The following is a 40,876-nucleotide window of genomic DNA, read 5'->3' as shown; positions in this document are numbered from 1 at the left end:
CAAGATGAGATTTCCCAATTCGTAAGACCCCTTGAAGAACACGAGGTTGATAGGCTCGGGGTGGAAGCGCGGCAACGCGTGGAGCTGACGAGTACTAATCGGTCGAGGGCTTATCCTAATGACACGGATGGCCAAGATGTTTCAAACTTTCACCAACGCTTTGGTCGTATCGCCATAACAGGCTTTACGGTTCGAGCCAGCTAAAGCTGCTCGATTTCGCATCCAGTTTTCAAGGCGCAAACCTTGAACCACATGACTTCTGGTCTGGTGGCGATGGCGGAGGGGTTCCACGCGTTCCCATCCCGAACACGACCGTTAAGACCTCCAGCGCCGATGGTACTTGGACCGCAGGGTCCTGGGAGAGTAGGACGTTGCCAGGCCGGATGCATGCCCGAGCAGTCGACGAAGTCGACGGCCAGGGTTAGCTCATGAACAGAAAAAGCACTCCTCGCGGAGTGCTTTTTTGTGTTATGCTACACATTATAGGTCGCCTTTGGATATCTTTAACTTGTCACCTGGCGCGAGCACTTTGCCCCTCTGTCCTCGCGACTCGAGCTGCAAGACGAACGAATGCGCGTCTTGCTCGATGACGGGAAACGAGTTATAGTGCACGGGGATGACGAGTTTCGCGCCATACCACCCGGCAGCCTGGATTGCGTCGTCGGGTCCCATAGTGTAATGGTCTCCGATCGGCAAGAACGCGATATCGATCTGATGACGGTCCCCGATCAATTTCATGTCGGAGAATAAGGCGGTATCGCCGGAATGAAGAATCGTCAGTCCTTCCGTCTGAATTATGAAGCCGGCCGGTACGCCTCCATAGAGAACGGTGCCATCCTCTAACGTAATTCCCGAGCTGTGCAGCGCTTGTACCATTTTGGCCTTCGCGAAGCCAAGGTCGATCGTGCCTCCCAAGTTCATGCCGATCGTCTTCAATCCTTTACCGGAGAAGAAATCCGCTAGCTCGACCACGGCGACGATCTGAGCGTCGTTCGCCTTGGCAATCGTAGGAGCGTCGAGAATATGATCCATATGCGCGTGCGTTAACAGGATGTATTGTGCCTGAATGTCTTCCGGCTTCGTTACCGCGATGGGGTTTCCCCTTAAGAAAGGATCGATAACGATTGACTTGTCTTCCGTAACGATCTGTACGCATGAATGACCGTGATAGATCAATTCCATCATTACTCCTCCTAACATATCGATAAATGGTTGTGTAACTGCTTACATGAATTGTACCATGTTTAATCTTTCTTTCCGAATATACGGTGTTGTGACAATTGTCACGACTAAAATTCAGCCAGGTATGATACCTTAACCACAAGCCGAATAGAGGTGGTCGTATGGAACTCGAGCCGCTGCACAAAGTCGAACAGCTGGCATTAAAGAAGCATGGTCTCTTCAAGCAAAGTATAATCCGATATATATCTCGTTCTATGCTGGCCAGCATGTTCATCGGATTCGGGGTTATCGTCGCGTTCAAGACGGGTAACTACTTTTACCTAGAACATTCGCCGTTCACTTACCCGATGGCTGCCATCACGTTCGGCGCCGCGATTATACTGATCGTATATGGAGGCGGAGATTTATTCACCGGCGACACGTTCTACTACACCTATGCCGCTCTGAGAAAGAAGCTGCGCTGGAGGGATACCGTCAAGCTATGGATCACGAGCTATGCGGGCAATATTCTCGGAGCAGCCGCATTCGCGTCTCTCATCTATACGACGGGGTTATTCGATGACTCCTCCGTGAACGGGTTCTTGCTGAGCGTAGTCGATAAGAAGATGCATACGCCGGCAATGGAGTTGTTCTTCCGAGCAATCTTATGTAACTGGTTAGTCTGTTTGGCATTTTTCATACCGATGAACTTCAAGGAAGATGGCGCCAAGATGTTCGCCATGATGTTGTTCGTATTCTGTTTCTTCATCTCGGGTTACGAGCATAGTATCGCCAATATGTGTACGTTCGCCATCGCCCTCGTGCTCAATCATCCGGGCACGATCTCGATTGACGGCGTTATTCATAATCTCGTTCCAGTGACCCTCGGCAATTTAATCGGCGGAGGCGTATTCATGGGATATATGTATTACTTCGTTAACAAGCCTTATATGACGGATAACTCCAAAGAAGGGTGATTGCGTATGAAAAAAACGAAAATCGTAGTAATCGGATCGGGAGCGGTAGGAGCGACAACGGCTTACACGCTTATGATTAGGAACAGGACGGACGAACTCGTATTAATCGATGCGAATCATTCCAAAGCCGCTGGCGATGCGCTGGACATAAACCATGGCATTCCTTTTCTCGGTACAACGAAACTATGGGCGGGTACATACGAGGATTGCAAGGACGCCGACATTATCGTCATTACCGCAGGCGCCGCGCAACGGGAGGGCGAACCGCGAACGGAACTGTTGAAGAGAAATGCCATGATTATGGACAGCATACTAACCGAAGTCGTGAAATACAATACCGATGGCATATTACTACTTGCCTCAAACCCTGTCGACGTGATGAGCTACTTCGCTTGGAGCAAAACAGGCTGGCCGGTTAACCGCGTCATCGGGTCGGGAACGCTGCTCGACAGCGCTAGGTTCAGATACTTGATCGGCAACCATCTGAATATTGATCCGCGTAGCGTGCATGCTCATATCATAGGCGAGCATGGCGATTCGGAGCTCCCCGTATGGAGCTTGGCGAACGTGGCGGGAATACCGCTTGAGATCGAGGAAGAACACAAAGAGGATATTTTCTCCAACACGGTTAATGCCGCGTATAAAATTATCAGCGCCAAAGGGGCGACTTACTATGCTATCGCGCTGGCGCTCGATCGAATCTGTACAGCGATTCTAAAAGACGAAGGCGCGGTGCTGAACGTGTCAACGTTACTTAACGACTATCATGGCATAAGCGACGTATACCTTGGTGTACCGTGTATCGTCGATCGGAGCGGCGTAAGAAATGTGTTGAGACTTGATCTATCCAAGGATGAGTTAGCGCTGCTTAAACGATCTGCGGATAAGCTGAAAGAATTGAACGCTACGGTCAGCCGTTGATCGCATTTCCGAATGACACAAACCCCTGTAACGATTCATGTTACAGGGGTTTGTTTGATAATAATGGGTCAAGAAGATACGGATTGTAGTAGATGAATGGCCAACTCCGGCATTTGCAGGCGAATATTTTCCCCATAAGGCGTTTCGCCAAAGGTGAGGTGACGGATCCATTCTTCGCGGGCCATCTCGCGATCACCGACCTGAAGGCAGCATAAGCCAATTCGATAGTGAATATCGTGGTGATCGGCATCGTCGAAAGTCCTGGCTTGCCGATAGTCGCTAATGGCTGCATCCCACTGACCAAGCGACTCATAGACCCATGCGCGGTTATAATAGGTCGTCGCATTCTCCTGAAGGGTAAGAGCTTGATTCAAATCCTTAATGGCCAGCTCCGGCTGATGGCATTCATAATAGAGCACTGCGCGGTTGGTCAAAGCTTCCGTAAAATCCGGATTGCTCGCAAGTGCGCGCGAGAATGCCAACTGTGCTTCGTCCACGTTCCCATCAGCCATCTCGATCAATCCGAGCGTGCACAGTAACTCCGCGTTAGCTTCGTCAATCCGCAATCCATGAAGCACATCTCTGCGCGCATCTTCCAGTCGGTCAGACTCATAGAACAACGTCGCGCGGTTCAATAGGCCGTCCCGATGATCCGGATCGAGCTCGAGTAAGTAGTTGTAGTCTCGCATGGCCAGATCGATCTCGCCAAGTCGTTTCAGAACGCCTGCCCGATTGTAGTAGACTTCCGGGAACGGCGGGCTGTACTTCATGGCTTGATCGTAGTCTCTAATCGATTCCTCCAGATGACCTCGATGACTGTTATAGCTTCCGCGGTCGAAGTAATATTCCGCATAATGAGGGTCGAGGCGGATCACGTCGTTCATACGATCAACTGCAGCGTCCCAATCTTTCTTGGCAGCCAGCAACTGGGCCTGATTGTGGAGTAGTACGGAGCGATGCAGCAGTTGTTCGTTCGCCTCAAGCGTTCGGTTCAGCAATTCCCACCCTTCGGTTACGAGTTCAAGCGCGCCATCCAGATTACCGAGATGCATCTCGATTAACGCCAGGCCGTTCTGATTAAACACGGTATGGAAGCTCCGACGCTTCTTGTTTTCGATTTGGTCGGCGAAAGCGATGGCTCGTTCAATATAGGATTTGGCGAGTTCGTGATTGCTTACCTCAAAATAGCGGGTGTTGAGCATGGCCAACCCGTAATAGCATCGCATATGAATCTCTATCTCGTTAGTGTTCGCGAGCGTGGCCTCGTATAGCGCCATCCCTTCCTTCGGATGATCCAGCGCCGCATAGGAGGTTGTCATGCGATTCACCAGAAGCCAGCGATTCTTGATGCCTTGATTCCAATCGGTAAGTTCCCAGCCTCTCTTGCCCAAATCGATAAGCGCTTCATAGAAACCCATTATGCTGCAATACTCGACGGCATCGATAATGGATTCAAGCGCGAGGGACGGGTTTGATCCATTCTCCAAGTGATAGGGAATGGCGCCAATGCGAAGAGACTGTTGGTCCATTCCGCTAAGCAACTCGGCCCTGCTGTCGTGGCGAGCCCTGCGCTCTTCATCTGTCAGCGAAGCATATGCCTGTTGCATAAGCTCGGAATCGGACGTGCATTCCGTCTCGAAGTAAGCCGCTAACAATTGTTCGCGGGATTCTTCAACGCAGTTAAGCGAGACGGGATCCGTTGATAAGGACGAGGCGGCGATCCGCAGGGCGTAGGCTTCGAGCTTTCCGCACAATTCGTCATCCTGCAGCTCGGGCGATGAACTGACAATAACTTTTATCTTGGAAGGATTCGCGCGGCGCAATAATACGGGCAAGAGTTCCGCATCAAGCGAGCCGCAAGCGTGAGCGTTCTCCACGATCAGCGTTAACGGACCTTCGAGTTCCGCCAATTGCAGCAGGAAGTCGGTCAAGCCGTGAGCTAGGCGCAGCGTGCGTAAAGCAGAGTAGAAGCGGGTGCGTTCCTGCGGCGATGCGAGCGACGTTAATGTTTCATAGCTAGCGGGAACATGAAATTCAAGCTCCGGGGCTATGGTCAATATCTCCATACTGTGCAAGCGCAGAAGTTCCTGATGGTTCTCGCCCAATATAGGGACAATCTGTTGCAACCATTCGTTGGCTGCCGTATAGGGGCCTCTGCGACGTTGATGGCCATCCGCCCAAAATGTCCTTCCAGACCCAAGCATAGAAGCATATTGAGATTGCCTTCCTTTTCGTTCGGTAGAAACTAACCAGATGTGCGCGTCGTTATCGTTCCTAATCATCATTCAAACCCCCATTTCGCTTTAAACGTTTGCCGCACGCTTGGATGCCCTGCGGCGTCTAATTTCTTGTCCGTATATGTACGCAGCGATCCCGAATTGAATCAAGGTGAGCGACAGGAAGACTATCGAATCCCAGAAGCGTTCGCCTGTTCCGTAGAATAATTGGCGGAAGACATTGCTCATTAAGTCCTGCAACACCGGGAAAATGAGAAACAACATAAACACCATGAATATCCATCCCCCGGCATAGATGAACGCGTACCACTTGGCGACCTGCCGATCTCGATCCGTGAATTCCGACATATCGATTTTCTTATCGCCGGCTCGGATGATGGTCAACCAGATATTGCGAAGCCATGCGCGAGATGTCTTCTGCAAATTTTTGCAACCTAAATAATTGACGATTACGAAATAAATATCGGTCTGCAAGTAGAAATAAAATTGCCAGGCAAATTGAAGGATCGTCGAATAGGCCAGCGCGGTGAAAAAAGAAGCCCAAATCGCGCTGCCTTCGCTACGAAGCAGCCATCCTGCAATGAGGATACAGAAGGAGTAGAAGAGTGCATCCCCGAGCATCCCCGATAGAAAGGGCAAGTATCTGCGATTTTTCGGCACTCCCCAAATGCCGGGCATGGAGCTTTCGAAGACAATGAAATACATTCTACGACCGACGCTTAGCTTGGAGGGTAGTCCCAAACGGCGCCCGGCCGCCAGATGCATCCCTTCGTGGATGAGCACCGAGGGAAGTTGGCCTACAAAAAGCCCGATCATAACGACCGTTGAATAACTCGAAAAATAAAGCTGCTCTCTAGCCGGCTGAAGAGACGGCTCGGATATCATCATCCATGCGGCTCCGGCGAGGATAAGCAGATACACTGCATACGCCTGCGGCATGAACAGACGCCGCCCCCAAGTTTGTCCTTTAATGAACGGAGGCACCTCGGCATCGGCCTCTTGCGTCTGCTCTTTAATAAACGAAAGCTCCCGCAATGTATCTATGAAATCTTCTATATCCAACTGATCGTTGTAGGTGCGCTCGTACCACTCGCAAACCTCCGAAACGGTCTTGCCTTCTTGAAGTCTCCGAACGATCTCCGCTCCTTCCTCGGGAAATACGGCAAACGTATCGGTTCCATAACGACCTATGCTAACGCCTTCATCCTCCTCGAGAAAGGTCAAAGGATGCAGGACGAGTATGCGGTCATTGTCCATTGACGATCCTCCTGTACGCATCAGCAGGTGCTGGGCATATAGAATGGAAGAAACGAGGCGGAAGACCGCCCCATTCCTTCCATCTAAGAACTACTTAATCTGAATGTCGCACGAATCCGGAACATACAGACCCAAAGCCTTACGCGTCAGCTTAACGGCTTCGGTTTTGGCAACGGTAATCTTTTTCATTAAATATACCTCCCATCTTATCCATTCGGTTGCACGCCTAATGGCTAACAACGATCTAATCTTATATTTAACCCATCTAGTAGAAAAAGAGACTAAATAATCATTTTATATAAATTTTTACATTTTTTCGTCCATAAAAAATCCCCTGCAAGTAAACCATGGCGTGTTTGTTCACACCGTTTACTCGCTAGGGGATAAGAGTTAAGCGTTACGTTGCTATTGATGATAATACGATACTTCATCGGAGGCGAGTCGAATGATGCCGGCGCCCTTCTCACGTCTTAACGAGATCAGCAGCCGGAACCTCGGCGTTAGCAGCCACAGGTGCCAGTATAACATCGCGATCACGAGCGAAGCATGCGCCCACGGATAGAACAACCCGGTCACGCAGCAGCCCACAAGCATGAGGTGAAAGTGAAGCCTGCGGAACAGGGAAAGGCGGGTATCGAGAATCGGCAACGGTCCGATCCAAGGCCAATCTCGCCGTATCGTCCATCTTCTCTCCGAGAATTTATCGACGCGTCGCAGCGTGAACCGCAGCACTACCGCATGGACGAGCATCATCAGGATAGCCGCTATGACCGACAAGAGTAGTCCAAGCAGGCCATACACGCCGAATAACGCCGCCGGGACGAGCAAAGCGGTAGCCATGTAACTATATTTCCTCTCGGGTCTAAGCGAGATTCTTCGGATAAGCTTATAATGATAGAAAGTAGCATCGGTCTTCGCAGCGTTCGTAGGCGAATTCAAGCCATGAGCCTCCTTGCCGTGCAACATGACAGCTTCTGTAACCTTAGTATCGGTCTATCGCGGATTGAATGTTAGGGTTTAACCGATTCTCCGCTATGAATGCGTATTTTTTCATAGACTTAGGGGAAGACTGTAAGGCATCACTAGAAAAGGCAGGGGTGTGTTATGGAAGAGAGCACGCGAAAAACATGCATCGTCTGCGGGGAGCCGAAGGAAGAAGGCATTACGATCGTAACGGAATTCATCTGTAACTCTTGCGAATCGACGATAGTCCGGACGAACGTGGAAGACGATAAGTATCCGTTCTTCGTTAAGCAAATGCGGCAATTATGGGTTAAGTTTCATGCATGATCGAACGTACGGAAGCGTTAGCGCCTTAGAATGGCGTTGACGCTTCTTTTATTGCGGCTCCCTAGTTGATACAATGGAAAAATGGTAAATAATGAGGAGTAACCATCATGCCTATAGATCAGCGTCAAGCGCCGTTATACGAAGCTTTGGCCGCGCACGCCGGACTTCGCGCGCATTCTTTTCACGTGCCGGGACACAAGCAACAAGAGGAAAGTTACGATCCGGGGTCCGCGGCGTTCTATCGCGCGCTGCTGCCGCTCGACGTGACGGAGCTCGCGGATACGGACGATCTTCATCATCCGCAAGGGCCTTTGGCCGAGGCGCAGCGGCTGGCCGCGCAATGCTTCGGTGCGGAGGAGACAAGCTTCCTCGTCGGGGGGAGCACGTCGGGGAATATGGCGATGATCCTCGGAACCGGCAGTCCGGGAGATCTCTATATCGTTCAACGCAACGTACATAAGTCGATCGTTCATGGCCTTATGCTGGCGGGAGCACGAGCCGTTATGCTCGCACCGCAGCTCGATTCCTTGTCAGGACTCGCCGTAATCCCTCCGGAGAGCAGTATCGAGACTGCATTGCAGCGTTATCCGGAAGCGAGAGGCCTCATCTTATCTACGCCCAATTATTATGGAATGGTGTCGTCCCTTGATCGGATCGTTCGGCTCGCGCACGAGCGGGGCGTTCCGGTCTTAATCGATGAAGCGCACGGGGCTCACTTTGGCTTTCATCCGGCGTTTCCCGAATCCGCGCTGCGTGCGGGTGCAGACGTCGTCGTTCAATCGACGCACAAGATGCTGTCGGCTATGACGATGGGGGCGATGCTGCATATGCAGGGCGACATTGTCGATCGCGAGGCGATTAAGCAGGCGCTGCGAATGGTGCAAAGCTCGAGCCCGTCATTCCCGATCCTTGCCTCGCTCGATTTAGCGCGCCGGCAGCTTCATACAAGCGGTGCGGCAGCTTTCGAACCGGCGCTTGAGGCGGTGCATGTCGTTGCGGATAGACTGGAAGAGACGCCGTTCCGCGCTGTCGGTAACGGCGGCTTCGCCAGCGACTCGCTCCGGTACGATCCGTTGAAGCTTGTATTGTTCGATCAGGACGGCAAGCTAAGCGGTTCGGAGCTTCAGGGCGAGCTCGCCAAGCGAAATTGCATGGCCGAGATGGCCGACGACCGTTATACGGTGCTGGCGTTCGGCCCCGGGAATCGCAAGACGGACGGAGAGGCGCTGCTGGAAGCGCTGCGCGATATCTCGAATCGGATAAGAGACTTGAAGCCGATGCCGACAAGGCAAACTTCGGGGGAGACGGGCGAGACACAACCTGCGAGCGGTGTTCCGCAGCCGGTTACGTTTCGTCGCGGACGACTGTCGGCCAAGTCGGTTCGACTCGAGGCTAGCGAAGGTCTTATTGCGGGGGAATGGGTGATTCCTTATCCGCCGGGCATTCCCGTTCTCTACCCCGGCGAGACGATCACGAAGAATACGATTATCGAGCTCCTAAGATGGCGTTCGAGCGGCGCGCAGATTCAAGGAGCGCTCGATGCCGCCTTGGAGCATATCGTCGTGCAAGGAGAGTAAGCAATGAAAGCTCGGGACGTTCGAACGATCGCGGCTTGGATCGCGGCAGTCGGTTCAGCCGTGCTTATCTTATGGCTGTTGATGATCCCGCCGGTGCTGGGCTTGGCGGACAGCGGCGATTTCGCTCGCGTGATGGTCGGAGCGGGGATCGCGCCGCTTGATCCGAACGAGTCGTATGATGGCCGCTATTTCGGCTTCTCGCATCAATACTACGGTTACGGAGACTATATGCTGGGCGGCTACTTCTCGACCCATGTCCTGCTCGTCGCGATTGCCGGGTGGCTAGGCAGAATCGTCAGTCTGGATCACTTCGATATGCGGGTACTTGGATGTTGCTATGCCGCGCTGTATATTTGGGCTATCGTACTGTTGATTCGATCATCGCCCAAAGTCGCCAACCGCAAGGCAACGCTCGCGGTGTCCGCGGCATTGGCGGCTTGCCTTGTATTCGTCTTTGGAGATATCGGCTACATCGTTTATTTTCAGTCGTTCTTCGGCGAGCCTTATGCGCTCATTGCGACACTGCTGACGGTTGGCGCGGCGTTAGTCCTTCTGGCGTCGGACAGGCCGAGCGGCGCGATGCTGGCGATCTTCATCTGCGCAGCGTTAGCGCTGGCCACCTCGAAAATTCAGAACGCGCCGCTAGGCTTCGCCTTCGCTTTGCTGGCCTGGCGGATGCTGAAGCTGCGCGAAGATCGGACATGGCGCAAGCAGGCATGGACGGGGGTAATCGTGTTGGTCGTCTGCTCCGCGCTGATGATCGTTGTCGCCCCGGATCGGCTCAAGCATACGAACCTGTACCAGTCTATTTTTTTCGGCGTGTTGAAAAGTTCTCCGGATGTCGCATCCGACATGGAAGAGCTCGGAATTCCGGACAAATACGCGGGGCTGGCAGGCACGAACTATTTTCAGAAGAATACCGTGATTCCGCAATCGGACCCGGTCTTGCACCGGGAAGTGTTGGAGAAACTGAGTCATAAAGACATTGCGATGTACTATTTGCGTCATCCATCGCGATTCATACAGAAGCTAGAAGTAGCGGCATCTAACGGGGTTTACATACGCCCCCTCTACTTAGGCAACTATGATCAATCGGCTCAGAAGCCGAGGGGCGCGGTATCGCACGCCTACAGCGCGTGGAGCCAGTGGAAGGTGAAGAAGATGCCGCATACACTGGGTATATTCCTCATGTTCTATGCGTTCTATTATCTCGCGCTCGCGTGGATCTGGCTGCATACGGCTTCGCGAAGGTTGCGGTTAGGCTTGGAAACGATGGCGATTATAGGCATAGCTGGCGCATTCGCGGTGTTCGTAGCGATTATCGGCGACGGCGAGGCCGACATGGGCAAGCATTTGTTTATGTTTAATGTCTGCTTTGATATGATGGTGGTAAGCATCGTTGTTTCAATGACTTATTTCGTAACGAAGTTTATGTTCCGCGAGGGCAGGAAGGCATAGTCGGAGGGAGCCGTATCATTGTCTAAAGGGATATTCATTACAATAGAAGGCGGAGATGGCGCGGGGAAAACAACGCTTATTTCCAGATTGAATGAACAAATATACATTCACGCTCAGCAAAGAACGGTGCCGACTCGAGAGCCCGGCGGCAGCCCCATTGCAGAAGCAATACGATCGGTTATATTAGATCGGAAAAACACGCGGATGGACCCCAGAACGGAAGCATTACTCTATGCCGCTGCCCGTCGTCAGCACTTAATGGAAATCGTAAAACCAGCTATAGAAAGCAAAAAGATTGTCATTTGCGACCGTTTCGTCGATAGTAGCCTCGCCTATCAAGGTTATGCGCGGGGATTAGGAATGGACGAAGTTTGGGAAATCAATCGTTTTGCTACAGATGGATATATGCCGGACGTCACTTTATATCTGGATATTGATCCGGTGGTGGCAATGTCCAGAATCCATGCGAACAGCTCGAGAGAAGTCAATCGGCTTGACCTGGAGAAAATAGACTTCCACCAAAAAGTACGCGAAGGTTACCTTCAGGTTGCCGCCAGGTTTCCGAATCGGATTTTTGTGCTCGACGCGTCGCAGACTCCAGAGGCGTTAGCCCTAGAGGCATGGAAGATTATCGAAGCAAAACTTAGCCTAAAAGGATCGTAAAAAGAGGATTTTGCACGTTGGATGTCCAATTTATAATTAGGTAGAGACAGACCCCATTACGAACCGAGGAGGGCCTGAACGATGAAACTTCTTATTGCCGTGATTCAGGATAAAGACAGCAATCGACTGTCGAACGCGCTTATTAAGGAAGGATTCCGGGCGACGAAGCTGGCGAGTACCGGCGGATTTCTGCGTGCCGGTAATACGACGTTCTTAATCGGGATCGAAGACGAACGCGTGCAGAGCGCGCTCGACGTCATTCGCGCCAACTGCAAAGTGCGCGATCAGCTTGTCACGCCGGTGTCTCCGGTCAGCGGGGCGGCGGATTCTTACATTCCTTTCCCGGTCGAGGTTCAAGTCGGCGGCGCCGCGGTATTCGTCATGCCGGTCGAACGCTTCGAGCACTTCTAATGAAGCGGGATGGTGAACACGCATGAAGATTCAATCGCCGGGCTATCCGTTAATTAATAAGGCTGTACCCCGGGGCGAATTAGCCAACCGCCCGCCGCAGATGCAAAGCTTCGGGGATTTGTTGCAGCACCAAGACGAACAGCGTACGCAAGAAGAATTGCAGCGCAAGCTCGAGGACATTCGTCTGCAAGGAGACCGGCTGGCCCGGTCGATGACGGTTCGCGAGCTTGTGCTTTACCGTCAGATGGTAAAGTCGTTCCTAGAGGATACCGTTAAGCGCGGAGTCGGATTAAAGGATACGCGCGGCTGGGATCGCCGCGGCCGAAGCAAGCGTTACAAGCTTCTCGAGGAAGTGGACGCGATGCTCGTGGCGATGGGCGAAGAGCTACTGGTAACGGAAGAAGGCCGCTTGGATCTGCTGAATAAAGTCGGCGAAATTCGCGGCATCTTGATCAATTTGGCATTTTAGGCGATGGGCCGGTCATAGATGAACGGTCATCGCGGAGGAGTTCTAAGCATGGGCTTTGAGCAAATACTCGGACAGGAGCGCGTGAAGTCGATCTTGCGCAGCGCGCTAACCACCCGCAAGATCGCCCATGCGTACCTGTTCGCGGGACCGAGCGGCTCCGGCCGCCGAGAGATGGCGCAAGCCTTCGCCCAAGCGATCTTCTGCGAGCGCGGCGGTGCGGACGCTTGCGGGGAATGCTTGTCTTGCCGCAAGGTCATGCATGGCAACCATCCGGATTTGCATGTGATAGCCCCGGACGGCGCAACCGTAAAGATCGAGCAAATTCGCGCCTTGCAGCGCGAATTGTCGTATCGGAGCGCCGGAGCGGGGTATAAAGTTTATATGATCGAAGCTTCGGAAACCATGACGACACAGGCTGCGAACAGCCTGCTGAAATTTCTCGAAGAACCGCCTGCTCCAGTGGTCGCGATCTTGCTCGCGCCGAGCGCCCAAGCGGTACTGCCGACCATCGTATCCCGTTCCCAATTGGTCGCTTTCACGTCCGGGGACCGGGAAGCGTTGGAAGCGGCTCTCGTCGCGGAAGGCAAACCGCCTCTGTTGTCGCGCGCTGCCGTGAATTTAGCTTCCGGATTAGCGGCGAGTCGAAAATTGGTAGAAGAGAATTGGTTTGCAGAAATTCGAAACGTAGTGATACAATTAGGGAAGGAGCATCCGTCCCGGTTCTCTGCGAATCTGCTACAAGCGCAGCAGCAGGTGTTTAAGACGGATCTCTCGGAACATGTCGAAATCTTGCTGCAGTTGATGGCACTGTGGTATAGGGATATGATATACGCCATGACCGGACGCCAGCAGTTGATGGTGTTCCCGGATCAAGGGGATTGGATCGCGAAGACGGCCTGGTCCCGGACGATCGACGGATGGGTATCGGCGATGGAATCCGCGCTCATGGCGGCAAGAAGAATAAAGGCTCACGTGCCTCCGCAATTGGCGCTTGAGCAATTTCTGGTGAACGTGCGGGAGGGATAGATTTGTACGATGTCGTCGGCGTCCGCTTCAAGAAAGCGGGCAAAATCTATTATTTCGATCCCGCCGAGCATCCGGTGTCCAAAGATCAGCACGTTATCGTCGAGACGGCTAGAGGCGTAGAATACGGCAAAGTCGTCGTCGGACCGAAGACGGTAGGCGAGTCCGACGTCGTTCTGCCTCTGAAGAAGGTTATTCGCATCGCGGGTGATACCGACGCCAAGGCGGTCGACGAGAATCGCAACGCGGCGAAGAACGCTTTCGCGGTCGGGTTGCAGAAGATCAAGGACCATGCGCTTAAGATGAAGCTTGTGGACGTGGAATACACGTTCGACCGGAATAAAATCATTTTTTATTTCACGGCTGAAGGGCGCGTCGATTTCCGTGAGCTGGTCAAAGATTTGGCCGGCGTATTCCGGACCCGCATCGAATTGCGGCAAATCGGCGTGCGCGATGAAGCGAAGATGCTCGGCGGTATAGGTCCGTGCGGTCGCGTGCTCTGTTGCTCCTCGTGGTTAGGCGACTTCGAACCGGTCTCCATCAAGATGGCCAAAGACCAGAACCTGTCGCTGAATCCAACGAAGATCTCGGGGCTCTGCGGCCGACTCATGTGCTGTCTGAAATACGAGCACGACAATTACGAGAGCGCCAAAGAAGAGCTTCCGTCCATCGGTAGATTGGTCGTTACATCGATGGGCGAGGGCAAGGTGGTCGGCCTGAATGTTGGCTCCAGAAGCGTGCATGTGCAGCTGTTCGAGCTTGGCAAAGTGAAGGAGCTGCCTTTCGACGATGTCGTCTTGAAGTGACGCACTTGACATACTCGGATGCCTTGAGGTGGATGGTTGTTCATGAAGGATATTTTCGCTCGCGTGAATGAGCTTGAATCGCATTTGGGTGCGGTACACGCGGATTTCGGATCGCTTAAGCAGAAGATTAAAGAGCTGCTCGAAGAAAACCAGCGGCTGCGGATCGAGAATGGGCAACTGCGCAAAGTGCTCAAGCGAGAGAATGACCCGACGGCGCCTCCTCAAACGGCAGAACAACCGGCTGCCGTTAAAGGAGACAAGCCTGCGCCGGTTGCATTAGGCGTTGGGGAAGGCTACGATAATTTGGCAAGGTTGTACCACGAGGGGTTTCATATCTGCAACGTCTACTACGGACATCTGCGGATGGAAGGAGATTGCTTGTTCTGTCTGTCTTTCCTGAGCAAGTAAGCAAGTCGAATAAATCGGACGAAGCACGCCGTCTTTCCTTCATAAGGAAAGGCGGCTTTTGTTAAAAATAGAACGAAGGCAGGATGGTCATGAACGAAGAGAAGGTAGAAGGCAGTATGCGGCTTGAACCGGAAGAACGATTGGACGACTTGCTGACGCATAACCTGAAGATCATCCAAAGTCCCGAAGTGTTCAGCTTCTCCTTGGATGCGGTACTGCTCGCTCGGTTTGCCGGCGTGCCTCCCCGGGGCCGAGTGCTTGATCTGTGTACGGGCAACGGCGTCATCCCGCTGCTCCTGACGACCCGGACGACGGCGAAGATCGACGGCGTGGAGATCCAGCCTCGGCTCGCGGATATGGCGCGGCGCAGCGTTCGTCTTAACGGGCTGGAGGATCGGGTTGCGATTATCGAAGGCGACCTGCGCGAGTGGAAGGTTCCTGAAGAGCTGTATGACGCGGTCACCGTCAATCCCCCGTACTTACCGCTGAGGAGTGGTGATCATAAGGACAACGTCCATCAGGCGATGGCCCGTCACGAGCTGGGCTGCAAGCTGGAGGACGTCGTTGCGGCATGCGCGAGATCGGTTCGGCGCGGCGGGCGGGTGTCCATGGTCCATCGCCCGTCCAGGCTGGTAGATATAGTTGATCTCATGCGTAAATATAAGTTGGAACCGAAACGGATCCGGTTCGTCCATCCCCGTAAGGAAACCGAGGCGAACATGGTATTAATAGAAGCAACGCGCGAGGGCAAGCCGGAAGTAAGGTTGTTATCGCCTGTAATCGTCTATGGGGATGACGGCGACTATACGCCGGAGCTGCTGGCTGTATTCTACGGGGAGGCTGCGGAGTTGCCCGACTTCAAGCGACATAACGGGCGGGCTCACGGTCCGAGCTACGCCGGTAAGCCAGAGGAGGATAAGCGATGACGGAGCGGGATAAGAAGGAGACGGAAGCGAGCGTCCAACGAAGCTTCGCAAGCCGCGAGCGGCCGGGGACGCTGTACTTGGTCGCCACGCCGATCGGCAACCTGGAGGATATGACGTTCCGCGCGATTCGGACGCTCAAGGAAGTGCAACTGATCGCCGCCGAAGATACGAGGCAGACGCGTAAGCTGCTGACTCACTTTGAAATTCAGAATCGATTAGTCAGCTATCATGAGCATAACCGCGAAGCGAGCGGCCCAGAGCTTATCCGGATGCTCTCGGAAGGACAGAGCATTGCCTTGGTCAGCGATGCGGGCATACCGGCGATCTCCGATCCGGGGGCTGACCTCGTAGCGTTAGCCGTCGACGAAGGGATACCTGTCGTACCGATTCCGGGCGCTAATGCGGCGTTATCGGCGCTGATCATCTCGGGTTTGCCGACGGATCGGTTCCTGTTCGTAGGTTTCCCTCCTCGGGAGCGCAAAGGCATGGTCAAGCTGATGGACACGTTGGAGAACGAGACGGGCACGATAATCATGTACGAATCGCCGCACCGATTGAAGAAGACGCTCGCCGTGATCGCGGAAAGATGGGGTTATCGGGGCATGGCGATCGTGCGCGAGTTGACGAAGCGGCATGAGGAGGCGGTCAGAGGTACCGTATTGTCGTGTTTGGCGCACGTGGAGCAGCATCAACCGCTCGGCGAGTGCTGCATCGTGCTTCAAGGGAAGTCGGAAGCGGAGCGATCGGCGGATTCGGTCGGGGCGGAAGGCACGGTCCCGGGCGCGTGGTGGTCGGAGCTTACGCTGGCCGAACATGTACAGGCGTACGAGGATAAGCGGCAAACCCGCAAAGAAGCGATGAAATCGGCTGCCGCGGATCGGGGAGTTTCCCGCCGGGACGTGTACCAGGCGCTGCTGGGGGCGGAGTAATCCCAGCAGCATCCAACCGTTCTTGGTCATCACTCGCGTAAGACTCCGACCTTCTCTAGTTGCCTCCGTTTATATTCAAGAAGTTCATTCAACAGAGGTTGAGCTTCCTTCATATATATGATTACTCCGAAATCCTGCATATCCCAGTCATATTCAGGATCCAGCGTGCCTTCTTTCGAGTATCGGAAGAAGGCCTGCGTGTTTTTGCCGCCAAGCTGGGCGACCGATTCGCCGAATCGGCTGTTGATCTCCGGTTTGCCCAGGGCACTGGCCAGCCCATTACGGCTGTTATCCATCTGCGGCTCGTCTGATAACAGATAGGAAATCAATTGGAACGCTTCTGTCTTCCGTGTACTGTTCTTCGGGATGCCAAGATAATAATAAGACGGAGCCGGGCCGGTTCCGGGGGCATCGGCGAGTACCGGGAAGCTGGATATGTTCCAGTTCGCAAAGGGAGCTGAAAGCCCTCTGGTAGCCCCATTCCTCATGGAAGAGTTATCTCCTAGATAACGTCCAGTGTACATCGCGAGCAACCCATCATAAAATTGTGCGGATGTGGTATTGGGGCTGGCTGACTTGAAAATTTCCCTCAATGGTTTGCCCGGGAGGCTTCTTCGTTAGGTCCGTGCAGGAAGTCAATAACAACATCGCTGTTGTTGTAAGGATAACGACGACATTTTTGATGTCTCGCATATCTTTCTACACGCCCTTTTTTAAACTTTACTTGATATTGAGGCACGATGATAAAAAAAACGCCTCCCGATACTATTCTCGGGAGGGTTGCAAGGAGTTATAAAAAGGTTAGAATTAACATTTGTAAGACTACAAAATCATTATAAACTATTTTCTTTAATTTGTCACAGGTGAAGGCAAATCCTTCAAACATTCTCTGCAAACAATTTTTCCTTTGAAGTACGTTACGTTCTCGGCGTTGCCGCAGAAGATGCAAGCAGGCTCGTATTTCTTAAGCATGATACGCTCGCCGTCTACATAAATCTCAAGCGCGTCCTTCTCGCCGATGCCCAGCGTACGGCGAAGCTCGATCGGAATGACCACCCGTCCTAGTTCGTCAACTTTACGTACGATACCCGTGGATTTCATCATTTGGTAATACCCCTCTCATAAGGTTAAAATGAATTCAAACGGACTCTATCGTCCAAAGCTTGTCTGCAATCGCCAGTATTCGACAAGGTATTCGACAAAGTTCTCTGTTTTCCGCTTTTTATAGTACCAACCATTCCCAAAAAAGTCAACCTGAAAGCTATTCAATTATATAGGAAATTTGATGAGAATCTTATAATATAAGGCGGAAATTAGAACGTGGGCTAGTCCGTGTCATGAATACAAAAAGGAAATCGTTTTACGACACTATTCGACATAATCTAATACCGAGTACCTAGTTTGTCGACAATCCATAAATTTCGAGGTGAATATCGATGGTTGCGAAGCTGCAGGAAGAGAAAGTATTCAAAGATCCGGTCCATTCAGCCATCTACGTGCAGGACCTGACGATCTGGAAGCTGATCAATACGCCGGAATTTCAACGGCTTAGACGGATCCGGCAATTGGGGACTTCTTACTTAACCTTCCATGGAGCCGAGCATAGCCGATTCTCGCATTCGTTAGGCGTATACGAAATTACCCGTAAAATCATCTCTCAGTTCGAACGTAACGGTTATTCGGATTGGCCGCAAGAAGAGAGACTGCTGAGTTTGTGCGCGTCTTTATTGCATGATGTCGGGCATGGACCGTTCTCCCATTCGATCGAGGAAGTGTTCCACACGCACCACGAGCAATGGACTTGCGACATCATCGAGGGGGATACGGAGATTAACCGTGTGCTCGGGGAGGTGTCTTCGGATTTTCCGCAGCAAGTGGCTTCCGTCATCCGTAAGACGTATAACAAACCGATCGTCGTCAGTCTCGTATCGAGTCAGATGGATGCCGATCGCATGGATTATTTGCTAAGGGATGCTTATTTTACGGGAGTGAACTACGGCACCTTCGACTTGGACCGCATTCTTCGCGTTCTCCGGCCGTACCAAGGCAAGATCGTCGTCAAAGAGAGCGGCATGCATGCGGTGGAAGACTATCTAATGTCCCGATACCAAATGTATTGGCAAGTCTATTTCCACCCGGTCACTCGCAGCTCGGAGATCTTGCTTCGGCAAATTTTCCGCAGGGCGAGCGAGTTGGTGCGGGACGGATACGCGTTCGGATTCATGCTTCCGCCGATCGCGCATTTAATAGAAGGATCGCTGACGTTGTCGGATTACTTGATGCTCGACGAAGCGCTCGTGCAGACGGCTTTTCGACAGTGGGAGCTTGAACGAGACGAGCTGTTGTCGAATTTATGCAGCCGATTCCTGAACCGGAAGTTGTACAAATATACGCCGCTAGAGCAGAAAGACGAAGCGTGGTTATCCGACGTTAGGGAGGAATGGAGATCGATCGGCCTTCATCCGGATTATCATCTGGAGGTCGATACGCCATATGATTCGCCCTACGATATTTATAAGCCGGAGTTGCTGCCGGGCAGCAGCGGGAAGCTGCCGATCCTGCTTCTGGACGACCGCGAGCAGTTGACGGAAATTTCCGTGAAGTCGGACATTATCCGTTCGATTGCCGGCATCCATCGGGGCAAATACTACATGTATTATCCCGAAGACGAAGTCCGCAAACACGCCGATAAACTGAGTACAGAAACTCGCAGCAAACTCTCTATATAATAGAAGGGAGACAACTTCCGACATGTTAATCGACACTCACGCGCACCTAGACTCCCCGAAATTCGACAGCGACCGGGAAGAGGTCATCGCGCGCGCGCAAGCCGCGGGAATCGATACGATCGTCAACATCGGGTTTAACCGGGAAACGATTCCGACGACGATGGCGCTAGCCGAGAAATACCCGTTCATCTACGCTGCCGTCGGTTGGCATCCGACCGATGCGATCGATATGAAGATAGAAGAAGATTTGGCATGGATCGAGTCGTTATGCGCGCATCCGAAAGTCGTAGCCATCGGCGAAATCGGATTGGATTACTATTGGGATACGTCGCCTAAGGAGATCCAGCATACGGTATTCCGCGAGCAGATCCGACTTGCCCGCAAATTGAACAAGCCTATCGTCATCCATAATCGCGATGCGCACGAAGATATCGTGAAGCTGCTGCGCGAGGAACGCGCTTCGGAAGTCGGAGGGATTATGCATTGCTTCTCCGGCAGTTGGGAAATGGCCAAGCTCTGCCTCGATATGAACTTTTATATTTCCTTCGGAGGACCGGTGACGTTCAAAAACGCGCGGGTACCTAAAGAGGTCATGGAGAAGGTTCCATTAGATCGAATTTTAATCGAAACGGATGCGCCATATTTGACCCCTCACCCCCATCGCGGACAACGTAACGAGTCTGCATATGTGCGACTTGTGGCGGAAGCGGCGGCGGAGATTAAAGGGTTAAAATTGGATGAGATTGCTAAAATAACGAGCGAGAACGCTCGCGACTGTTTGTGTCTACCGAGCTAAAACGGTTACATTCGATGAAATAAAGACCGGTGCGTAGAAAAAACTGTTTTTTGGCGCGTTAATTGCTCATTTTATCGGTGAATTCAGGAAAAAACGGTCAAATTCGCCCTTTGTGCCTTCTTTACACGCCGAGTAGGTAGAATGTATCATCTAGAACAGAAGTTTGAATATGGCATCCCTTTTCCAGCGCGCTGAGTCTCCGATAGGAGAGCGGGGGACCCGATAAAGCGGCGGATGATTCACGAATCGTCCGACGTGGTCCGAGCAATCTTGGGGTGAATTTCGCAAGCGGTGTTTAGGAACTTCCCTCTGAAGTTCTCCGGACATTCGTAAGCGGATAGGGCGACTCTCTTTAGCCCGAACCCGACAGCTAACCTCGCAAGCGTAGTAGAGAGAGGTCAACCTCGTGCATCCCCATTCCCTTATAATTATCTAAGCGGAAGCCACGAACAGGTCCTCTGTCAGTGGCTTTTTGTGTGGAAAAAAAGGTTTATGAATGGTTGGACTACGTAGAATCCGCCTTGCTTGGAACAGGCGGCGCATCGCTAGAACCGCTATCCATGCCAGGATCGCGCGGTTACCTGCATGTGTCGTTAACAAATCGGATAGTCGCGTCAGACTACAGTCATGCATCACAGTCGACGGCGGGGCTATGAAGGAGGAGCGAGAAAATGGGAGAAGTTCCTGTACAGGATTCCCATGATCCACGACCGACCGGCAAGCTTATCGCACTGCTGCGATGGAAACATGAGCATATGCGCATTGTCCTACTAAGCGCCATTTTACTTTTCGCCGTTCTCACTATGTTCATGTCGCTGCTGCATCCCGCAGAAGCCAAAAGCATTTCCATCGTGGACAACGGAGTAACCTCCGTCATCCAAACCAGAAGCTCGGATATTCAAGATGTTCTGGAAGAGCAACAAATCAGGGTCGGTCCTTATGATCGTTTATCGATGACAACGGGGGATCAATTGACTAACGGAAGCACGATCGTAATCGATCGCGCGAAGGGCGTCACGGTCAAGGCGGATGGGAAAGAAGCCGTAAAATATACAGCGGCCGACTCCGTCGAAGCAGCAATCAAGGAACTGAATCTTTCGATCGGCAGCGAAGATCGGGTTAGTCCTGCGCTGAATGCGCCCGTAACGGAAGGCATGGAAGTCGTGATTACCCGCGTGCGCACGGAAGTGGTCGAGTCGTCGCAAGCCGTCGCGTTCCAAGTCGTGGAACAGAAGAACGCGGACCTGGCTGAAGGCAAGACCAAGGTCGTGAAGACGGGTCAAGAAGGACAAGTCGTCGTACGAACGGCTAAAGTGTACGAAGACGGCAAGCTTGTAGGCGAACGGGTTCTGGAGAAGACTGTCTCCAAGCCCGCCGTTCATCAAGTTGTCGCGATCGGCACGAAGAAGGCTGAAGTAAAGACGCTGACTTATAACGGCAAGCCGACCGAGGCGGAAGCCAAGATCGTTCAGTTGAACGGCAAGTCGGTGAAAGTCAAACGCATGCTCAGCAACGTTACGCTGACGGCTTATTCCGCGGACTTCGCCTCTACGGGCAAGCGGAAGGGCGACAAAGGCTACGGCATTACGTCGTCGGGCGCGGTCGTCGAAGAAGGACGCACGATCGCCGTCGACCCGAAGGTCATCCCTATCGGCTGGTGGGTATACATCGAAGGGATCGGATTCCGCCGGGCGGAAGACACCGGCAGCGCGGTCAAAGGCAAGAAGATCGATATCTATTACGATAGCGAGAAGTATGCGGATCGGTTTGGCAAGAAGAAGGGCTATACGGTTTACGTAATCGGTCCGGTCAAACCGTCGGCGAATTAACGAGATCGGGAAGAGGCGTCATTGGCGCTTCTTCCCGTTTTGTGTTATAGGATACATAGGGAATTACGGTAGACGGTAAAGGCGGAATGAATGACGATGTTTCAAGAGATGATTGTCGTAGAGGGCAAAGACGACACGGTAGCCATCAAACGGGCGCTAGGCGCCGATACGATCGAGACGGGCGGCTCGGCGATCGGAGAAGACGTTCTTAGGCGTATCGAGCTGGCGCAAGAGCGCAGAGGCGTGATCATCTTTACCGATCCGGACGCGCCGGGAGAACGCATTCGCAAGATCGTCGCGGAGCGCGTGCCGGAAGCCAAGCATGCTTTCCTAACGAAGGACGAGGCCAGGAGCGCGCGCGGGCTTGGCGTGGAGCATGCGTCGGATGAAGCGATTCGCAGGGCGATCGATCGCGTGCGAGGGCCGGAGAGCGGCGCTGACGAGCTTCAGGAGATCGAATGGAGCGATCTGCTCGATGCGGGTCTTATCGTGCATGCCTCCTCCGCGCGGCGCAGAGAGCGAATGGGAGAGCTGCTCGGTATCGGCTATGCTAACGGCAAGCAATTTCATAAAAGATGCCTCATGTTCCGCATTACGCGCGAGGAATTCGCGGCGGCACTGGAACAACTGGGGCGGGAAGGGCTGTAGAAGAATCCATGAGCAATCATTCGAATCAAGATATCGCGACATCGTCCCGAACGAAGGAGATCATCCGCAAGCACGGCTTCACCTTCAAGAAAAGTTTAGGACAAAATTTCCTTACCGACTTGTCCGTCCTGGACCGGATTATCGACGCGGCGGATTTGGACAAGGCGAAGGGAGTGCTCGAAGTCGGGCCCGGCATCGGTTCCTTGACCGAGCAGCTTGCGCATGCGGCAGGCAAAGTGACGGCGGTCGAGCTGGATCAAAGGCTGATTCCGATTCTCGGAGACGTATTGTCGCCTTATCCGCACGTCAGCGTCGTCCATGGAGATATCTTAAAGACTGATTTACGGAAGCTGTGGGAGGAACGGTTCTCCGGATGCGCAGGCGTCAGCGTCGTGGCTAACTTACCCTATTACGTAACGACGCCGATCATTATGAAGCTGCTTGAAGAGCAACTTCCGCTCGAGAACATCGTGGTCATGGTACAGAAGGAAGTAGCGGAGAGAATGGCGGCGAAGCCGGGCGGCAAGGAATACGGCAGCCTAAGCATCGCCGTGCAATATTATTGCGAGCCCGAGCTCGTCTGCATCGTGCCGGGCAAGGCGTTCATTCCGCCGCCGAACGTGGATTCGGCGGTTATTAAGCTCCGGAGACGCACGGAGCCGGCAGTGTCGGTAGCGGACGAGGACAAGTTCTTCCGCGTCGTACAGACGTCGTTCACGCAGCGCCGCAAGACGCTATCCAATAATCTGTCCGCGTTGTCGGGCAAGGAGCGCAAAGGCGAGCTGGGGGAGCTGCTGCAGTCTTGCGGCGTACAACCCGAGCGGCGGGCGGAGACGCTGTCGCTGGCGGAGTTCGCCCGTATAACGGAAGCGTTGACGGCGAGCGGCATGCTCTAGGCGCAAAGGACGCGCACCGGATGCAGGGTCCCTCCATAGGATAGACGAAGAGGTGATTGCCCATGATGCAGGGGGATCTGGTCGTCCGCAAATCCTATGGCGGAGATATGCTATTCAGGGTTGCGGCGTTCGCCGGACAACAGGCCGTGCTCAGAGGGATGGATTATCGGTTGCTCGCGGACGCGCCGGTTCACGACCTCAAGAAGGTGCGGAATCCGGACGAGCTCGGCGGGACGCGCCGGGCTCGCCTGCACGCCGACGAATCCATTAGGCATATGAACGAGATGCGCAACAGGCAGACGGGACTCTCGGGGTATCTGGCGCAGCTGGATGACAGGCGCCAGCCTTATTTCGAGTTGCCCGGCAAAGTGCTGCATCTGGACGGCGATTTCAACTACTTGAATAAGAGCATGCAAGTGTATCGTCAGCTCCGCGTGCCTGCGGAAGGCGTGCATTGCCACGAGTCGCAGATGCCGCAAGTGCTCGCGCGGATGCTCCCTCAGTTCCATCCGGACATCGTCGTCATAACGGGCCATGACGGCGTGCTGAAGCAGAAGCAAGATTTGCAGCAGCTCGGCAGCTACAAAAACTCGATCAACTTCGTACGCGCGGTCGACGTCGCCAGGGAGTACGAGCGCAGCCGCGATTCGTTGATCGTCATCGCCGGAGCGTGCCAATCGCACTTCGAAGCGCTGCTTCATGCGGGAGCCAATTTTGCCAGCTCGCCCGGAAGAATCATGATTCACGCGCTCGACCCGGTCTACGTTGCCGTGAGGGCGTCGTTCACGCCTTTCCGCGAGACGATCAATATCGCGGACGTCATCGCGCATACGATCAGCGGCAAGCAGGGCGTCGGGGGCATTGAGACGATGGGGCGTTATCGGGTTGGCGTACCGAATTTGAAAGCGGCGAATCCGGAACCAAATGTGAACATTGTGTGACAAAAAATAAGCAAGATTATGAAAAACCCACTCGCATCAAGGAAAATGACCGTTGACAGCAAAACAGTACCGTTGATATAATATTGAGCTTATTTGACACCTCCCCTGATATTAGTTATAATTTACAGGGAAAGAGGTGGTAGTGGATCATGGCTAAAAACGCGCTTCTAGAGATCAAACGAAGCCTGGAACCGCATGTCGGTTCGAAGATCATGCTCCGCGCCAACGGTGGACGCCGCAAGACCATCGAACGCACGGGCGTGCTGGAAGAAATCTACCCATCAGTGTTCATCGTCAAGCTCGATCAAGAGCAACACGCATTCAAGCGTGTCTCGTACAGCTATGCGGACATCTTGACCGAGTCGGTTGAAGTGATGTTGTGCAATGACGAAGGTCAGGTTCGCATCAACTATTTATCGCATTGACTCGTTGGTATGCATGGGCAGCACCGCGCTTGAAGAGCGCCGGGGCTGCCCGTTTTGCATGTGCGGGGTTAGGCAGGGGCAAGCTAAGGCTTGATCGTCAACCATGCGAAGGAGGAAGCGGAATGAGTCGCAGAAGAGGCGTAATGTCCGAGCAATTCAAGGCGGAAATCGCCAAGGACTTAGGGATATACGAGAAAGTACAGCGCGAAGGCTGGGGCGGGATCACGACCAAAGATGCCGGCAACATGGTGAAGCGCGCGATTCAAATAGCGGAGCAGGCGGCGGCGAAGGGGACACAACAGTAATCATCTGGTTGTTCGACGAAATCGCGTCATGAAGCAGGCGCCCTTCCGCAGCCGGTTACCCGGCGAAGGGTCGCCGCGCAGCAACGGGCATTTCATGGACTGAAGCTTTTCGCATTGGGCCGGACCTGCTATTCTAGAGGTCCGGCTTTCTTACGCCGCGTTCTGTTCGAAATAACAACATATGGATAGTTATTTCTTCGATCACCGTCACCTGTGCCATAATAACAACCAATCGATAGTTAATTTCTCATTTTTCGCAGTAACTCGCTCCAAGTAGGGTAAATACCTGCGAATGGTTGTTATATCGATGATAGTGCGAAATTCGCCCGAAATACCTACGAATGGTTGTTATTCGCCGAGGGCGGGGGGAGCGAGCGATGCTGCCGCGCGCAAACTGCGGAAAATCGCAATCGTTGAACGGGTTTGTTATAATATGTAAAGCCATGAACAAGCAAGCGAGGATAACAATGACGAAAATTTACGAGAAAGCGCCGGCTAAGATCAATTTGCTGCTGGACGTGCTTCGCAAGCGGGAAGACGGCTTCCATGAAGTCGAGATGGTCATGACGATGGTCGACTTGGCCGATCGGCTCGAGATGGAGGAGCTTCCCCGCGATCAGATCGTCCTGTCTAGCCAGGCGGGGTTCATCCCGCTCGACGAGAAGAACTTGGCTTTTCAGGCAGCGAAGCTGATTAAGGAACGCTATGGCGTCAAGCAAGGAGTATATATCCATCTAGACAAGCAGATACCGGTGGCTGCGGGGCTCGCGGGCGGAAGCAGCGATGCCGCGGCGACGCTCAGAGGGCTGAATAGGCTGTGGAATCTGTCCCTTAGCGGAGAGGAACTGGAGAGCCTCGGCGCGGAGCTCGGATCGGACGTTCCGTTCTGCATTCGCGGAGGGACCGCGCTGGCGACGGGCCGCGGCGAGAAGCTTACGCCGATTCCGTCTCCGCCGCAATGCTGGGTCATATTGGCCAAGCCGCCCATTAACGTCTCGACGGCGGACGTCTATGGCAAGTTTCGGGTTAACGAGCTGAAGTCTCACCCGTCGCTTCCCCGGATGCTCGACGCTCTTGCGAAGCAATCGTTCACGGAGATGTGCGATGCGCTCGGCAACGTACTGGAGACGGTCACGCTTGAACGATACCCGGAAGTCAAGCAAATCAAGGATTGCATGGAGAGATTGGGCGCAGACGGCGTGCTCATGTCCGGAAGCGGTCCAACCGTGTTCGGGTTGGTATCCAAGGAAATGAAAGTGGCGAGAATATATAATGGCCTCAGAGGCTTCTGCAGAGAGGTATTCGTGGTAAGAATGCTTACATAAAATGCTGGGAGTCCCTGATTTAAGGGGTTAATGTTGCCGAAAACCGTATAAAAGTGATATAATACAGTTATATTATTCGGATTTGGCGGGGGAGTGGGCCATGAAGAAGTTGAAACGCAGCGCTAGACTCGTTGAAATGACGCAATATTTATTGGCCCGTCCTCATACGTTAATTTCTCTTACAGCATTCGCGGAGCGCTATCAATCGGCAAAGTCTTCGATTAGCGAAGATCTGGCGATCATCAAAGAAGTATTCGAAGACGAAGGGATCGGCGAGCTGAATACGTTGGCCGGCGCCGCGGGCGGCGTTCGGTACGTCCCGAAGGTTCGCACCGACCTGGCGTACGAGAAGATGGTCACGATCTGCCGCGAGCTTGAACAGCCGGATCGGCTATTGCCGGGCGGTTATCTATACATGACCGATTTGCTAGGCCAGCCGGGCATGATGCAAGAGGTGGGACGCATGTTCGCTTCCGCGTTCGCGAACCGCGACATCGACGTTATTATGACGGTTGAGACGAAGGGCATCCCGCTAGCCAACGCGACGGCGCAGTTTCTGAACTTGCCGGTCGTCATCGTTCGCAGGGACCACAAGGTCACGGAAGGCTCGGCGGTCAGCATCAACTACGTATCGGGTTCTACCAAACGCATTCAGACGATGTCGCTTGCTAGACGCGCGCTTAAGGAAGAATCCCGCGTGCTTATCATAGACGACTTCATGAAAGCCGGAGGCACCATTCAAGGGATGGTCGATCTGCTGCATGAATTCCGGGCCGTCGTGGCCGGCGTCGGCGTATTCGTGGAATCCGGAGAAGTAGAGAGCGAAGAGCGTCTGCTCCATGATTACGTCTCTTTGGCCCGCCTGACGGAAGTAGATTTGAAGACGCGGCAAATTACCGTTCAACCGGGCAACTTTTTTCAATAACGCATTCGGAGGTGCTATCCATCCATGAGCCTTAAGATCGTATCTACGCCAGACGCTCCGGCGGCGATCGGACCGTACGCGCAAGCGGTGCGTACAGGCAACCTGCTATTCACGTCCGGACAAATTCCGTTAACGCCAGAAGGCCAGCTCGTCTCCGGCGGAATCGAAGAGCAGACTCACCAGGTGCTCGCGAACCTTAAAGCGGTGCTTGCGGCGGAGGGTGCAACGTTCGGCGACGTCGTGAAGGCGACCGTGTTCCTGAAGGACATGAACCAGTTCGCGGCGTTTAACGCGATCTATGCTTCGTACTTCGGAGAACATACGCCAGCCCGCTCTACGGTTGAGGTCGCGCGGTTGCCGAGGGATGTTTTTGTCGAAATCGAATTGATCGCGGCGATTAATGTCGAAACTGTCAGGAATTAAAAATTTTTTTCAATTTTAACATTGGTTTTCCCATATTTAAGAAGGAATCCGAACGATTTTGTGGAATATTACACCAAGTCTTCTGAAGGACAAAGGTGGTGAACACAAGTGCAAATTACAGATGTGAGACTCCGCCGCGTCAATTCGGAGGGTCGCATGAAGGCCATTGCTTCGATAACCATTGATAACGAATTCGTCGTACACGATATTCGGGTCATTGACGGCAACAATGGCATGTTCGTGGCCATGCCGAGCAAACGGACTCCGGACGGAGAGTTTCGTGACATCGCGCATCCGATCTCTTCCGGCACGCGCGAGAAGATCCAAGCAGCCGTATTGGCAGAGTATGAGCGCGCTGCGCAAGATGAAGAAGTTATGGTCGAAGGGGCATAATGATGAATACTCGAGAAGAGGGCCTATTTGGCTCTCTTTTCATTTTATACAGAATAGGCTATGATGCTGATGTAATCGAAGAAGCGGTTGAAGGGGCGTTATTCTACCATGAAAATAATGGCGATCGTGCTTGCGGCCGGTCAGGGCAAGCGCATGAAATCGAAGCTATATAAAGTATTGCATCCGGTATGCGGCAAACCGATGGTGAGCCACGTGCTTAACGCGGTCAAGCAGGCCTCTTGCGAGCGGGCGGTCATCATCGTCGGACATGGCGCCGACGCCGTGCGGACAACGCTGGGCGATTCGGCGGAATACGCGTTCCAAGCCGAACAGCTCGGTACCGGGCATGCGGTCATGCAGGCGAAAGACCTGCTCGGCCAGGAAGACGGCGTAACGGTCGTCATCTGCGGAGATACGCCCCTCGTGCGTACCGAAACGATAGAAGCGATGATTGCCCAGCATACGGCGCAAGGCGCAGCGGCGACGGTGCTGACGGCCGTATTCCCCGATCCATCCGGTTACGGCCGCGTCGTTCGCGGGGAGAACGGCGACGTAGAGCGAATCGTAGAGCATAAGGACTGCAATCCGGAAGAGGCGGCCGTGCGGGAGATCAATACGGGGACGTACTGCTTCGATAACCGGAAGCTGTTCGCTGCGCTCGAGTTCGTAACGAATAGCAACGCGCAGGGCGAATATTATTTGACCGACGTCATTGGGATTCTGAAAGCGCAGGGCGAGAGAGTCGGGGCGAGCGTAGCTTCCGATATCGCCGAAGCGATCGGCGTGAACGATCGCGTTGCGCTTGGCGAAGCAGAGCGTCTCATGCGTCATCGGATTAACGAGAAGCACCAGTTGAACGGTGTAACGATCATTGACGCCGGCAATACGTATATCGGAGCGGACGTTACGATCGGGGCGGATACGGTATTGTATCCCGGAACGGTTCTGCGCGGGAATACGTCCATCGGTTCCGATTGCGTCATCGGACCAGGCGCCGAAATAACGGACACCGTCATCGGCAGCGGTACGACCATCCGTCACTCCGTGTCGGAGAACGCGCACATCGGCGACGATTGCAACGTCGGGCCGTTCGCTTACTTGCGACCGGGCACGAAGCTCGGCCGTCACGTGAAGATCGGCGACTTCGTCGAGATCAAGAACGCCGTCATCGGCGAGCACAGCAAAGTGCCGCACCTGAGTTACGTCGGCGACGCGATCGTCGGCACGGGCGTAAATATAGGCTGCGGCGCGATTACCGCCAACTATGACGGGTATAATAAATCCGTGACCGAAATCGGCGACGACGTCTTCATCGGCAGCAACGCCAACCTGATCGCTCCGGTTAAGATCGGCAACGGCGCATACGTGGTAGCCGGTTCTACGATCACGCATAACGTTGCGGACAACGATCTGGCGATCGCGCGGGAACGGCAAGTCAATAAGCCGGGCTATGCGGATAAGCTTCGCGCACGAGCGAAGGCGAAGAAGGAACGCGGCTCCGAATAGAGTTGTATAAGATTGTATAAGCTTCCGAAACCGAATAAAAAGGCGGTTGTCATATGGCGTATCCTGATAACACGTTGAAACTGTTCTCCTGCAGCTCCAATCGCAAGCTGGCGGAATCGATCGCCAGCTATATCGGCGTAGAGCTTGGCCGCGCAGACATGGGCCGATTCAGCGACGGGGAGACGCATATCCGCCTTGACGATAGCGTAAGAGGCGACGACGTGTTCGTGATCCAATCGACATCCGCGCCCGTAAACGACCATCTGGTCGAACTGCTCGTCATGGTAGACGCCCTGAAGCGGGCTTCCGCCAAGACGATTAACGTTGTCGTGCCTTATTACGGGTATGCGCGGCAAGACCGCAAGGCGCGCTCTAGAGATCCGATCACCGCCAAGTTGGTCGCGAATTTGATCGAGACGGCCGGGGCGCATCGCGTGATCGCCATGGATTTGCATGCCATGCAGATCCAAGGCTTCTTCGACATCCCGGTCGACCATCTTCTTGGTGTACCGATATTGGGCGAATACTTCAAGAACAAGAACCTGCACGCGCCCGTCGTCGTATCCCCCGACCACGGGGGAGTCGTGCGGGCTCGCAGGCTGGCGGACGAACTCGGGGCATCGCTCGCGATCATCGATAAGCGGCGACCGGAGCCTAACGTCGTGGAAGTGATGAACATTATCGGCGACGTCTCGGGACGTACGGCCATCTTGATCGACGATATAATCGACACCGCCGGGACGATCGCGCTGGCGGCCTCCGCGCTAAAACAGGCGGGTGCGGTGGAGCTTTACGCTTGCTGTACGCATCCGGTTTTATCCGGTTCGGCAATGGACCGGTTGGACGCATCACCGCTGAAGGAGATCATCGTTACCGACACGATCCCGCTGCGCGAGCCTTGCAGCTCGTCCAAGATCAAAGTGCTGTCCGTCGCTCCGCTCATCGGCGAAGCGATCGTCCGCATTCACGAGCAGCAATCGATCAGCAGACTGTTCGAGCCTCATGTTTAATCGGACAGGCGGGGGGGCAACAATAGGATATCTCTAAACTGGGAGGTACGCCTATGATTGCTAACGCGACATTGCAGGTAGAACGGCGCGAAGTCGGCAGCCGCTACGAACTAAACAAAATCCGCAAATCCGGTAAAGTGCCCGGCGTTATCTACGGCAAAGGCTTGAGTTCGCCAATGCCGATCGCGCTGGACGGCAAAGAGCTGACGTCGTTCATCAGAAGCCACCCGCATGCCGTCATCGAAGTGGACGTGCCCGGAGAAGGCAAGCATCCGATTATGATGGCCGAAGTGCAACGCGACCCTATGACTCAACTCGTGAAGCACATTGATTTCAGGCGGGTCGATATGAACGCGAAGATCAGCACGTCGGCCAGACTGGAAGTAACGGGCACCTCGATCGGCGAACGGGAGGGCGGGATGCTGCAGCTCGTCCTGCACGAGGTGGATATCGAATGTTATCCGAAAGATATCCCGGACGTGATCGCGGCTGACGTCAGCCAGTTAGGTCTAGGAGAACATCTGACAGTAGCGGATTTGCGGATTCCTTCCGGGGTCGCGGTGAAGCAGGATCCGGAGACCGTCGTCGCGGCGATCTTGGCGCCTCAGAAGGAACGCACGGAGGAAGAGCTGGATCAACTGAACGATGCGGATGTCGAGAACAGACGTCATAGAGAGGCGGCTCTGGCTGTCGAGAAGGATTAGCCTGAATCGCCACGAACGAGAAAAAGGGGTCGCGCTTAGACGCGACCCCTTCTTCTGTAATACAATGAAGTTGGGTATAAATTCTAATATCCCGGTCGAGACACGAAGGTGAATTGCTTGCGGCTGTAGAAAATATTGTTGACCAGTACGAATTCCTTGCCGTAATGCTCGATGAATCCGATGTCGCTATGCATTCTGCCGCAGTAAATCTGCACGGGCACTTCGGAACTCATATGATCTTGGAAGTGCCGGTCATCATAGATCATCTGTCCGTTCATGTACACGTCAATTCACTCCATTCTTGAATGTTGTTTGTATTCATTAGGACACGCGGAAGGTGTCAAACGTTGCATGCGGAGAAAATTTTTTTGTAGGATCGACAGACGGAGGTTGAATAAAAGGATGAAATGGATCGTCGGACTGGGGAACCCTGGTGCCGAATACGCGAATACGCGGCATAATGTCGGATTCATGGTGATCGACGAGCTTGCCCGAAAGCACGGCTCGGACGTGAGCGGCAACAAGTGCAAAGCGCGGACGGGCGAGGTGCGCATTCTGGGAGAGAAGATCGCGCTGATCAAGCCGATGACGTATATGAACTTATCGGGCGAATCGGTTCGAGCCTTCATGGATTATTACAAGGTTAAGCTCGAGGATCTCATCGTCGTCTACGACGATCTCGATACGGAAGTTGGCCGGATCAGGCTGAGGTATCAAGGCAGCGCAGGCGGACACAACGGAATCAAATCGATCATCCAGCATACGGGCACGCAGACGTTCAACCGGATCAGGATCGGAATATCGAGACCGAAGCCGGGCATCGTCATATCCGATTACGTGCTTTCGCCGTTCGCGAAAGCCGAGCAAACGGACGTTCGCCGAATGGTCGAGGAGGCGTGCGAGGCGATCGAATACGCAGTCTCGCATACGTTCGAGCAGACGATGGCGAAGTTCAACTCGACCGCAACCGGCAAAGAGCAAGCTTAAAACGAAGTCCCTCGGGGCATACTGAAGCTGAAGACGGCGATTGCCGAATAACCCTGCTTCAGGAGGCATACATATGGCTGTAAACTACGTTTGCCGGCATTGCCAGATGTCGTTAGGACGGTTCGAAAGCGCGGAAGTATCGGAGTATCGTCTAGGCTTCCAATTCTTGACCGCCGAAGAGCGAAAGCGTATAATTGCGTATAATTCGAACGGGGACGTGACCGTACGGTTAATATGCGACTATTGCAGCCAGACGTTGGATGCTCATCCCGAGCTGGCTTTATTATCGAATCCATTGCAATAATCGCTGCATTATCACGTTCCGACACCGTCATGGAGGCCTTGGCATGAGCCGGGGCTTTTTCCTATGATTCATACGGAGCGGACCCACTGGAAGGAAGGGGAAAATGCCATGAAACCGCTCATCCAGTCCATGGTTGCGGATCCCGATCTAGTTAGCATTCTTGGCGGGTTGCGGGGTGGCATGCGCGAGCAGCTTGTAGCCGGTCTGTCCGGTTCCGCTCGCCAGGCGGCAATCGCCGCGTTGTACCGCGAGCTTAAGCGGCCGATGCTCATCGTAACGCATAATATGTTCTCCGCTCAGAAGATGGCGGACGACTTGCAAGAATGTTTGTCCCCGGAGGAAGTGCTGATTTACCCGGCGAACGAGTTGATCGCCGCGGAGACAGCCATCTCGAGTCCGGAGACGTCAGCTAGACGATTAGATGTATTGCTCAAGCTTGCGGAAGGCTTCCGCGGGCTTGTTGTCGTTCCGTTCGCCGGCGTAAGGAGGTTCCAGCCCGACAGCAAATCGATGGCCGAGGCGAGAATCGAGCTCCAAGTCGGCCAGACGCTGCCGATGGAGCAATTCCTCCGCTCTATGATCGAGTTAGGATATGAACGCGTAGACCGCGTCGAACAGAAAGGACATCTGAGCGTGCGCGGGGGAATCGTCGACTTTTTCCCGCTGGCCTCCGCTAACGCGTACCGCGTGGAATGGTTCGACGACGAGATCGATTCGATCCGTACGTTCGATCCGACGGATCAGCGTTCCATCGACAAGCTGGACCGCTATTTGGTGCGGCCATGCAGAGAATGGGTAGCGGGCGAACGCAGGTTCAAGAACGCGGCGCAGCATGCGCACGACTTGCTCGATAAACAGCTGGAGAAAATGAGCGACCGTCAGGCGAAAGAGCGACTTGGTTCCGAAATTTCCCGGGAAATCGATCTTTTGCGACAAAATGTGTACTTTTCCGAAATCTACAAATATATTTCCTTGCTCTATCCGGAACGTCAAACGCTGCTCGACTATATTCCTCAGGACACGATCGTGCTCATGGACGAGCCGAATCGATTGGCGGAGACCGCTCGGCAATTGGAGAGGGACGAGTCCGAGTGGACGACTCATCTGCTCCAACAGGGCAAATCCTTGCCAGGCTTCGTACTCGCGGTCCCGGCCGATCAGGCGCTCTACCCGAAAGGATATCAGATCGTCTATATGTCGTTGTTCGTCCGGCAAATCCCGCATACCCAACCGCAGAATATCGTGAACTTCGTTTGCCGCTCGATGCAAAACTTTCATGGGCAGATGAACGTACTTAAAGCAGAGATGGAGCGTTGGAAGAAGAGCGGATCTCGCATTTACATGCTTGCCGGAAATACCGAGCGGGCGGATCGCATGAGGCGCGTTCTCGAAGACTATCAAATCGAGCCTCCGGAAATTCTGCAAGGCAATCTGCAGAGCGGGTTCGAGCTGCCATCCATTAAACTGGTCGTCATTACCGAAGGGGAGATGTTCACTCAGAAGCAGCGGAAGGCAAGGCGCGTGGACCGGCACCTCGATAACGCGGAGCGGATCAAGAGCTATACCGAGCTTAAGGTCGGAGACTACGTCGTTCATCAGAACCACGGCATCGGTAAATACCTCGGCATCGGCACGCTCGAGCTCGGCGGCATTCACAAGGACTATCTTCATATCGTCTACGCCGGCGGAGATCGACTATCCGTTCCGGTAGAGCAATTCGATCTTATTCAGAAATACATCGGCTCCGAAGAGAAGGAGCCCAAAGTCAGCAAGCTCGGCGGCGCGGAATGGAACCGGGTCAAGTCGAAGGTTCGCAGCTCGGTGCAGGATATCGCCGACGACTTGATCAAGCTGTACGCCGAGCGGCAGTCGACGGCGGGGTTCGGGTTCGGAGAGGACACGCCGTATCAGCAGGAGTTCGAGGCGATGTTCCCGTACGACGAGACGGCGGACCAGCTTCGCGCGATTCTAGAGATCAAGAAGGATATGATGCAGTCTCGTCCGATGGACCGGCTGCTGTGCGGAGACGTCGGGTACGGCAAGACGGAAGTCGCGATTCGCGCGGCGTTCAAGGCGGCGATCGAAGGCAAGCAAGTGGCGGTGCTCGTACCTACGACGATTCTGGCGCAGCAGCATTACGAGACGTTCCGCGAGCGCTTCTCAGGCTATCCGTTCAACATTAAAGTGCTCAGCCGGTTCCGCTCCCGCAAGGAGCAGACGGATACGATGAAAGGGCTGAAGGCCGGCACGGTCGACGTCGTTATCGGCACGCACAGGCTGCTTTCGCAGGATGTCGTGTTCAAGGATCTCGGACTGCTCATCGTGGATGAGGAGCAGCGGTTTGGGGTAACCCATAAGGAAAAGCTTAAGAAAATCAAGACCAACGTAGACGTCTTGACGCTTACCGCAACGCCGATCCCGCGGACGCTTCACATGTCGATGCTAGGCGTGCGGGACCTATCGGTTATCGAGACGCCGCCCGAGAACCGGTTCCCCGTTCAGACGTACGTCGTCGAATACAGCCCGACGCTCGTGCGGGAGGCGGTGGAGCGGGAACTCGCCCGCGACGGTCAAGTCTATTACCTGTACAACCGCGTGCAAGGAATCTATCAAATGGCCGAGCAGATTAGCGCGCTCGTTCCGAACGCCCGCGTAGCCGTCGGCCACGGGCAGATGAGCGAGCAAGAGCTGGAACGTACGATCCTCGATTTCCTTGACGGGGAATACGACGTTCTCGTGAGCACGAGCATCATCGAGACGGGCGTCGATATTCCGAACGTGAACACGCTTATCGTCCACGATGCGGACAAGATGGGCTTGTCCCAGCTGTATCAGCTGCGCGGCCGCGTCGGTCGGTCTAACCGGATCGCCTATGCTTATTTCACCTATCAGCGGGATAAGGTGCTTACCGAGGTGGCGGAGAAACGGCTGCAATCGATCAAGGAGTTCACGGAGCTTGGCTCCGGCTTCAAGATCGCGATGCGCGACTTGTCGATCCGCGGAGCAGGCAACTTGCTCGGCGCGGAGCAGCACGGCTTTATCGCCAGCGTCGGCTTCGATCTCTACTCGCAGATGCTGACCGAGGAAATTCAAAGCCGCAAGCTGCAGATGGGCGGAGAAGCGCTTCCGCCGCAGCAGGTGAACACGCAGCTTGATCTGGGCGTGGATGCGTATTTGCCTCCGGATTATATCTACGACAGCATTCAGAAGATCGAGATTTACAAGAAGGTAGCAACGGCATCGTCGCTGGAGGACGTGAGCGATCTCTTCGAAGAGCTGATCGACCGGTTCGGAGAGCCGCCTAAGGCGGTGCTGAACTTGCTCGCCGTCGCGAGGATTAAGGTTCACGGCCGCCGGTACGGCATCGAGTCCATCATCCGTCGCGGGGACGAGATCACGTTGAAGATCGAGGAACGCCGCCGGGACGATATCGATCACGCGAAGCTTAAGTCGATGGAGTCGAAATTCCAAGGACGCATGACGAGCGCGGTCAACGCGCAACAGCTTCTCGTTCGATTCAAGATTCGCGGATTCGATGAGAACGCTTTATTAGCGTTAATCGAGCAGTTTCTGTTACAATATAAAGAAGCGACAAAATCGAAGGGGGAACTACAGGATGTTGCACCATAAGCGCATGCCATATCGTCGGTTAGGCACTTTGCTGCTGACGGCTGGTATGCTTAGCGCGCTCTTGACCGGATGCGGCAAGAATAAGGACGGGGACTATCCGGGATCGAGCAAAGGGGACGTAATCGCCACCTATAAGGACGGCGGCAAGGTTACGGCCACCGAGTACGACAAATATGCGGCAGCCCAGGCTTTCACGAGCCCGGATAAAGCCATGTATATGCAGATCGAGGAACTGAAGGAAAACTTCGTTAAGCAGTACATCGTCTCTAAAGTACTCGCGCCTCAAATCTCCGACGCCGACAAGAAGACGGTTAACGACGGGGTCGACGAATTCGAGAAACAGCTGAAAGCCGAGCTGGACGGCGCTTCGGGGAATCAGTTGAAGTCGTATTTGGACGAGAGCAAGCTGTCCGCGGGCGATGTGGCTAAGATCTACAAGCATGATTATTCCTTCCGATTGTATTACATTAATAAGGTGAACGAGTTAAAGCCTAACGTGACGGAAGACGAATTAAAAGCGCAGTATGACAAAGATCCTTCGGCGTTCAACGTCGCAACCGTTCGCCATATCCTGATTAAAGCGACGGACCCGACGACGCAGCAAACGGTCCGGACGGATGAAGAGGCGCTCAAGATCGCGAAGGACGTCAAGGCTAAGCTTGATGCCGGCGGCGACTGGAACGCGCTTGCGAAGGAGTTCTCGGAAGACGACGGTTCTAAGGATAACGGCGGCTTATATGAGAACGCGGAGGTTAACGGCTGGGTACAAGGCTTTAAAGACGCCGCTAACACGCAAGAGATCGGCGTGATCGGAGATCCGGTGCAAACCGAATTCGGCTATCACGTCATTAAAGTCGAAAGCCGCACGGCAACGGCGTTCGATAAGCTGACGGATGCGAATAAGGATACGTTGAAATCGGTGGTCGCTCAGACGAAAACCGGAGATTTCCTTACGGCTGAACAGGACAAGCTGGGAATCAAGGTTACGCTACCGGCGCCGGCGGAGTCGCCAAGCGCTTCTCCTAGCGCATCCCCGAGCGTATCGCCATCGGCTTCGGCGAAGTAATCTCAGCAAACCTCCTATAACGAAAGACGTGTTCCGAAACCATGATCGCGCTTGACGATCTGTTCGGAACACGTCTTTTTTTTGTGTGACAATCATTCAAGCCGTTAATTAAATCTGTCGCATATTGTCATAAATGGATCGACGATGGTATGATTACCTTGCTAACTTCCAATATATTCCGAAACTATAATCGCGGAGGTATCATACGTTGTCAAGCTTCTATTATCAACGCTCCCCAAGACTGCTCACGGGATCGGCCAATGAACAAATCCAAATACACCGTCCGCCGTCGATGCCGTCTAAACCGAGCATGAATATCATTACGTTGATTATTCCGATTATCTCCACTCTTATTGGAGCAATCGCCATGATTACGCTATCGCGCAGAATGAGCGCGAATCCCAACTATTTGCTGCTGCAGATCATAACCGTAGGGACCATGGCTATGACCTATACGGTTCCGTTAATCACCTATTTCCAGAACAAATGGAATTACCGGCGCGACGTTATTAAAAGAGAAAAGTCTTATCAGGCTTATTTGGACGAGCAACGCGAAATGCTGCAGCAAATGAAAAACGAAATCGTGATCGACTGGCACCAGACCCATCCGGAGTCGAGCTTCTGCTTACAATGGACGTTGGAGCGGAACCGTTGCTTGTGGGAGCGCATTCCTCAGGATCGGGACTTCTTGAAGCTCAGGAGCGGATTGGGAACCGTGCCAAGCGAATTGAACATCACCGTTCCGAAACAAGAGGGAATCGAGAAAGAACCGTTGATTGAAAAAGCAAGAGATATGACGGAAAAGTTCATCAGCATTGCGGAGGCTCCCGTCCCTCTCGATCTTAAGAAGTTCCGGGTCGTCGGATTAGTCGGAGAGTCCAAGGGTTTGGATGATTTAGCGCGGGCCATTATGGCTCAAACGGCTACCCATCATTCCCCCGACGAAGTGAAAATCGTTTCTTTCTATAACGACTCCAAGTCGCAGGACTGGGAAATTGAGTATAAGATTGGTGAAGGAGATTGGCAAGTAAAAAGATTTATTAATAAGCCAGGAGGAGAATAGGCATGGATGAAAATAAGTTAGGAAATTTATATCAAAAAATTGTTCAAACAGTAATAGAAACTATTCCAGAAGAGTGGTCTAAAGTTTATCTATATGGTGAAATTACTGAGGATGTGGGCAACACATATTTCTATTACTATCCTGTTAACAATGATCTACCGGTTCAAAGCCACAGTATACCAAAAATTTATGAAGTTGAAGAAGAAGAATACGAGAGATTATGGGAACAATTGTTACATAATTTGGAGGAATTGTGGCATGAATTTAAAAGTAATGATCGGGAGCCCTGGACAAATCTCACTATGATTTTTAATAGAGAAGGTAACTTTAAAATTGACTATGATTATGAGGATCTAACAGATGCTAACGACCATGAACGAGTTATTATTTGGAAGCACAAGTATCTTAATCTGTGGCCCTCAGGTGAAGATGATAAAAAGTTTTTAGAAGAATATTTAAAAAGCAATAATGAGATGTAACTACCAATACCAATAGACTACAAAGGCTTATTCCAACTTACTATGTAAGGAAGAATGAGCTTTTTTGCATAGGTTGAAGACGATCGTCAGTATGACGCTGGACTTCGTCCCCGTTCTGGGCAACATCAAAGGCGTCATCGAAGCCGTATCCGGCCGGGATCTGATCACCGGCGAGAATCTTGCGACATGGGAGAGAGGACTTGCCATTCTCGGCCCGCTCGGCAAAGGGGTTAAGACAGGGGCGAAGCTGGCGAAGTTCTCTAATGAAGCCATCGGCACGGCGACCAAAGCCGTGGACCGAAGCGTGAAAGCGCTGGGCGTCGCCGACAATACCGCAACCTACGGAAGGATGGCTGCGCGCGTCGCCTCCGACGGGGTAGGCGCGGTTGCGACGGATGTCGCGCAGATGTTGCTGACGGGCGCAGGCTCTGCTTTCTTGGCCAAGCAAGCCGCTAAGCTGGGGGACAAAACGGTCAAGAAGGGCCTCGGAGTGATCGGAGGCGTAGCTTCCAACGCGAACCGGCGCAACAACCGCAGCAGCGGCGGAGGAACCGACAGCCCAACGAAGCAAAGCGCCGCCTATGCAGGCACCGGAGGCAAAGGGGAAGATCCGAAGAAGGACTCTGTCACAAGCCCTCCTAAGACCACGACGGGATATAGTGGGAGTGGTACAGGCGGGAATGGTACTAAGGGTACGGGTGAAGGTGAGTCAAATAAAGCCCCATCACCTACAAAAGTTAACTATGGGGATCATTTCACAAAGCAAGGTAGAAAAAAAGCACTAAAACCAAATGTAGAATACAAATCGCCTGACGGCTATACTTATCGAACAGATAGTCACGGTCGCATTGTAGAATGTGAAGGAGATCTTGTACTTGGTTCAGCAGAACGAAATGAGTATGCACAAAGGACAGTAGGAGGAAAAGATAGGCTGCCTGACGATGATGGCGGCCACTTAATTGGAGCTCAGTTTCGGGGGCTAAAAGATATTGATAATTTAGTTCCGCAAAACAGCCAGATTAATCGAAGCGGTGGAAAGTGGTTTGAAATGGAAACGGAATGGGCAAATGCTCTAAAAGAAATACCGCCTAAAAAAGTTACAGTAAAAATAGATCCGGTCTATTCGGGAGATTCAATGAGACCGGATTTATTCAAAGTCACTTATCAAATAGATAACAAAAGAGCAGTCACTAAAAGAATACTAAACCAACCGGGAGGTTAATGAGATGGAAAAGAGGATGAATGAATTATATAGAACAATTGCAGAAACCATAGATCAAATGATACCAGAAGACTGGGAAGAATTTTATTTTAATGGTGAGGTGGAAAACGGGGAAGGAGGGGTTTTCTTTTTCTTTATGCCTATTAATGGAGATGACTATGTCTATTCTTTAGATATACCAAGCAGATACAATATGAATTCGCATGAATATAACCAACTAGAGAATAAATTGTTTGAAGTTACAAATGATCTGAAGAATGTATTTTTAGAATATGGACAAGAACCCTGGTTTTCAATGACGATGAAACTTACATCTGAAGGAAAATTAAGTATTGAATATGATTATACAAGATGGGGAGAATCTAATTTTGGTCCTTCCGATAGGTTGGAATATTGGGAGAGTAAGTACCTAAATAATATTCCACAAGATGAAGTTGATAGAATTAAAATTGATAAAATGAAGGAATTTGAAAATAACAATAGCGATGATTTTAACGGTGAATCGAAGACTTAACTAAAAAGTTTCTCAAACGGAAGGTCATCGTTTCCGGCCGGCGAGAAGCTTGCGACAAAGGAGAGGGAACTTGCGCTGCTTGGCCCTCTCGGCAAAGGGGAAGATCCGAAGAAGGACTCTGGCACAACCCCTCCTAAGACCACGACGGGATATAATGGGGGTGGTACAGGCGGCAATGGCACTAAGGGTACGGGTAAAGCTGAGTCAAATATAGCCCCATCACCTACAAAAGTTAACTATGGG

44 protein-coding genes, 1 rRNA gene, 1 riboswitch and 1 other annotated feature (1 of these 47 running past the window's edge) are annotated in these 40,876 nt (G+C 53.0%); of the genes, 38 read left to right on the top strand and 7 right to left on the bottom strand.

Annotation, left to right across the window (positions count from 1 at the left end; genetic code table 11):
* Nucleotides 1–22 precede the first annotated feature (22 nt).
* Nucleotides 23–106: a sequence feature (23S ribosomal RNA rRNA prediction is too short), on the top strand.
* Between the two features lie 157 nt (nucleotides 107–263).
* Nucleotides 264–380: ribosomal RNA gene (gene rrf / locus COHPA_RS0113810) — 5S ribosomal RNA — on the top strand.
* Between the two features lie 100 nt (nucleotides 381–480).
* Here rrf and COHPA_RS0113805 read toward each other — a convergent pair.
* Entirely contained in the window at nucleotides 481–1,185 is a 705-nt protein-coding gene (locus tag COHPA_RS0113805) for a metal-dependent hydrolase (protein WP_084760691.1), read from the bottom strand.
* Nucleotides 1,186–1,343: 158 nt separating this feature from the next.
* Here COHPA_RS0113805 and COHPA_RS0113800 point away from each other — a divergent pair, with 158 nt between their 5' ends.
* On the top strand, nucleotides 1,344–2,138 hold the full coding sequence (locus tag COHPA_RS0113800; protein ID WP_027086747.1) for a formate/nitrite transporter family protein: 795 nt from the start codon (nucleotides 1,344–1,346) through the stop codon (nucleotides 2,136–2,138).
* A 6-nt stretch (nucleotides 2,139–2,144) separates the two neighbouring features.
* Nucleotides 2,145–3,059 (top strand): L-lactate dehydrogenase, encoded by a 915-nt coding sequence (locus COHPA_RS0113795; protein WP_027086746.1) that lies wholly within the window; start codon nucleotides 2,145–2,147, stop codon nucleotides 3,057–3,059.
* Nucleotides 3,060–3,127: 68 nt separating this feature from the next.
* On the opposite strand, the gene COHPA_RS0113790 is transcribed toward COHPA_RS0113795, so the two are convergent.
* From COHPA_RS0113790 to COHPA_RS0113775, 3 genes are all read right to left on the bottom strand, one after another.
* Nucleotides 3,128–5,125: a tetratricopeptide repeat protein gene (locus COHPA_RS0113790; RefSeq protein ID WP_027086745.1), complete on the bottom strand. Its 1,998-nt coding sequence runs from the start codon at nucleotides 5,123–5,125 to the stop codon at nucleotides 3,128–3,130.
* Nucleotides 5,126–5,362: 237 nt separating this feature from the next.
* Nucleotides 5,363–6,553, bottom strand: coding sequence for a PqqD family protein (locus tag COHPA_RS0113785; RefSeq protein WP_027086744.1), 1,191 nt, complete (start codon nucleotides 6,551–6,553; stop codon nucleotides 5,363–5,365).
* Between the two features lie 405 nt (nucleotides 6,554–6,958).
* On the bottom strand, nucleotides 6,959–7,492 hold the full coding sequence (locus COHPA_RS0113775) for a hypothetical protein (RefSeq protein ID WP_027086743.1): 534 nt from the start codon (nucleotides 7,490–7,492) through the stop codon (nucleotides 6,959–6,961).
* A 165-nt stretch (nucleotides 7,493–7,657) separates the two neighbouring features.
* On the opposite strand from COHPA_RS0113775, the gene COHPA_RS0113770 reads away from it, so the two are divergent.
* The 11 genes from COHPA_RS0113770 (at nucleotide 7,658) to rsmI (ending at nucleotide 16,513) form a co-directional block, all read left to right on the top strand.
* A complete protein-coding gene (locus COHPA_RS0113770) occupies nucleotides 7,658–7,843 on the top strand; it encodes a sigma factor G inhibitor Gin (RefSeq protein ID WP_027086742.1) in 186 nt (61 codons plus the stop codon).
* Between the two features lie 107 nt (nucleotides 7,844–7,950).
* Nucleotides 7,951–9,420, top strand: coding sequence for an aminotransferase class I/II-fold pyridoxal phosphate-dependent enzyme (locus tag COHPA_RS0113765; RefSeq protein ID WP_027086741.1), 1,470 nt, complete (start codon nucleotides 7,951–7,953; stop codon nucleotides 9,418–9,420).
* A 3-nt stretch (nucleotides 9,421–9,423) separates the two neighbouring features.
* Nucleotides 9,424–10,878, top strand: coding sequence for a TgpA N-terminal domain-containing protein (locus COHPA_RS0113760; RefSeq protein WP_027086740.1), 1,455 nt, complete (start codon nucleotides 9,424–9,426; stop codon nucleotides 10,876–10,878).
* 18 nt (nucleotides 10,879–10,896) lie between these two features.
* Nucleotides 10,897–11,541: a dTMP kinase gene (gene tmk, locus COHPA_RS0113755; protein WP_027086739.1), complete on the top strand. Its 645-nt coding sequence runs from the start codon at nucleotides 10,897–10,899 to the stop codon at nucleotides 11,539–11,541.
* A gap of 81 nt (nucleotides 11,542–11,622) precedes the next feature.
* Nucleotides 11,623–11,952, top strand: a complete 330-nt coding sequence (locus tag COHPA_RS0113750) for a cyclic-di-AMP receptor (RefSeq protein ID WP_027086738.1) — start codon at nucleotides 11,623–11,625, stop codon at nucleotides 11,950–11,952.
* 22 nt (nucleotides 11,953–11,974) lie between these two features.
* Nucleotides 11,975–12,421: a YaaR family protein gene (locus COHPA_RS0113745; RefSeq protein ID WP_027086737.1), complete on the top strand. Its 447-nt coding sequence runs from the start codon at nucleotides 11,975–11,977 to the stop codon at nucleotides 12,419–12,421.
* A 48-nt stretch (nucleotides 12,422–12,469) separates the two neighbouring features.
* The gene (gene holB / locus COHPA_RS0113740) at nucleotides 12,470–13,447 is read left to right on the top strand and encodes a DNA polymerase III subunit delta' (RefSeq protein ID WP_027086736.1); all 978 of its coding nucleotides are present in this window, start codon (nucleotides 12,470–12,472) and stop codon (nucleotides 13,445–13,447) included.
* 2 nt (nucleotides 13,448–13,449) lie between these two features.
* Nucleotides 13,450–14,250 carry a PSP1 domain-containing protein gene (locus COHPA_RS0113735; protein WP_027086735.1) on the top strand — a complete coding sequence of 267 codons (801 nt, stop codon included), beginning with the start codon at nucleotides 13,450–13,452 and terminating at the stop codon, nucleotides 14,248–14,250.
* Nucleotides 14,251–14,292: 42 nt separating this feature from the next.
* Nucleotides 14,293–14,658, top strand: coding sequence for an initiation-control protein YabA (locus COHPA_RS0113730; RefSeq protein ID WP_027086734.1), 366 nt, complete (start codon nucleotides 14,293–14,295; stop codon nucleotides 14,656–14,658).
* Between the two features lie 83 nt (nucleotides 14,659–14,741).
* Nucleotides 14,742–15,584 (top strand): tRNA1(Val) (adenine(37)-N6)-methyltransferase, encoded by an 843-nt coding sequence (locus tag COHPA_RS0113725; RefSeq protein WP_425393685.1) that lies wholly within the window; start codon nucleotides 14,742–14,744, stop codon nucleotides 15,582–15,584.
* On the top strand, nucleotides 15,581–16,513 hold the full coding sequence (gene rsmI, locus COHPA_RS0113720) for a 16S rRNA (cytidine(1402)-2'-O)-methyltransferase (protein ID WP_027086732.1): 933 nt from the start codon (nucleotides 15,581–15,583) through the stop codon (nucleotides 16,511–16,513). The genes COHPA_RS0113725 and rsmI overlap by 4 nt, the downstream gene beginning before the upstream one ends.
* A gap of 29 nt (nucleotides 16,514–16,542) precedes the next feature.
* Here rsmI and COHPA_RS0113715 read toward each other — a convergent pair whose 3' ends face one another.
* Nucleotides 16,543–17,001: a type 2 periplasmic-binding domain-containing protein gene (locus COHPA_RS0113715; protein ID WP_027086731.1), complete on the bottom strand. Its 459-nt coding sequence runs from the start codon at nucleotides 16,999–17,001 to the stop codon at nucleotides 16,543–16,545.
* A gap of 361 nt (nucleotides 17,002–17,362) precedes the next feature.
* Nucleotides 17,363–17,617, bottom strand: coding sequence for an AbrB/MazE/SpoVT family DNA-binding domain-containing protein (locus tag COHPA_RS0113710; protein ID WP_027086730.1), 255 nt, complete (start codon nucleotides 17,615–17,617; stop codon nucleotides 17,363–17,365).
* 332 nt (nucleotides 17,618–17,949) lie between these two features.
* Between COHPA_RS0113710 and COHPA_RS0113705 the strand changes: the two genes are divergently transcribed.
* The 15 genes from COHPA_RS0113705 to COHPA_RS0113635 all read left to right on the top strand — a co-directional run bounded on the left by COHPA_RS0113705 (nucleotide 17,950) and on the right by COHPA_RS0113635 (nucleotide 31,368).
* On the top strand, nucleotides 17,950–19,242 hold the full coding sequence (locus COHPA_RS0113705; protein ID WP_027086729.1) for an HD domain-containing protein: 1,293 nt from the start codon (nucleotides 17,950–17,952) through the stop codon (nucleotides 19,240–19,242).
* A gap of 22 nt (nucleotides 19,243–19,264) precedes the next feature.
* Entirely contained in the window at nucleotides 19,265–20,038 is a 774-nt protein-coding gene (locus COHPA_RS0113700; RefSeq protein ID WP_027086728.1) for a TatD family hydrolase, read from the top strand.
* 179 nt (nucleotides 20,039–20,217) lie between these two features.
* Nucleotides 20,218–20,438, top strand: a riboswitch (cyclic di-AMP (ydaO/yuaA leader).
* A 271-nt stretch (nucleotides 20,439–20,709) separates the two neighbouring features.
* Nucleotides 20,710–21,867: a resuscitation-promoting factor gene (locus tag COHPA_RS0113695; protein WP_027086727.1), complete on the top strand. Its 1,158-nt coding sequence runs from the start codon at nucleotides 20,710–20,712 to the stop codon at nucleotides 21,865–21,867.
* 96 nt (nucleotides 21,868–21,963) lie between these two features.
* The gene (gene rnmV / locus COHPA_RS0113690; RefSeq protein ID WP_035120890.1) at nucleotides 21,964–22,515 is read left to right on the top strand and encodes a ribonuclease M5; all 552 of its coding nucleotides are present in this window, start codon (nucleotides 21,964–21,966) and stop codon (nucleotides 22,513–22,515) included.
* Nucleotides 22,516–22,523: 8 nt separating this feature from the next.
* Nucleotides 22,524–23,411 carry a 16S rRNA (adenine(1518)-N(6)/adenine(1519)-N(6))-dimethyltransferase RsmA gene (rsmA, locus tag COHPA_RS0113685; protein ID WP_027086725.1) on the top strand — a complete coding sequence of 296 codons (888 nt, stop codon included), beginning with the start codon at nucleotides 22,524–22,526 and terminating at the stop codon, nucleotides 23,409–23,411.
* A gap of 62 nt (nucleotides 23,412–23,473) precedes the next feature.
* Nucleotides 23,474–24,352 (top strand): sporulation peptidase YabG, encoded by an 879-nt coding sequence (gene yabG, locus COHPA_RS0113680; protein ID WP_027086724.1) that lies wholly within the window; start codon nucleotides 23,474–23,476, stop codon nucleotides 24,350–24,352.
* Nucleotides 24,353–24,501: 149 nt separating this feature from the next.
* The gene (veg, locus tag COHPA_RS0113675) at nucleotides 24,502–24,777 is read left to right on the top strand and encodes a biofilm formation stimulator Veg (RefSeq protein WP_027086723.1); all 276 of its coding nucleotides are present in this window, start codon (nucleotides 24,502–24,504) and stop codon (nucleotides 24,775–24,777) included.
* 122 nt (nucleotides 24,778–24,899) lie between these two features.
* Complete coding sequence (locus COHPA_RS0113670) at nucleotides 24,900–25,082, top strand: small, acid-soluble spore protein, alpha/beta type (protein WP_027086722.1); 183 nt, start codon at nucleotides 24,900–24,902, stop codon at nucleotides 25,080–25,082.
* A gap of 467 nt (nucleotides 25,083–25,549) precedes the next feature.
* A complete protein-coding gene (gene ispE, locus COHPA_RS0113665; protein WP_035120888.1) occupies nucleotides 25,550–26,407 on the top strand; it encodes a 4-(cytidine 5'-diphospho)-2-C-methyl-D-erythritol kinase in 858 nt (285 codons plus the stop codon).
* A gap of 100 nt (nucleotides 26,408–26,507) precedes the next feature.
* Complete coding sequence (purR, locus tag COHPA_RS0113660) at nucleotides 26,508–27,332, top strand: pur operon repressor (protein ID WP_027086720.1); 825 nt, start codon at nucleotides 26,508–26,510, stop codon at nucleotides 27,330–27,332.
* Nucleotides 27,333–27,356: 24 nt separating this feature from the next.
* A complete protein-coding gene (locus COHPA_RS0113655; protein ID WP_027086719.1) occupies nucleotides 27,357–27,755 on the top strand; it encodes a RidA family protein in 399 nt (132 codons plus the stop codon).
* 108 nt (nucleotides 27,756–27,863) lie between these two features.
* A complete protein-coding gene (spoVG, locus tag COHPA_RS0113650) occupies nucleotides 27,864–28,148 on the top strand; it encodes a septation regulator SpoVG (RefSeq protein WP_035119511.1) in 285 nt (94 codons plus the stop codon).
* A 108-nt stretch (nucleotides 28,149–28,256) separates the two neighbouring features.
* Nucleotides 28,257–29,654 (top strand): bifunctional UDP-N-acetylglucosamine diphosphorylase/glucosamine-1-phosphate N-acetyltransferase GlmU, encoded by a 1,398-nt coding sequence (glmU, locus tag COHPA_RS0113645; protein WP_027086717.1) that lies wholly within the window; start codon nucleotides 28,257–28,259, stop codon nucleotides 29,652–29,654.
* A gap of 53 nt (nucleotides 29,655–29,707) precedes the next feature.
* Nucleotides 29,708–30,664 carry a ribose-phosphate diphosphokinase gene (locus COHPA_RS0113640; protein ID WP_027086716.1) on the top strand — a complete coding sequence of 319 codons (957 nt, stop codon included), beginning with the start codon at nucleotides 29,708–29,710 and terminating at the stop codon, nucleotides 30,662–30,664.
* A gap of 53 nt (nucleotides 30,665–30,717) precedes the next feature.
* Nucleotides 30,718–31,368, top strand: coding sequence for a 50S ribosomal protein L25 (locus COHPA_RS0113635; protein ID WP_027086715.1), 651 nt, complete (start codon nucleotides 30,718–30,720; stop codon nucleotides 31,366–31,368).
* An 83-nt stretch (nucleotides 31,369–31,451) separates the two neighbouring features.
* On the opposite strand, the gene COHPA_RS0113630 is transcribed toward COHPA_RS0113635, so the two are convergent.
* Nucleotides 31,452–31,646, bottom strand: a complete 195-nt coding sequence (locus tag COHPA_RS0113630; RefSeq protein ID WP_211237900.1) for a hypothetical protein — start codon at nucleotides 31,644–31,646, stop codon at nucleotides 31,452–31,454.
* A 124-nt stretch (nucleotides 31,647–31,770) separates the two neighbouring features.
* Between COHPA_RS0113630 and pth the strand changes: the two genes are divergently transcribed.
* The 9 genes from pth to COHPA_RS26110 all read left to right on the top strand — a co-directional run.
* Entirely contained in the window at nucleotides 31,771–32,355 is a 585-nt protein-coding gene (pth, locus tag COHPA_RS0113625) for an aminoacyl-tRNA hydrolase (RefSeq protein WP_027086713.1), read from the top strand.
* Between the two features lie 73 nt (nucleotides 32,356–32,428).
* Entirely contained in the window at nucleotides 32,429–32,659 is a 231-nt protein-coding gene (fin, locus tag COHPA_RS0113620) for an anti-sigma-F factor Fin (RefSeq protein ID WP_027086712.1), read from the top strand.
* A 108-nt stretch (nucleotides 32,660–32,767) separates the two neighbouring features.
* A complete protein-coding gene (gene mfd / locus COHPA_RS0113615) occupies nucleotides 32,768–36,289 on the top strand; it encodes a transcription-repair coupling factor (RefSeq protein WP_035120883.1) in 3,522 nt (1,173 codons plus the stop codon).
* Nucleotides 36,276–37,355, top strand: a complete 1,080-nt coding sequence (locus tag COHPA_RS0113610) for a peptidylprolyl isomerase (RefSeq protein ID WP_027086710.1) — start codon at nucleotides 36,276–36,278, stop codon at nucleotides 37,353–37,355. The genes mfd and COHPA_RS0113610 overlap by 14 nt, the downstream gene beginning before the upstream one ends.
* Before the next feature lie 325 nt (nucleotides 37,356–37,680).
* Complete coding sequence (locus COHPA_RS0113605) at nucleotides 37,681–38,418, top strand: hypothetical protein (RefSeq protein ID WP_156926668.1); 738 nt, start codon at nucleotides 37,681–37,683, stop codon at nucleotides 38,416–38,418.
* A gap of 2 nt (nucleotides 38,419–38,420) precedes the next feature.
* Nucleotides 38,421–38,897 carry an immunity protein YezG family protein gene (locus tag COHPA_RS0113600; protein ID WP_027086708.1) on the top strand — a complete coding sequence of 159 codons (477 nt, stop codon included), beginning with the start codon at nucleotides 38,421–38,423 and terminating at the stop codon, nucleotides 38,895–38,897.
* A gap of 73 nt (nucleotides 38,898–38,970) precedes the next feature.
* Nucleotides 38,971–40,119, top strand: a complete 1,149-nt coding sequence (locus COHPA_RS26320; RefSeq protein ID WP_156926667.1) for a DNA/RNA non-specific endonuclease — start codon at nucleotides 38,971–38,973, stop codon at nucleotides 40,117–40,119.
* Between the two features lie 4 nt (nucleotides 40,120–40,123).
* Nucleotides 40,124–40,633: an immunity protein YezG family protein gene (locus COHPA_RS0113590; RefSeq protein ID WP_027086706.1), complete on the top strand. Its 510-nt coding sequence runs from the start codon at nucleotides 40,124–40,126 to the stop codon at nucleotides 40,631–40,633.
* A 75-nt stretch (nucleotides 40,634–40,708) separates the two neighbouring features.
* Nucleotides 40,709–40,876: the start of a DNA/RNA non-specific endonuclease gene (locus tag COHPA_RS26110; protein WP_084760684.1), read on the top strand. Its footprint extends 465 nt past the window's final position; 168 of the gene's 633 nt are visible here — the first part of the coding sequence; its start codon is at nucleotides 40,709–40,711; its stop codon lies beyond the right edge, outside the window.

The organism is Cohnella panacarvi Gsoil 349, assembly GCF_000515335.1.
GTDB lineage: Bacteria > Bacillota > Bacilli > Paenibacillales > Paenibacillaceae > Cohnella > Cohnella panacarvi.
The sequence above is the reverse complement of the archived record's forward strand: the minus strand, read 5'-3'. Positions and strand labels throughout refer to the sequence as shown.

Excerpts from the sequence above, each read along its gene's own strand:
- COHPA_RS0113805 (WP_084760691.1), bottom strand. The coding sequence starts at position 1,185 with ATGATGGAATTGATCTATCACGGTCATTCATGCGTACAGATCGTTACG.
- COHPA_RS0113800 (WP_027086747.1), top strand. The coding sequence starts at position 1,344 with ATGGAACTCGAGCCGCTGCACAAAGTCGAACAGCTGGCATTAAAGAAG.
- COHPA_RS0113795 (WP_027086746.1), top strand. The coding sequence starts at position 2,145 with ATGAAAAAAACGAAAATCGTAGTAATCGGATCGGGAGCGGTAGGAGCG.
- COHPA_RS0113790 (WP_027086745.1), bottom strand. The coding sequence starts at position 5,125 with ATGGAGATATTGACCATAGCCCCGGAGCTTGAATTTCATGTTCCCGCT.
- COHPA_RS0113785 (WP_027086744.1), bottom strand. The coding sequence starts at position 6,553 with ATGGACAATGACCGCATACTCGTCCTGCATCCTTTGACCTTTCTCGAG.
- COHPA_RS0113770 (WP_027086742.1), top strand. The coding sequence starts at position 7,658 with ATGGAAGAGAGCACGCGAAAAACATGCATCGTCTGCGGGGAGCCGAAG.
- COHPA_RS0113765 (WP_027086741.1), top strand. The coding sequence starts at position 7,951 with ATGCCTATAGATCAGCGTCAAGCGCCGTTATACGAAGCTTTGGCCGCG.
- COHPA_RS0113760 (WP_027086740.1), top strand. The coding sequence starts at position 9,424 with ATGAAAGCTCGGGACGTTCGAACGATCGCGGCTTGGATCGCGGCAGTC.
- COHPA_RS0113750 (WP_027086738.1), top strand. The coding sequence starts at position 11,623 with ATGAAACTTCTTATTGCCGTGATTCAGGATAAAGACAGCAATCGACTG.
- COHPA_RS0113745 (WP_027086737.1), top strand. The coding sequence starts at position 11,975 with ATGAAGATTCAATCGCCGGGCTATCCGTTAATTAATAAGGCTGTACCC.
- holB (WP_027086736.1), top strand. The coding sequence starts at position 12,470 with ATGGGCTTTGAGCAAATACTCGGACAGGAGCGCGTGAAGTCGATCTTG.
- COHPA_RS0113730 (WP_027086734.1), top strand. The coding sequence starts at position 14,293 with ATGAAGGATATTTTCGCTCGCGTGAATGAGCTTGAATCGCATTTGGGT.
- COHPA_RS0113725 (WP_425393685.1), top strand. The coding sequence starts at position 14,742 with ATGGTCATGAACGAAGAGAAGGTAGAAGGCAGTATGCGGCTTGAACCG.
- rsmI (WP_027086732.1), top strand. The coding sequence starts at position 15,581 with ATGACGGAGCGGGATAAGAAGGAGACGGAAGCGAGCGTCCAACGAAGC.
- COHPA_RS0113715 (WP_027086731.1), bottom strand. The coding sequence starts at position 17,001 with ATGAGGAATGGGGCTACCAGAGGGCTTTCAGCTCCCTTTGCGAACTGG.
- COHPA_RS0113710 (WP_027086730.1), bottom strand. The coding sequence starts at position 17,617 with ATGATGAAATCCACGGGTATCGTACGTAAAGTTGACGAACTAGGACGG.
- COHPA_RS0113705 (WP_027086729.1), top strand. The coding sequence starts at position 17,950 with ATGGTTGCGAAGCTGCAGGAAGAGAAAGTATTCAAAGATCCGGTCCAT.
- COHPA_RS0113700 (WP_027086728.1), top strand. The coding sequence starts at position 19,265 with ATGTTAATCGACACTCACGCGCACCTAGACTCCCCGAAATTCGACAGC.
- COHPA_RS0113695 (WP_027086727.1), top strand. The coding sequence starts at position 20,710 with ATGGGAGAAGTTCCTGTACAGGATTCCCATGATCCACGACCGACCGGC.
- rnmV (WP_035120890.1), top strand. The coding sequence starts at position 21,964 with ATGTTTCAAGAGATGATTGTCGTAGAGGGCAAAGACGACACGGTAGCC.
- rsmA (WP_027086725.1), top strand. The coding sequence starts at position 22,524 with ATGAGCAATCATTCGAATCAAGATATCGCGACATCGTCCCGAACGAAG.
- yabG (WP_027086724.1), top strand. The coding sequence starts at position 23,474 with ATGATGCAGGGGGATCTGGTCGTCCGCAAATCCTATGGCGGAGATATG.
- veg (WP_027086723.1), top strand. The coding sequence starts at position 24,502 with ATGGCTAAAAACGCGCTTCTAGAGATCAAACGAAGCCTGGAACCGCAT.
- COHPA_RS0113670 (WP_027086722.1), top strand. The coding sequence starts at position 24,900 with ATGAGTCGCAGAAGAGGCGTAATGTCCGAGCAATTCAAGGCGGAAATC.
- ispE (WP_035120888.1), top strand. The coding sequence starts at position 25,550 with ATGACGAAAATTTACGAGAAAGCGCCGGCTAAGATCAATTTGCTGCTG.
- purR (WP_027086720.1), top strand. The coding sequence starts at position 26,508 with ATGAAGAAGTTGAAACGCAGCGCTAGACTCGTTGAAATGACGCAATAT.
- COHPA_RS0113655 (WP_027086719.1), top strand. The coding sequence starts at position 27,357 with ATGAGCCTTAAGATCGTATCTACGCCAGACGCTCCGGCGGCGATCGGA.
- glmU (WP_027086717.1), top strand. The coding sequence starts at position 28,257 with ATGAAAATAATGGCGATCGTGCTTGCGGCCGGTCAGGGCAAGCGCATG.
- COHPA_RS0113640 (WP_027086716.1), top strand. The coding sequence starts at position 29,708 with ATGGCGTATCCTGATAACACGTTGAAACTGTTCTCCTGCAGCTCCAAT.
- COHPA_RS0113635 (WP_027086715.1), top strand. The coding sequence starts at position 30,718 with ATGATTGCTAACGCGACATTGCAGGTAGAACGGCGCGAAGTCGGCAGC.
- COHPA_RS0113630 (WP_211237900.1), bottom strand. The coding sequence starts at position 31,646 with ATGAACGGACAGATGATCTATGATGACCGGCACTTCCAAGATCATATG.
- pth (WP_027086713.1), top strand. The coding sequence starts at position 31,771 with ATGAAATGGATCGTCGGACTGGGGAACCCTGGTGCCGAATACGCGAAT.
- fin (WP_027086712.1), top strand. The coding sequence starts at position 32,429 with ATGGCTGTAAACTACGTTTGCCGGCATTGCCAGATGTCGTTAGGACGG.
- mfd (WP_035120883.1), top strand. The coding sequence starts at position 32,768 with ATGAAACCGCTCATCCAGTCCATGGTTGCGGATCCCGATCTAGTTAGC.
- COHPA_RS0113610 (WP_027086710.1), top strand. The coding sequence starts at position 36,276 with ATGTTGCACCATAAGCGCATGCCATATCGTCGGTTAGGCACTTTGCTG.
- COHPA_RS0113600 (WP_027086708.1), top strand. The coding sequence starts at position 38,421 with ATGGATGAAAATAAGTTAGGAAATTTATATCAAAAAATTGTTCAAACA.
- COHPA_RS0113590 (WP_027086706.1), top strand. The coding sequence starts at position 40,124 with ATGGAAAAGAGGATGAATGAATTATATAGAACAATTGCAGAAACCATA.